The organism is Alkaliphilus hydrothermalis, from assembly GCF_016908555.1.
GTDB lineage: Bacteria > Bacillota > Clostridia > Peptostreptococcales > Natronincolaceae > Alkaliphilus > Alkaliphilus hydrothermalis.
Window position 1 is genome coordinate 230,686 of sequence record NZ_JAFBEE010000002.1, and the last position, 57,671, is coordinate 288,356.

66 protein-coding genes (2 of these 66 only partly in view) are annotated in these 57,671 nt (G+C 35.7%); 59 read left to right on the forward strand and 7 right to left on the reverse strand.

Annotated elements, in window-relative coordinates:
* From JOC73_RS02875 to JOC73_RS02915, 9 genes are all read left to right on the forward strand, one after another.
* On the forward strand, positions 1-693 hold the 3' portion of the coding sequence (locus JOC73_RS02875; RefSeq protein WP_204400341.1) for a PhzF family phenazine biosynthesis protein. Its footprint begins 234 nt before the window's first position; the window shows 693 of its 927 coding nt (coding positions 235-927); its start codon lies off the left edge, out of view; the stop codon is at positions 691-693.
* A 461-nt stretch (positions 694-1,154) separates the two neighbouring features.
* Complete coding sequence (locus JOC73_RS02880) at positions 1,155-2,426, forward strand: dicarboxylate/amino acid:cation symporter (protein ID WP_204400342.1); 1,272 nt, start codon at positions 1,155-1,157, stop codon at positions 2,424-2,426.
* Between the two features lie 228 nt (positions 2,427-2,654).
* Positions 2,655-3,203 (forward strand): coiled-coil domain-containing protein, encoded by a 549-nt coding sequence (locus JOC73_RS02885; protein ID WP_204400343.1) that lies wholly within the window; start codon positions 2,655-2,657, stop codon positions 3,201-3,203.
* A gap of 232 nt (positions 3,204-3,435) precedes the next feature.
* Positions 3,436-3,960, forward strand: coding sequence for a 2'-5' RNA ligase family protein (locus JOC73_RS02890; RefSeq protein ID WP_204400344.1), 525 nt, complete (start codon positions 3,436-3,438; stop codon positions 3,958-3,960).
* Positions 3,961-4,005: 45 nt separating this feature from the next.
* Complete coding sequence (locus JOC73_RS02895) at positions 4,006-4,278, forward strand: sodium ion-translocating decarboxylase subunit beta (RefSeq protein WP_204400345.1); 273 nt, start codon at positions 4,006-4,008, stop codon at positions 4,276-4,278.
* Between the two features lie 241 nt (positions 4,279-4,519).
* Positions 4,520-5,185 (forward strand): hypothetical protein, encoded by a 666-nt coding sequence (locus tag JOC73_RS02900; protein ID WP_204400346.1) that lies wholly within the window; start codon positions 4,520-4,522, stop codon positions 5,183-5,185.
* A 67-nt stretch (positions 5,186-5,252) separates the two neighbouring features.
* Positions 5,253-5,633 (forward strand): hypothetical protein, encoded by a 381-nt coding sequence (locus tag JOC73_RS02905; RefSeq protein WP_204400347.1) that lies wholly within the window; start codon positions 5,253-5,255, stop codon positions 5,631-5,633.
* Between the two features lie 282 nt (positions 5,634-5,915).
* A complete protein-coding gene (locus JOC73_RS02910) occupies positions 5,916-7,181 on the forward strand; it encodes a Y-family DNA polymerase (protein ID WP_204400348.1) in 1,266 nt (421 codons plus the stop codon).
* A 12-nt stretch (positions 7,182-7,193) separates the two neighbouring features.
* Positions 7,194-7,457, forward strand: coding sequence for a hypothetical protein (locus JOC73_RS02915; RefSeq protein ID WP_243427837.1), 264 nt, complete (start codon positions 7,194-7,196; stop codon positions 7,455-7,457).
* Positions 7,458-7,650: 193 nt separating this feature from the next.
* Here the strand turns inward: JOC73_RS02915 and JOC73_RS02920 are convergent, their stop codons facing one another.
* A complete protein-coding gene (locus tag JOC73_RS02920; RefSeq protein ID WP_204400349.1) occupies positions 7,651-8,145 on the reverse strand; it encodes a YajQ family cyclic di-GMP-binding protein in 495 nt (164 codons plus the stop codon).
* Positions 8,146-8,336: 191 nt separating this feature from the next.
* Here JOC73_RS02920 and JOC73_RS02925 point away from each other — a divergent pair, with 191 nt between their 5' ends.
* The 7 genes from JOC73_RS02925 (at position 8,337) to JOC73_RS02955 (ending at position 14,597) form a co-directional block, all read left to right on the forward strand.
* The gene (locus JOC73_RS02925; RefSeq protein WP_204400350.1) at positions 8,337-9,395 is read left to right on the forward strand and encodes a 4Fe-4S dicluster domain-containing protein; all 1,059 of its coding nucleotides are present in this window, start codon (positions 8,337-8,339) and stop codon (positions 9,393-9,395) included.
* A gap of 25 nt (positions 9,396-9,420) precedes the next feature.
* On the forward strand, positions 9,421-9,606 hold the full coding sequence (locus JOC73_RS02930; protein ID WP_204400351.1) for a hypothetical protein: 186 nt from the start codon (positions 9,421-9,423) through the stop codon (positions 9,604-9,606).
* Positions 9,599-10,954, forward strand: coding sequence for an MATE family efflux transporter (locus JOC73_RS02935; protein WP_204400352.1), 1,356 nt, complete (start codon positions 9,599-9,601; stop codon positions 10,952-10,954). Before JOC73_RS02930 ends, JOC73_RS02935 begins: the two co-directional genes overlap by 8 nt.
* A gap of 334 nt (positions 10,955-11,288) precedes the next feature.
* Positions 11,289-11,993 (forward strand): pseudouridine synthase, encoded by a 705-nt coding sequence (locus tag JOC73_RS02940; protein ID WP_204400353.1) that lies wholly within the window; start codon positions 11,289-11,291, stop codon positions 11,991-11,993.
* Positions 11,994-12,103: 110 nt separating this feature from the next.
* Positions 12,104-12,568 (forward strand): GNAT family N-acetyltransferase, encoded by a 465-nt coding sequence (locus tag JOC73_RS02945; protein WP_204400354.1) that lies wholly within the window; start codon positions 12,104-12,106, stop codon positions 12,566-12,568.
* 12 nt (positions 12,569-12,580) lie between these two features.
* A complete protein-coding gene (locus tag JOC73_RS02950; RefSeq protein ID WP_204400355.1) occupies positions 12,581-13,153 on the forward strand; it encodes a class I SAM-dependent methyltransferase in 573 nt (190 codons plus the stop codon).
* 46 nt (positions 13,154-13,199) lie between these two features.
* Positions 13,200-14,597, forward strand: a complete 1,398-nt coding sequence (locus JOC73_RS02955) for an oxaloacetate decarboxylase subunit alpha (RefSeq protein WP_204400356.1) — start codon at positions 13,200-13,202, stop codon at positions 14,595-14,597.
* Positions 14,598-14,701: 104 nt separating this feature from the next.
* On the opposite strand, the gene JOC73_RS02960 is transcribed toward JOC73_RS02955, so the two are convergent.
* Positions 14,702-15,346 (reverse strand): hypothetical protein, encoded by a 645-nt coding sequence (locus tag JOC73_RS02960; RefSeq protein WP_204400357.1) that lies wholly within the window; start codon positions 15,344-15,346, stop codon positions 14,702-14,704.
* A 116-nt stretch (positions 15,347-15,462) separates the two neighbouring features.
* Here JOC73_RS02960 and surE point away from each other — a divergent pair, with 116 nt between their 5' ends.
* The 18 genes from surE to JOC73_RS03050 all read left to right on the forward strand — a co-directional run bounded on the left by surE (position 15,463) and on the right by JOC73_RS03050 (position 32,626).
* Positions 15,463-16,227, forward strand: coding sequence for a 5'/3'-nucleotidase SurE (surE, locus tag JOC73_RS02965; protein WP_204400358.1), 765 nt, complete (start codon positions 15,463-15,465; stop codon positions 16,225-16,227).
* Positions 16,228-16,416: 189 nt separating this feature from the next.
* Entirely contained in the window at positions 16,417-16,632 is a 216-nt protein-coding gene (locus JOC73_RS02970) for a 4Fe-4S dicluster domain-containing protein (RefSeq protein WP_330613073.1), read from the forward strand.
* Positions 16,622-17,761 (forward strand): 2-oxoacid:acceptor oxidoreductase subunit alpha, encoded by a 1,140-nt coding sequence (locus JOC73_RS02975; protein ID WP_204400360.1) that lies wholly within the window; start codon positions 16,622-16,624, stop codon positions 17,759-17,761. The genes JOC73_RS02970 and JOC73_RS02975 overlap by 11 nt, the downstream gene beginning before the upstream one ends.
* Before the next feature lies 1 nt (position 17,762).
* Positions 17,763-18,584 (forward strand): 2-oxoacid:ferredoxin oxidoreductase subunit beta, encoded by an 822-nt coding sequence (locus JOC73_RS02980; RefSeq protein ID WP_204400361.1) that lies wholly within the window; start codon positions 17,763-17,765, stop codon positions 18,582-18,584.
* Position 18,585: 1 nt separating this feature from the next.
* Positions 18,586-19,122, forward strand: a complete 537-nt coding sequence (locus JOC73_RS02985; RefSeq protein ID WP_204400362.1) for a 2-oxoacid:acceptor oxidoreductase family protein — start codon at positions 18,586-18,588, stop codon at positions 19,120-19,122.
* A gap of 26 nt (positions 19,123-19,148) precedes the next feature.
* Entirely contained in the window at positions 19,149-20,021 is an 873-nt protein-coding gene (locus JOC73_RS02990) for a MurR/RpiR family transcriptional regulator (protein ID WP_204400363.1), read from the forward strand.
* Between the two features lie 256 nt (positions 20,022-20,277).
* A complete protein-coding gene (locus JOC73_RS02995) occupies positions 20,278-20,910 on the forward strand; it encodes a histidine phosphatase family protein (RefSeq protein WP_204400364.1) in 633 nt (210 codons plus the stop codon).
* A complete protein-coding gene (locus JOC73_RS03000) occupies positions 20,900-22,132 on the forward strand; it encodes a BaiN/RdsA family NAD(P)/FAD-dependent oxidoreductase (RefSeq protein WP_204400365.1) in 1,233 nt (410 codons plus the stop codon). The genes JOC73_RS02995 and JOC73_RS03000 overlap by 11 nt, the downstream gene beginning before the upstream one ends.
* A gap of 23 nt (positions 22,133-22,155) precedes the next feature.
* Positions 22,156-22,599: a hypothetical protein gene (locus JOC73_RS03005; protein WP_204400366.1), complete on the forward strand. Its 444-nt coding sequence runs from the start codon at positions 22,156-22,158 to the stop codon at positions 22,597-22,599.
* A gap of 177 nt (positions 22,600-22,776) precedes the next feature.
* Positions 22,777-23,445 (forward strand): (d)CMP kinase, encoded by a 669-nt coding sequence (gene cmk, locus JOC73_RS03010; RefSeq protein WP_204400367.1) that lies wholly within the window; start codon positions 22,777-22,779, stop codon positions 23,443-23,445.
* A 115-nt stretch (positions 23,446-23,560) separates the two neighbouring features.
* Complete coding sequence (locus tag JOC73_RS03015) at positions 23,561-24,403, forward strand: 4-hydroxy-3-methylbut-2-enyl diphosphate reductase (RefSeq protein ID WP_204400368.1); 843 nt, start codon at positions 23,561-23,563, stop codon at positions 24,401-24,403.
* Between the two features lie 28 nt (positions 24,404-24,431).
* Positions 24,432-25,571, forward strand: a complete 1,140-nt coding sequence (gene rpsA, locus JOC73_RS03020) for a 30S ribosomal protein S1 (protein ID WP_207755040.1) — start codon at positions 24,432-24,434, stop codon at positions 25,569-25,571.
* A gap of 49 nt (positions 25,572-25,620) precedes the next feature.
* Positions 25,621-26,394 carry a CheR family methyltransferase gene (locus JOC73_RS03025; RefSeq protein WP_204400369.1) on the forward strand — a complete coding sequence of 258 codons (774 nt, stop codon included), beginning with the start codon at positions 25,621-25,623 and terminating at the stop codon, positions 26,392-26,394.
* A gap of 68 nt (positions 26,395-26,462) precedes the next feature.
* Entirely contained in the window at positions 26,463-27,512 is a 1,050-nt protein-coding gene (locus tag JOC73_RS03030) for a M42 family metallopeptidase (protein WP_204400370.1), read from the forward strand.
* Entirely contained in the window at positions 27,503-28,525 is a 1,023-nt protein-coding gene (locus JOC73_RS03035) for a M42 family metallopeptidase (RefSeq protein ID WP_204400371.1), read from the forward strand. The genes JOC73_RS03030 and JOC73_RS03035 overlap by 10 nt, the downstream gene beginning before the upstream one ends.
* Entirely contained in the window at positions 28,525-29,523 is a 999-nt protein-coding gene (locus JOC73_RS03040) for a M42 family metallopeptidase (RefSeq protein WP_204400372.1), read from the forward strand. The genes JOC73_RS03035 and JOC73_RS03040 overlap by 1 nt, the downstream gene beginning before the upstream one ends.
* A gap of 187 nt (positions 29,524-29,710) precedes the next feature.
* A complete protein-coding gene (locus JOC73_RS03045) occupies positions 29,711-30,328 on the forward strand; it encodes a MerR family transcriptional regulator (protein ID WP_204400373.1) in 618 nt (205 codons plus the stop codon).
* A gap of 276 nt (positions 30,329-30,604) precedes the next feature.
* Positions 30,605-32,626 (forward strand): YgiQ family radical SAM protein, encoded by a 2,022-nt coding sequence (locus JOC73_RS03050; RefSeq protein ID WP_204400374.1) that lies wholly within the window; start codon positions 30,605-30,607, stop codon positions 32,624-32,626.
* Between the two features lie 87 nt (positions 32,627-32,713).
* On the opposite strand, the gene JOC73_RS03055 is transcribed toward JOC73_RS03050, so the two are convergent.
* Entirely contained in the window at positions 32,714-33,916 is a 1,203-nt protein-coding gene (locus JOC73_RS03055; protein WP_204400375.1) for a pyridoxal phosphate-dependent aminotransferase, read from the reverse strand.
* 734 nt (positions 33,917-34,650) lie between these two features.
* On the opposite strand from JOC73_RS03055, the gene JOC73_RS03060 reads away from it, so the two are divergent.
* The 10 genes from JOC73_RS03060 (at position 34,651) to JOC73_RS15470 (ending at position 41,710) form a co-directional block, all read left to right on the forward strand.
* Positions 34,651-35,607 (forward strand): energy-coupling factor ABC transporter permease, encoded by a 957-nt coding sequence (locus JOC73_RS03060; protein WP_204400376.1) that lies wholly within the window; start codon positions 34,651-34,653, stop codon positions 35,605-35,607.
* Positions 35,608-35,633: 26 nt separating this feature from the next.
* Positions 35,634-36,350, forward strand: a complete 717-nt coding sequence (locus JOC73_RS03065; protein ID WP_204400377.1) for an energy-coupling factor transporter transmembrane component T family protein — start codon at positions 35,634-35,636, stop codon at positions 36,348-36,350.
* Positions 36,335-37,213, forward strand: coding sequence for an energy-coupling factor ABC transporter ATP-binding protein (locus JOC73_RS03070; protein WP_204400378.1), 879 nt, complete (start codon positions 36,335-36,337; stop codon positions 37,211-37,213). Before JOC73_RS03065 ends, JOC73_RS03070 begins: the two co-directional genes overlap by 16 nt.
* A gap of 340 nt (positions 37,214-37,553) precedes the next feature.
* Complete coding sequence (locus JOC73_RS03075) at positions 37,554-38,549, forward strand: 2-hydroxyacyl-CoA dehydratase family protein (protein WP_204400379.1); 996 nt, start codon at positions 37,554-37,556, stop codon at positions 38,547-38,549.
* Between the two features lie 4 nt (positions 38,550-38,553).
* A complete protein-coding gene (locus JOC73_RS03080; protein ID WP_204400380.1) occupies positions 38,554-39,333 on the forward strand; it encodes an acyl-CoA dehydratase activase in 780 nt (259 codons plus the stop codon).
* Positions 39,326-39,718 (forward strand): 6-carboxytetrahydropterin synthase QueD, encoded by a 393-nt coding sequence (gene queD / locus JOC73_RS03085; RefSeq protein WP_204400381.1) that lies wholly within the window; start codon positions 39,326-39,328, stop codon positions 39,716-39,718. Before JOC73_RS03080 ends, queD begins: the two co-directional genes overlap by 8 nt.
* A complete protein-coding gene (locus JOC73_RS03090) occupies positions 39,705-40,337 on the forward strand; it encodes a radical SAM protein (protein WP_243427838.1) in 633 nt (210 codons plus the stop codon). The genes queD and JOC73_RS03090 overlap by 14 nt, the downstream gene beginning before the upstream one ends.
* Position 40,338: 1 nt before the next feature.
* The gene (folE, locus tag JOC73_RS03095) at positions 40,339-40,893 is read left to right on the forward strand and encodes a GTP cyclohydrolase I FolE (protein WP_207755041.1); all 555 of its coding nucleotides are present in this window, start codon (positions 40,339-40,341) and stop codon (positions 40,891-40,893) included.
* Between the two features lie 12 nt (positions 40,894-40,905).
* Positions 40,906-41,571: a 7-cyano-7-deazaguanine synthase QueC gene (queC, locus tag JOC73_RS03100; RefSeq protein ID WP_204400383.1), complete on the forward strand. Its 666-nt coding sequence runs from the start codon at positions 40,906-40,908 to the stop codon at positions 41,569-41,571.
* Positions 41,572-41,602: 31 nt separating this feature from the next.
* Positions 41,603-41,710, forward strand: a complete 108-nt coding sequence (locus tag JOC73_RS15470; RefSeq protein WP_204400427.1) for a GNAT family N-acetyltransferase — start codon at positions 41,603-41,605, stop codon at positions 41,708-41,710.
* Between the two features lie 21 nt (positions 41,711-41,731).
* Here the strand turns inward: JOC73_RS15470 and JOC73_RS03110 are convergent, their stop codons facing one another.
* Positions 41,732-42,181, reverse strand: a complete 450-nt coding sequence (locus JOC73_RS03110; RefSeq protein ID WP_204400384.1) for a V-type ATP synthase subunit I domain-containing protein — start codon at positions 42,179-42,181, stop codon at positions 41,732-41,734.
* Between the two features lie 401 nt (positions 42,182-42,582).
* Between JOC73_RS03110 and JOC73_RS03115 the strand changes: the two genes are divergently transcribed.
* A complete protein-coding gene (locus JOC73_RS03115) occupies positions 42,583-43,110 on the forward strand; it encodes a flavodoxin domain-containing protein (RefSeq protein WP_204400385.1) in 528 nt (175 codons plus the stop codon).
* 182 nt (positions 43,111-43,292) lie between these two features.
* Here JOC73_RS03115 and JOC73_RS03120 read toward each other — a convergent pair whose 3' ends face one another.
* Positions 43,293-43,637, reverse strand: a complete 345-nt coding sequence (locus tag JOC73_RS03120; protein WP_204400386.1) for a VOC family protein — start codon at positions 43,635-43,637, stop codon at positions 43,293-43,295.
* Between the two features lie 459 nt (positions 43,638-44,096).
* On the opposite strand from JOC73_RS03120, the gene JOC73_RS03125 reads away from it, so the two are divergent.
* From JOC73_RS03125 to JOC73_RS03145, 5 genes are all read left to right on the forward strand, one after another.
* Entirely contained in the window at positions 44,097-44,516 is a 420-nt protein-coding gene (locus JOC73_RS03125; protein WP_204400387.1) for a coiled-coil domain-containing protein, read from the forward strand.
* A 110-nt stretch (positions 44,517-44,626) separates the two neighbouring features.
* The gene (miaB, locus tag JOC73_RS03130) at positions 44,627-46,057 is read left to right on the forward strand and encodes a tRNA (N6-isopentenyl adenosine(37)-C2)-methylthiotransferase MiaB (protein WP_207755042.1); all 1,431 of its coding nucleotides are present in this window, start codon (positions 44,627-44,629) and stop codon (positions 46,055-46,057) included.
* 159 nt (positions 46,058-46,216) lie between these two features.
* Complete coding sequence (locus JOC73_RS03135; RefSeq protein ID WP_204400388.1) at positions 46,217-46,726, forward strand: hypothetical protein; 510 nt, start codon at positions 46,217-46,219, stop codon at positions 46,724-46,726.
* A 252-nt stretch (positions 46,727-46,978) separates the two neighbouring features.
* Positions 46,979-47,626 carry an HD domain-containing protein gene (locus JOC73_RS03140; protein ID WP_204400389.1) on the forward strand — a complete coding sequence of 216 codons (648 nt, stop codon included), beginning with the start codon at positions 46,979-46,981 and terminating at the stop codon, positions 47,624-47,626.
* 67 nt (positions 47,627-47,693) lie between these two features.
* A complete protein-coding gene (locus tag JOC73_RS03145) occupies positions 47,694-48,119 on the forward strand; it encodes an NUDIX hydrolase (protein WP_204400390.1) in 426 nt (141 codons plus the stop codon).
* A gap of 171 nt (positions 48,120-48,290) precedes the next feature.
* On the opposite strand, the gene JOC73_RS03150 is transcribed toward JOC73_RS03145, so the two are convergent.
* Positions 48,291-49,034 carry an N-acetylmuramoyl-L-alanine amidase gene (locus JOC73_RS03150; protein ID WP_204400391.1) on the reverse strand — a complete coding sequence of 248 codons (744 nt, stop codon included), beginning with the start codon at positions 49,032-49,034 and terminating at the stop codon, positions 48,291-48,293.
* 59 nt (positions 49,035-49,093) lie between these two features.
* Complete coding sequence (locus JOC73_RS03155; protein WP_204400392.1) at positions 49,094-49,912, reverse strand: divergent polysaccharide deacetylase family protein; 819 nt, start codon at positions 49,910-49,912, stop codon at positions 49,094-49,096.
* 409 nt (positions 49,913-50,321) lie between these two features.
* On the opposite strand from JOC73_RS03155, the gene JOC73_RS03160 reads away from it, so the two are divergent.
* From JOC73_RS03160 to JOC73_RS03200, 9 genes are all read left to right on the forward strand, one after another.
* Positions 50,322-50,990 carry a CPBP family intramembrane glutamic endopeptidase gene (locus JOC73_RS03160; RefSeq protein WP_204400393.1) on the forward strand — a complete coding sequence of 223 codons (669 nt, stop codon included), beginning with the start codon at positions 50,322-50,324 and terminating at the stop codon, positions 50,988-50,990.
* Positions 50,991-51,361: 371 nt separating this feature from the next.
* Positions 51,362-52,165, forward strand: coding sequence for a hypothetical protein (locus JOC73_RS03165; protein ID WP_204400394.1), 804 nt, complete (start codon positions 51,362-51,364; stop codon positions 52,163-52,165).
* 60 nt (positions 52,166-52,225) lie between these two features.
* Positions 52,226-53,500 carry a S41 family peptidase gene (locus JOC73_RS03170; protein WP_204400395.1) on the forward strand — a complete coding sequence of 425 codons (1,275 nt, stop codon included), beginning with the start codon at positions 52,226-52,228 and terminating at the stop codon, positions 53,498-53,500.
* A 267-nt stretch (positions 53,501-53,767) separates the two neighbouring features.
* Positions 53,768-54,289 carry a GNAT family N-acetyltransferase gene (locus JOC73_RS03175; RefSeq protein WP_204400396.1) on the forward strand — a complete coding sequence of 174 codons (522 nt, stop codon included), beginning with the start codon at positions 53,768-53,770 and terminating at the stop codon, positions 54,287-54,289.
* Between the two features lie 254 nt (positions 54,290-54,543).
* Positions 54,544-55,125, forward strand: coding sequence for a GNAT family N-acetyltransferase (locus JOC73_RS03180; RefSeq protein WP_204400397.1), 582 nt, complete (start codon positions 54,544-54,546; stop codon positions 55,123-55,125).
* A gap of 41 nt (positions 55,126-55,166) precedes the next feature.
* The gene (locus JOC73_RS03185) at positions 55,167-55,601 is read left to right on the forward strand and encodes a hypothetical protein (protein WP_204400398.1); all 435 of its coding nucleotides are present in this window, start codon (positions 55,167-55,169) and stop codon (positions 55,599-55,601) included.
* Positions 55,598-56,302 (forward strand): nucleotidyltransferase domain-containing protein, encoded by a 705-nt coding sequence (locus JOC73_RS03190; RefSeq protein ID WP_204400399.1) that lies wholly within the window; start codon positions 55,598-55,600, stop codon positions 56,300-56,302. Before JOC73_RS03185 ends, JOC73_RS03190 begins: the two co-directional genes overlap by 4 nt.
* Positions 56,303-56,428: 126 nt before the next feature.
* Positions 56,429-57,274, forward strand: a complete 846-nt coding sequence (locus JOC73_RS03195) for a sugar phosphate isomerase/epimerase family protein (RefSeq protein WP_330613077.1) — start codon at positions 56,429-56,431, stop codon at positions 57,272-57,274.
* 63 nt (positions 57,275-57,337) lie between these two features.
* On the forward strand, positions 57,338-57,671 hold the 5' portion of the coding sequence (locus JOC73_RS03200) for a pyridoxamine 5'-phosphate oxidase family protein (RefSeq protein ID WP_204400400.1). Its footprint extends 143 nt past the window's final position; the window shows 334 of its 477 coding nt (coding positions 1-334); its start codon is at positions 57,338-57,340; the stop codon falls past the right edge of the window.

Here is a 57,671-nt window from a genome sequence, read left to right on the forward strand (position 1 = left end):
CCCCTCAAGGAAGTACCCATTGCAGGACATCCTACTATCGCTACCTTTATCGCTTTAGAGGTAGCTGGAAGGATTAATATAAATCAAAAACAAAAATATGTAATTAAGACAAAGGCAGGCCTGAGGGAAATAAGGATGCATAAAGATAATGGCGAAACGGTTGTCACTATGCAATCGCCAAAACCAATTTTTTATCCTGAGATTAAAGATCGGTATGAAGTAGCAGAGGTATTGGGCTTAAGGTTAGAGGATTTAATACCTGATTTGCCAGTGCAGCCAGTAGATACAGGTTTAGGCCACTTGATTGTCCCCGTAAGATCTATGGATGCATTGATGAAGGTGGAGCGGAACATTAATCCATTAAGGCATTTATGCAGTCGCTTTAACATGAGGGAAGCCCAGGTTTTTACCTTTGAAACCTACGAGAAGAAGAAGGATATCCATACTAGAAATATATGTCCAAGGGAAGGGATTGAAGATCCTGCTTGTGGGCTGGGTAATGCAGCCTTAGGGGCTTATTTATTAAAAAACAAATACCCTAAGAAAAAGGAAATTTTATTGAAATCGGAGCAGGGAAAAATCATAAATATGCCCTGTGTCATAAGCATCCATGCCAGTAAAGTTGAGGATGACATGCAAATTTTAGTAGGTGGCAAAGGTAGGGTTATGATTAAAGGTGAATTCTATATATAGAGATTAATACTAGATATCTTTTAAGCCTATTGAAAGTCCAGCTTCTTTGTCACTTCAAAAAGCCAGAGGCCTAACGTATTTTGTATACGCTACGGCTACTGGCTTTTCTTGTTGCATTTTATTTAGCTATAAATTAAATACATACAAAATATAGGTAATTTTTCTTTTTCTTTGTTTTGTATTTTTATTATTTTTCTTGTGAAATTATACTAATGGGATAAATGATGATTTTTTATAAGATATGGTTCTCTTAGTTTAAAATGATAAATATAAGTAATCAAGATTTTATTTTGTATGCCAACTCTATCAACGATTCCCTGGGCTTAATAACGTAAAAATTAAGCTATCAAAATTTAATAAATTGTTTGATAATTTTTAAATTTCTGATATAATTAAATAACAAATGTCTTAAGAAGTGAGACATTATGCAAAATAAAATGAAAAACTAAAGGGGGAGTAGTATGAAAAAGAAGTTAGGCTTGACAAGTAAAATTTTTATCGGACTAATTTTGGGGTTGCTGACGGGTATTGTATTAAATAATGTGGGACCATCTTATGTACGGGATACCATTTTAGTAGGTGGAATTTTCGAACTATTAGGACAATTGTTCCTTAGAGGAATCAATATGTTAGTGGTTCCTTTAGTGTTTATTTCATTAGTCAACGGAGCGGCCTCCATGTCGGACATTAGAAAACTAGGAAGAGTGGGGACAAAAACCCTTTTATTTTATTTGGTGACTACAGCTGTAGCAATAACTTTTGCTATTGGAGTAGCTTATGTAATTAACCCTGGTGTTGGATTGGATATGTCTAAACTAGTGAAAAGTGAACCAACTATACAGGCTGCAAAGCCATTGGTACAGGTAATTTATGAAATGATACCTAAAAATCCATTTGCTGCTATGGTGGAGGGTTCTATGCTTCAAATCATTGTGTTTGCTCTTTTACTAGGAGCTAGCTTAACAGCCTTAGGGGAAAAGGCTCAAAAGGTTACTGAAATTTTTAATCAACTGAATGAAGTTATTATGAAGATCGTAGACTTTGTTATGTTATTAGCACCTTATGGGGTATTTGCTCTAATTGCTAGAACCTTTGCATCTTTAGGATTTGATGCAATGGAACCATTAGCAAAATATATGTTGGCAGTATTACTTGCTTTGTTCCTACACACAACAGTAACTTATTCTGGTTTGTTAGTGATATTTGCAAGGTTAAATCCTATTAGGTTCTTTAAGAAGTTTGCACCAGCTATGGGGGTAGCCTTCTCCACATCAAGTTCTAATGCAACAATACCAGTTACATTAGAAACTGTAGAAGAAAAGATCGGTGCTTCTAAGAATATTGCCTCTTTTACAATTCCGTTGGGGGCCACCATCAATATGGATGGTACTTCAATTATGCAAGGGGTTGCTACAGTATTTATTTCTCAACTTTATGGTCTACCACTATCAATGAGTGCAATATTAACTGTTATTTTAACTGCTACACTGGCTTCCATCGGTACTGCAGGAGTGCCAGGGGTTGGGTTAATCATGTTATCAATGGTTCTTACAGCTGTAGGGCTTCCAGTGGAAGGTATTGCTTTAATCATTGGTATTGATAGAATTCTTGATATGACAAGAACTGCTGTTAATATCACTGGTGATGCCATCTGTACGACAATCGTATCAAAATTAGAAGGGGAGTTTGATGAAAACATCTTTAACTCCGATGAAGAAGAAGCCACTGCTTAGTAGTAAATGGTAAATGAAAATTTAATGGGATAATCGAACAGAGGTGCTTGGGTGCCTCTGTTTTTATCGGTTTTAGAGTTTTTAATCGTAAAAATCCTAAGGTATTTTCTACGTAAGATTAGTTGGGTTGTTGTACTAAGCCCTCAGAAATGATAAAATTGTATTAGCGGACAAATGAGGTGTAAAGATTTAGATAGCGTATGTTCTGGGGATTGGAGGATATGGAGAATGGAAAAGGTCTTGGAGCAAATACTTGTAGAATTAAAAGGGCTTAAGGATGGCCAAGCTAGAATGGAAACAGAAATAAGTGGTATTAAGACAAATATAGCCTATATGAAGGAAGACATTAATGGACTAAAGGTAGAAGTAGCAGGCATGAAGGAAGACATTAATGGACTAAAGGCAGAAGTAGCAGGCATGAAGGAAGACATTAATGGACTAAAGGCAGAAGTAGCCGGTATGAAGGAAGACATTAATGGGCTAAAGGTAGAAGTAGCCTATATGAAGGAAGACATTGATGAACTAAAGGTAGAAGTAGCAGGTATGAAGGAAGACATTAATAATATTAAATTAGAAATTACAGAAATTAAAGCAGAAATTACAGAAATTAAAGCAGACACTAAAGCAACTAGGCAGCAAACAGCAGAGCTAATTGAATTCAGAACAGAGACAACTCAAAATATTTCTGAAATTAAAGACACCCTCAAGTTCTTACTACACAAAGAAATTGAAACTGAAAAAGAAATTTTTGCCCTGAAGCAAATTAAAAGCAAATAGTGGCAATACACAGCAACTTTAGAATTGGTATTATTTCAATCTATTCTTCGCCTAACAAAAGGAGCAGAGAATCATCCTATTAATAAGGATGTCATAACAGTCAACTAGAAATGGCTGTTATTTTATTATATTAATGAGGAAAATTATGGTGTTTTTAGTTAGAGATTTGTAGGGCTTTTTATAAGAAACCTGTATTTTAATAATAAAGTTGTTTTGACGGAGGCGTATATTGATGAAAGAAAGATGTATTATGATTTTTCCACAGTTTGAAAATATGAATATTATTGATGATATAAGAGAAAAGTATGATCCATTAGCAAACAATGTTAGACCCCATATCACACTAGTATTTCCATTTCGTAGCGATATTGAATCCTGTGACCTTAGAGACCATTTAGAGAAGGTGTTGTCATCCGTACATACATTTAACTTAAGACTAAAGGACTTTACGGAAGTGAGATCCTTTGGAAATTATATTTTCCTTAACATTGAAGAGGGGAAGGAAGAGATAGTCAATCTCCATAAAATGTTATATACAGGCATTTTGGAATCCCATATGCCTATGTGGTTAAAGCCAAATAGTTATCTTCCCCATATGACAGTTGGGAAAATAGAAGGGGAAGATGAATACCAGATTGCTGCGGAAGAAACAAAAGCAATCAAGGATGTATTCTCCACCATTGTTAGAAAAGTAAGTGTGGAGATTATTGATGAGAATCAAGATTCTATTATTGAAATGGAAATTGATTTAAAGTAGGCTGCACTATAGATAGGAACCCATTAGAAAGAGAGGCGTCATTGTATGAAAAAAAATATTTTTCCATGGGGTTTAAAAAAGCACATAGGATTATCTTTAATTCTAACCTTTACTTTTGACATTTTAAGTCGACTGGTTAATTTTACTACCGCTTCTAGTGTAGGGATTATTGGTGGCGCAGATGGACCGACAGTGATTTTTATAGGCTCAAAAGACTTAGGTTTGCATCTATACAGGCTTGTCTCTATTTTAGCATTAGTGATCTTGCTATTGCTATATAAGCCGACTAAGTCATTAATCAATAAATATTTCAAATAAAAGTAAATATGGTTACAATATTTATATACCAGAGAGATCGAGCTTCAATAAAACTGATACAGGAAAAAGCTTTATTACAATGGACTTATGTAATATAACAGATTGATTCTTAGCCTCCCTCATTTTACTATATTAAGCTTTGAAAATATCGGTTAAACTAAATCAGGCATATAATAAATCGAGAGACATCGAGTCTTTACTTAAAGATTTTAAGTCATCTTATTTAGAGGGAGGTATGTTGATGGATTATAGCCATGATTTTTATGTTAATAAAGCTTTAACCCTCGAAAAGCAATTTTCTCAAAATAAATACTTTGGTACCCGTGAAGCAGGATTGTTTCAATATATAGAAGGAAATATTCCGGTAATATTATCAGCACCCCATACGGTGAGACAGATTCGCAATGGTACACATAAAAAAGCAGATATCTTCACGGGAAGTTTGGGGATAATCCTACAGGAACTGACCAACTGCCATTTAATTTATAGAACCTACACTGGAAAAGGGGATGCCAATAGAGATATAGAGTGCCCCTACAAGGCTCAACTGATGAAAAAAATAACTGACAATAATATATTATATTTAATAGACCTACATGGTATGGGGGAAAACCGAGAATTTGATATAGATATAGGGACTTTGAGGGGAAAGTCAATTGAGACAAGTCTAGAAAAAATTATTTTAAATAGCTTTTTTAGCTTTAATATTAAGGATGTGAGATTTGATTATTTATTTGACGCGGATAAAGAAGGTACAGTTACCAACACTATATGGAATAACTTATCTATCAATTCCTTTCAAATCGAGATCAATGCCATTTATCGAAACCTTAAAGTTAAAAAGAATCATCCGAATTTTCTCAGACTTATTCGTAGCATAGAACAGTTGATTTTAAGTCTAGGTTAAATTGATAGAAATAGGAGAAACTAATTAAGTAACTACAAGTAAACCAAAGAAGGTAGGGAGGGAGTCTATGAAGGTTGAAGGATATTTTAGAACCCTAAAAGAAGCTAACGATTCGATTAAAGCCTTGAAGGAATTAGGGCTGAACGATGCCTATTTAGATTTAAAGGATGACTACCTAGATCATCAAAATGCAATTACAAATGCTGTAGGAACTGAGAAGGGAACTAGTTTAGCAGAGTTAGTAATGGATTCTGGGAATGGTACCTATGATCCTAGCAAGCAATCTATTGCTGCAGCTAATCCTATGGTCAGTGGTATGGCCGGCTTTGAAGAAATTACCGATTACAATTTTAAGATTGTTGCAGAGGTTGAGGTAGCAAACAAACATGCAGCAGCCAATATTATCAGAAAAATGGGGGGAGAAACAGAGGACCCCACTGTCCATTAGTCTACAGGAGATGTATAATCTAAAGTAAGTTTTAGAGAAATTTTTATGGATGGATGGTAAAGGGGGACGATACAGGGGTTATACCAGAAGTAGTTCCTGTAAAGACTAAAAATGATTTGAATTATGGATTTATTATATACAAATACCTTTTATTAGAAATAGTAGAGGGTATTTTTTATGTTAATTTACAGAACGTATGTTCTAATTTTAGAAGATTAGTGATATAATAATACAGAACATACGTTCTGGTAATATTCTAAAAAAGTTTGAGGTGGAGAAGATATGACTTTAAATAAAAATAACAGAATCATTATGCACATTGATGTCAACTCTGCTTATTTATCTTGGCAGGCGGTTTATGAGCTGCAACAGGGAAGTAATCGGGATTTAAGAAACATCCCTGCTGTCATTGGGGGATCAATAGCCGATAGAAGGGGAATCGTTTTAGCCAAAAGTATCCCTGCTAAACCCTATGGGATTAAAACGGGAGAGGTCTTATGGGAAGCTAGGCAAAAATGCCCTCAACTGGTGGTGATTCCTCCAAATTACCAACTATACATGAAGTGTAGTAAAGCCCTTGGGGAATTATTAAAGGAGCATTTCCCCAGTATTCAAAGATTTTCAATAGATGAATTTTTCCTAGACTATACAGGAATGGAGGCACATTATGGAGAGGCTGTGGAGACAGCCAATAAAATCAAGAATCGAGTTAAAGAAGAGTTGGGCTTCACCGTAAATATTGGTATCGGCAATAATAAATTGACGGCGAAAATGGCTGGAGAACTGAAAAAGCCTGATTTAGTCCATACCCTTTGGCAGCATGAAATCAAGGATAAAATGTGGCCTTTGTCAGTGGGGGAGCTTTTTATGGTGGGACGAAAAACCAAGAAAAAATTGAAGGAACTCAACATTCATACAATAGGGGACTTAGCGACGACAGATATTAAGCTATTGCAGGGAAAATTAAAATCCTTTGGTCGCTTGATATGGGCCTATGCCAATGGGATAGAAGATACACCAGTATATGGTGAAAATCATGTTCCTATGAAGGGGATGGGAAATAGTAGTACGATTAAATTTGATGTGGAGGATCGAACCACGGCATATAAAATTCTCCTTTCTTTGACGGAATCAGTGGCTTTAAGGTTGAGGGATGCCAATTGCTGCTGTAGCTTAGTTTCTGTATCTGTTAGAAATACTGATCTTCTATCCTATTCCCATCAGAGGCAACTTTTTTCTGCCACAAATATTACCAACGAAATCTACAAAACAGTGAAGGAGTTATTTGATGAATGTTGGAAAGGGGAGAAGATTCGCCATCTAGGCGTAAGGATTGGAGAACTATCCAGTGATCAAGTAACCCAACTCTCCTTATTTGATGGAAAGAATCAAGAGAAGAATAGAGCTCTAGATCAGGTGATTGATGGGCTACGGGATAAATATGGAAAACCCTCTGTCATCAGGGGAATCTTTGCTGATGGTGAAATTGTACCACTTTTGGGGGGAGTAGGAGAAGAAGAGTATCCCATGATGAGCAGTATACTTTAAGGAGGAAAGACATTGAAATTATTAAGAAAACCAATCGAGATGGTGGCGTGGTTTGACTATGAGGGGAACACCACACCAGTAAAATTTAGAATAACCAATGAAGTACAGGAGAACACAGTAATCAAAATCAATCGAATCATCAAACGGGAAATGGATAAATTTGCTGGGAATCGCATGATGAAATATACCTGTGAGAGCTGTGTTAATGGGGAAATAAGGTTATTAGAATTAAGGTATGAGTTGGATACCTGTAGATGGTTTTTGTATAAAATGTAGTATTTGTTTACATAAAAACATTATGTAAATACATGCTTTTAAAATAACAGTAATTTGATAGGATTACCCTGCTAAGTGTCTCAAAAAGATTTTGTAGTGACTAAAAACCAGCTTCTATAACGTATGGGAATACGTAAGGAAACTGGTTTTTCATTTAATTAAATAGTACTTATATTTTGTGTATTTATATGATCTATCGATAATTAGTAAAAGAAAGATTCATTGGTAAATCGGCAGTCTTTAACATTTGAATTACCGCTTGAAGGTCATCTCTATTCTTTCCAGAAACCCTTACAGAGTCCCCTTGAATAGAAGCCTGCACCTTAATCTTAGATTCTTTGATTTTAGTGGTGATGATTTTGGCTTCATCCTTGTCGATTCCCTGCTTTACCTTAATGACTTGTTTAACTTTGCCCCCTAAAGAGCTTTCAACCTTACCATAATCTAAAGCTTTTAAAGAAATACTTCGCTTAGTCAGCTTAGTTTGAAGAATATCCACCACATTTCTAAGTTTGAAATCATCCTCCGCAGAAATGGTGATATCATCGTTGTTTCTTGTAATTTCAGTATCTGTACCCTTTAGGTCAAATCTTTGGGAAATTTCCTTAGCTGTTTGGTTAACAGCATTTTCTACCTCCATTAAATCAACCTGAGATACGATATCAAATGAACTATCCTTTGATGCCATTAAAAATCCCTCCATTCAAAACATTCAGTATTTCATTCTCTTACCATTATATCCATTTTTTCACCAGCATGTCCATATTTTAAGAAGAAAATATAAAAAATTAAGAAAGGGAAAGTTGCTATATGGAATAGAATCCTATAAAATTAAGATAATTTATTAGGTAATAAAAGTCATAATTAAGAGGTGTAACTATGAAAAGAGTTGATGAAAGAGATATCATTTTTGCTAGGGCTTCCTATAAAAAAGGAAGCAGCCAGTATGAGGATTATTATAAAAGAAACCCAGAGAAGCAGGAAATTGATGATACTCTAAGGGAAGCTCCCCACCCCTATGGTGAAGGAACAGCCACTTATAATCCGATTAATTCTGCTATAGCAGACGCAACCTTTCATTTTTTAGGGGATATGAAGAAATATTCAGAGGGAAAAATAAACCCAAACAAGGTAGAGACAACACTCGAGGAGATCACTAAAAAAATTAAGGGCTTAGCAAATTTCTACGGAGCATCTTTAGTGGGTATCACCAAGATGAAGGAGGAATTTTACTATAGTCATAGGGGAAGACACCCGGAGAACTATGGGGAGCCCGTGACCCAGCACCATAAGTATGGTATCGTATTTGCAGTAGAAATGGATCGGGACATGATCAACAGAGCCCCTTTGATAGGTGAAGGGATAGAGGTGACGAAGGGATATGTCAATGCAGCTGTTGTGGGTATGATTCTCAGCTACTTTATTCGGGAAATAGGATATGATGCAAGAAATCATATGGACGGAAACTATTTAGTAATTGCCCCACTAGTGGCGGAAGCTGCTGCTTTAGGAGAAATAGGACGACACGGGTTGTTGATTACAAGGGAACACGGGCCGAGGGTTCGGCTAGGTGTAGTCACCACTGATTTGGAGTTGATTTGTGATGAAGTAGAAAACCTTGGTATAAGGGAGTTTTGTCGTATGTGTAATAACTGTGCCATGACCTGCCCTGGAAAGGCAATTCCCCATGGTCCACAAAAAGAAATTGAAGGAGAAAATAGATGGAAAATCCAGGCTGAAGACTGTTTTAGTGTATGGAAGCGGGTAGGAACCGACTGTGGTGTTTGTTTATCCTCCTGTCCCTTCTCCCATGGAATGGATGAGGAACTGATAAAGAACCTAGCTGGAAATCCAGAGAACATCAAAAAAGCGCTGATAGCCCATAAAGAAAAATACGGGATACGCCCCTTCAACCATACTCCCCATCCGTGGTTGTAATCCTCCAACATCTTTTGAAGTATTTTTGACGAAAAAGGGACGAGAACTACGACCTGTGCTGATCAATATTTTAAATCAATGGATGGATATAGTATTAACAGACTTTACATTAGAGGGAAAAAATTATCTTGTAGACCTATTAAAGAAAATGCTCTTAAACATTTGTAGGGAATATGAGATGACAGTAGAGGGGAGAAAAGGGAATGAATGAACACAGCAAGATGTTAGCAACAGAAAGAATTGGAAAATTACTAATTAAACTATCTGCTCCAGCAATGTTGGGGATGATGGTACAAGCCATATATAATCTAGTAGACACCATTTTTGTAGGGCGTGGAGTAGGGAAAATGGCAATAGCAGGTCTAACCATTGCCTTTCCAATACAGATGCTGGTGATGGCCGTCGCTCAAACAATTGGCATCGGGGGTGCCTCCATCATATCAAGGAGCTTGGGAAAAGGAGACTTAGAGCGGGCAGAAAAAACTATGGGAAATATGATGTCTTTAACCGTAGTGATTAGTTTGTTAATTGCAGTATTTGGTAGCATATTTATCGTTCCTATATTAAAATTCTTTGGTGCTACGGAAACGATATTGCCCTATTCAGTAGACTATATGCGAATCATTATTTGGGGAACCCTATTCTTTACCTTCGCCATGACCAGTAACAATATTATTAGGGCAGAGGGAAATGCAAAAGTAGCAATGATCACAATGCTTATTTCAGCAGGACTAAACATTATATTAGACCCAATATTTATTTTCGTATTTGATATGGGAATAGGTGGGGCAGCTCTAGCGACTGTATTGGCACAGGCAACGACGGTAGTTTATCTAGTGTACTATTTCATCAAAGGAAAAAGCACTGTAAAGCTTAAAGTACAGAATTTAAGATTTAATAAATCAATTATTCTTGAGACCTTTGCCATTGGCTCTAGTTCCTTTGCTAGACAGGCTTCTGGTAGCATTACTGCTGTCATACTAAACAATTCATTGGCTTATTATGGTGGAGATGCAGCCATTGCCATCTATGGGGTAATTAATCGACTAATGATGTTTACCTTCCTACCATTAATTGGTGTGGTTCAAGGATTCCTACCCATCGTTGGTTTCAACTATGGAGCCAATTTGATGGACCGAGTGAAGCAATCCATCAATCTTTCTGTGATTGTCACCACCATTATGTCGGTGGGGGGCTTCTTGATGTTGATGCTTTTTCCAAGATTCTTCTTTAGTATCTTTAATGAAGACCCCAAATTCATCGAAGATGGAATTGTCGCCATGAGATATATTATCTTAGCTTTACCTGTAATTGGTTTCCAAGTGATTGGAGCCAGTTTATTTCAAGCCTTTGGGAAAGCAAAACCTTCATTATTCCTTAACTTATCTAGACAGATATTGTTCTTAATTCCTTTAGTGCTGATTTTACCCTTATATTTTCAGCTGAATGGATTATGGTTAGCCTTTCCTCTAGCTGACTTATTGGCCTTCATTGTGACTCTAATTATGGTGATTAGGCAAATGAGACATCTAAACGAAGCCGCCGCCCTAGAGCAATAGGGGAGTAGAAGTATTTTTAAATGCATAAGGTGTTTAAGAAGCTGGGTATAATTAAATAGGTGGGAATAATATAGATGATCATCTTAAATAGTCTATTGGTGTAAAAAAACGATGATTCTACAAAATACGCAAAAATTCACTAAGGTTTACTTAGAAAGAAAGTGCAAAAGACGTCAAAAGACGGAAAATGTTGAAATTTTAATATTTCCACGGCAATAATATGAGTGGGGAATAAGAGAGAAAAATTTAAATGATTAAAAATTTATGACGATAAGTTAATTTAATAGTATAATAGAATTACAAAGGTTTCCAAAACAGATGATGAGGTGAATAAATGCGGTTACAAAAATACTTGGCCATGTGCGGTGTGGCCTCCAGGAGAAAAGCAGAAGAGTACATTCAGGTGGGTAAAGTAAAAGTAAATAATGAAGTGATTACAGAAATGGGATATCAGGTGGACCCTGTAACTGATGAAGTTATTTTTGATGGAAAGGTCATCGAAAAAAAAGAAGAGCCAGTTTATGTTCTATTAAATAAACCCAAGGGATACGTTACGACGCTATCGGATGAGTTCGATAGAAAAATAGTTACTGATTTAGTGGACGTACCCCAAAGAATTTTCCCTGTTGGTCGGCTTGATCTAAATACTACGGGGCTTTTGATACTAACCAATGATGGAGATTTAACCTATAGACTTACTCATCCAAGGTTTAAAGTGGAAAAAATTTACGTGAGTAGAATAAAGGGAAGACCATACCCAGAGAAAATAAAGGCCTTTGAAACAGGGCTTGAAATTGAGGACTATGTTACCTCCCCAGCTAAATTTAGAATCATTAGACATGATGGAAGAAATACAATCGTAGAGATTATCATACGAGAAGGAAGAAATAGACAGATTAGAAAAATGTGCGATGCAATTGGGCATCCTGTCATCGATTTGAAGCGTGTGGCAATGGGAAGATTAGATTTAGGAGAATTAGGGCTAGGTCAATGGCGTTTTTTAAATCAAAGAGAAATAAAATATTTAAAGAATTTGTAATAAGTTATAAAACCCCTGAAATAGCCTATTTATTTAGGTTATTTTTTTTGTAAAAAATCTTAATTTAGTGTTATAATAATCATGTAAAAACCTGAAGGGTTGTGATTTTGATGATTGAGATTAAAATGGCCTCACAAGAGGAACAAAATCTTATTAAAAAGAACTTTGAAAATCAGTCCTCTCAGCAGGAAAACGATTTCTGTATGGTGGTTAAGGATGGAGCAAATATATTAGGTTACTCCAACGGAATCATTCCCCATGAAAGTTTAGCCGTCATTACAGATTTATATATCCTTCCTTCGGAGCGGGGGTTAGGATTTGGAGATGGTTTGTTGAGGGCCACCTTTAACTCCCTTGAATTAAATGGTTCAAAATGGGTATTAATAGAAGGTAAAGATGGACTTAGGGATTTCTTAGTCCATGAAGATCTTTGTTCTTTAGAACAGGCTCCTAAATCAGAGGAATTTGAACATGTTTTGGGAGTATGGCAAAAAAACCTTGATAGAAGAAAGTATTTTTATTGTGAGCCTAAAGAATTTTTCAGTAGAAAATGTAAGGGCAGCAAAAAAGTATAAGGAGATCATAGGATGAAATCATCTATTATGAGGGGGACATATTTTTTACATACACTACTAGCCACCAGATTTAATAAAGGTGATGTTGTAATTGATGGGACAATGGGAAATGGTTTTGATACCCTATTCTTAGCACGGCAAGTAGGAATAGAAGGAAAGGTGTATGCCTTTGATATACAGGCTACTTCCCTAGAGAAAACAGCAGAACGACTTCTTAGTAATAAAATCGACCCACAAGTTGGGATTCAATTAATCTATGATGGTCATGAAAATATAGACCTCTATGTTAAGGAAGAAGTAGATGGGGCAATGTTTAATCTAGGGTATTTGCCAGGAGGAGATCACTCTCTTATAACAAGATCTGAGACAACAGTTAAAGCTTTAAAGTCAGTCCTAAAGCTTCTAAAGAAAAGGGGTCTTATTTCCCTAATGATTTATTATGGTCATGAGGGGGGAACTTTGGAGAAAAATTCAATCCTTGAAATGGTAGAGAGTCTTCCCTCCAATGAATTTTCGGTAATGAAAACAGAATACATAAACAGAGATAATAATCCGCCAATCATTGTAATTATTGAAAGAAAGTAGTAGAATGACAACATAATAAGAATTTAAACACTTAGGAGGTTACGTGATGTCGAAAATTAAGATTACAGAAACCGTATTGAGGGATGCACACCAATCTTTGATGGCAACTAGAATGACTACAGAGGAAATGCTACCAATCGTTGAAAAAATGGATAAGGTAGGTTATCACTCTATGGAAGTTTGGGGTGGAGCAACTTTTGATGCATGCCTTAGATTCTTAAATGAAGATCCATGGGAAAGACTTAGAAAACTACGTCAACAGGCTAAAAATACAAAACTTCAGATGCTTTTAAGGGGACAAAACCTTTTAGGTTATAAGCATTATGCTGATGATGTAGTAACAGAATTCGTTACAAAATCTATTGCTAATGGTATCGATATTATCCGTATATTTGATGCCTTAAATGATGTAAGAAACTTAGAAACAACCATCAAAGCGGTAAATAAAGAGGGAGGTCACGCTCAATGTGCCATCTCCTATACCATAAGTCCTGTGCATAACATTGAGTACTATGTCATTAAAGCAAAACAAATGGAAGATATGGGAGCCGACTCAATTTGTATTAAAGATATGTCTGGAATATTGACTCCCTATGTAGCTTATGACCTAGTAACTGAATTAAAAAAAGCAATTAAAGTGCCTATTCAACTACATTCCCACTATACTAGTGGTATGGCTTCTATGACTTATATGAAGGCAATTGAAGCAGGGGTAGACGTTGTAGATACTGCCATTTCACCTTTTGCATTAGGAACATCTCAGCCTCCTACAGAGCCAATGGTTGCTACTCTACAAGGTACAAAATATGATACTGGAATTAATTTAGAGGTTCTAAACGAAGTGACGGAATACTTTAGACCTATCAGGGACAAATATCTAGAAAATCGAATGATTGATCCTAAAGTTCTTGGTGTAGATATCAATACATTAGTATACCAAGTGCCAGGTGGTATGTTATCCAACTTAATCTCCCAATTGAAGCAACAAAATAAAATGGATAAATTAGATCAAGTAATGGCAGAGGTACCAAAAGTAAGAGAAGACCTTGGATTCCCTCCACTGGTAACACCAATGAGCCAAATGGTGGGTACTCAAGCAGTATTTAACGTAATTATTGGTGAGAGATACAAAATGGTTCCAAAGGAAATTAAAGACTACGTTAAAGGTCTTTATGGTCAGCCAACAGCTCCTATTTCAGATGAAATTAGAGAGAAAATTATTGGTAAAGAAGAAGTAGTTACAACTAGACCAGCTGATTTAATTCCACCACAATTAGATAAATTAAAGGATGAAATGAAGGAATACTTAACACAAGAGGAAGATGTGCTATCCTATGCTCTATTCCCACAGGTGGCGATGAACTTCTTTAAGGATCGTTGGGAAAAGCAGTACAAAATCGAAGGTACACTGTACAATGAAGTAGACAAAACACATCCAGTATAAAATAATAAGACTAGACCCTAATTAAAAAGGATATTACTAAACCCAGCTACCTTACGTATATTATTACGGGAGTATGCTGGGTTTTTGATATAATAACTCTGTATTCAATTAAGACAATGGGGATGAAGGTAAATTTTATTGGGACGATTACTGGTATAGCTTTTGACAGCTGCAACTGTGTTGCGGGGGATGACTTGGTTGCATTTTAAACATGTCCAGTCGCGATTTTTGATATACTCATCACTAACAGAGATGTCTAACTTGCCATATTTATTCCAGCTCTTCCAACCGGTCTTACATAGTTGACTTCTATAGGGGTAATCTGCATAGACCCATTTTAGAATACGATGGAAGTGGAAAGGATACTTAGTATAGGTGATGAAGGATTCAGGTAAGCCTAATCCTATCGCATAATCATCGAAGGTTTTTTCTATAATAGATTGTAGAGGCTCTTCAATTTTGGTGCTGTTAAATTGATAGGCTTCATTTTTAAGCCACTTGTTGAGGGACTCAAACATATAGCCACGACAAACTTCAATTGGCTCATCTTTTGATACCTGTAGCTTTTTAAAAGCATGATCTATGATATCCACCACGTGGTGTATATATTTCTTTTGACTAAAATTTTCACCTTGATAATATTTAAGGGGAATAATATCATAATGATACTCCCCGGTTTCGACCCTTAGGGCACCTATAACGGTACCACCTAACAAGCTACCACTTCCTGCATCATCAATCTGAATCAAAAAATCACCCCTTCATTTTTATTTGATGTTTTATAATTATTATTTATTATTTACTTTTGGTAGAAGTTCTATGAAATTTATTAAGTGATATTAATTGATAAAGAGGAGGAAACAATTTGAGAATAGTAGTCACCAACGATGATGGTATTTTCGCTGAAGGAATCTACCATCTAGCCAAAGCTCTTCAAGCGATCGGAGAGGTAATTGTAATTGCCCCCAGCACGGAGCAAAGTGCAAAAGGACATTCCATTACATTACATAGCCCTATTATGGTAAAAAAGATTAAATTTTTTGACACTGACTTTGAAGCCTACGCTGTAGACGGCACTCCTGCCGATTGCGTAAAATTAGCTATTGAGGCAATATTAAAGGATAGAAGGCCAGATATTGTGGTATCTGGCATTAACAATGGACCAAATCTTGGAACAGATGTAATTTATTCAGGCACAGTTTCAGCAGCAGTAGAGGCTGCAATTTTGGGAGTTCCATCCATCGCAGTATCCATGGCAACCACAAAAATAGATAACTATGATGGTGCGGCAAACTTCGCCTGCAAGATTGCAAAAAGTATACTTCATATTATCGATGACCAGTCAACGGTTTTTAATATTAACTATCCGACGTGTCGACCTGAGTCGATAAAAGGCGTTAAGGTAACTACCCTAGGGCTTAGAAAATATTGTAATAGTTTTGATGAAAGAAAAGATCCACAGGGCAATTCTTATTACTGGGTTTCAGGTACTGCCTTGGAATTAGAGCAAAATCAGGATAGCGATATTGTGTCAATCAAGAATAATTACATATCTATTTCACCTATACATTTTGATTTAACAGCCTTCAACACTTTTCAGAGATTGAAGGATTGGTCGATAGAATTATAATTAAACAATAATAAGTACTAATTGAGTAATTTTATCAGCTGGGCAGAAAAATGAAAGACATGAAAGCATACTTGCATTTCAGAAAAAAGTTGTTATAATTATGAAATAAAAATTGCATCTTCCTTAAAAATCTGTTATGCTTTTGTTAAGTAAGGAAATCATAAAATGATTTGAAGGGAGATGTCTATTGTGAGCATTCGCAAGGAAGACAAAAAGCTAAAGATTATCAATGAATGGTGTAAAGGCTGTGCCATTTGTGTAGAGTACTGTCCAAAGAAAGTATTAGATATGGATGGTGAAAAGGTTACCATAGTTGATCTCGATAAATGTATTAAGTGTGGACTTTGTGAGTTAAGATGTCCAGATTACGCAATTTATTTGGAGGGAAGCAAAGATGAAAAATAGAGAAGTTAAATTAATGCAAGGGAACGAAGCCTGTGTTGAGGGAGCTTTAGCTGCTGGTATGACGTTTTATGCTGGTTACCCAATCACACCTTCTACTGAAATAGCAGAACATTGTGCACAAAAATTACCATTAATTGGTGGTAAATTTATTCAAATGGAAGATGAAATTGCAGGTATGGCAGCAACTATAGGAGGTTCTTTAGCAGGGTTAAAGTCAATGACTGCTACAAGTGGACCAGGATTTTCATTAAAGCAAGAAAATATTGGTTATGCAGCATTAGCAGAAGTTCCTTGTGTTATAGTAGACGTTCAAAGAGCGGGCCCAAGTACAGGATTACCAACTGCACCATCTCAAGGAGATATTATGCAGGCTAAATGGGGAACTCACGGAGACCATCCTGTTATTGCATTAGCACCAACTTCAGTAAAAGAAACATACGACTTAACAATTAAATGCTTTAACTTAGCTGAAAAATATAGAACACCTGTATTCTTAATGTTAGATGAAATCGTAGGACATATGAGAGAAAAGATTGAGATTCCTACTCCAGACGAAATCGAAGTATTCGATCGTGTTAGACCAGAGGCTGGAGATGAAAATTACCAAGCTTATAAAGTAGAAGAAGGACAACTTGTTCCTCCTATGGCTGCCTTCGGTGAAGGTTTCCACTTCCACGTTACTGGATTAATGCATGATGATTTTGGATTCCCATCAAATGATTCGGAAATAGCTGATAAATTATTAAGAAGAATCATGAACAAAATCAGTAACAATGTAGATGATATTGTGATGTATGAAGAAGAGTTCATGGAGGATGCAGAAATGGTTGTATTAGCATATGGTGGTACTTACCGTTCTGCTAGAAGTGCTGTAAAGCAAGCAAGAGAGCAAGGTCTAAAAGTAGGATTATTTAAGGCAATCACGATTTGGCCTTTCCCAGAAAAAAGAGTTAGGGAGTTAACGAGTAAAGCAAAGTCAATTTTAGTACCTGAATTAAACTTAGGACAGTATGTATTAGAGGTTGAACGTGTGGTATCTGACGATACTCAAGTAATCAGTCTTGGAAAAATCAATGGTGAGGCAATTACTCCAAATGAAATCTTAGCTAAAATTAGGGAGGTTCTATAAAATGAGTAGTGAATTAATTAAAAATAAATTTAGAACGGATCGCCTACCTCATATTTGGTGTCCAGGTTGTGGTCATGGTATCGCAATGAAGGCCTTAGCACAGGCTATTGATAATTTAGGATGGGACAAAAAAGATGTGTGTATAATCTCAGGAATTGGTTGTTCATCAAGAGCACCAGGATACATGGATTTTAATACATTACACACAACCCATGGTAGAGCTCTTGCATTTGCTACTGGAGTAAAATTAGCTAACCCAGACTTAAAAGTAGTGGTTGTAACTGGTGACGGAGATTGTTCAGCCATCGGTGGAAATCATTTAATTCATACGGCTCGAAGAAATATGGATATTACTACAATCGTATTCAATAACAATATTTATGGTATGACAGGTGGACAATACTCTCCAACAACACCAACAAATGATTTTGGTACTACAGCACCCTTTGGAAATATCGATAAGCCTTTTGATATCTGTAAGCTTGTAGAAGCTGCTGGAGCTACGTATGTGGCTAGAGGAACTGTTTATCATGCCAACCCATTAATTAAATTAATCGAGAAGGCATTACTAAACAAAGGGTTTTCATTAGTAGATGCGATTAGTATTTGCCCAACTTACTATGGTAGAAAGAACAAGAAGGGTACACCAGTAAATATGATGAACTTCCTAAAGGATAAAGCTATTGACGTTAAAGCAGCTGCTAAGCTAACTCCTGAAGAATTAGGAGATAAGTTTATCATGGGCGAGTTCAAAAATACTCAAGAGCCTGAATATACAGAGGAATACCAAAAAATCGTTGATAGATTCAAAAAGGAGAGATAGTATGAATAAGCAACATGAAATTAGACTAAGTGGTTCTGGTGGTCAAGGATTAATACTTGGAGGAATCATTTTAGCTGAGGCTGCCCTAATTGATGGGAACAATGCTATTCAATCTCAATCCTATGGTCCAGAAGCCAGGGGAGGCGCCAGTAAAGCTGAAGTAATCATCAGTACTGAAGAAATAGATTATCCAAAGGTAGATAAAGCAGACCTTTTGTTAGCCCTTACAGAAGTCGCATACGTAAAATATATTAAGAGTTTAAAAGAAGGCGGTATCTTAATCGTCGACGAGAATGTTAATGTTGAAGGAATTAACCCTTCTTATAGGGTTGTTCAAATACCAATTATTAACACCGCAACAGAAAAAATTGGGAAAAGTATGGTTGCCAATATCATAGCTTTAGGAGCAATCCAAGAGTTATCTAATGTAGTAACTAAGGAGGCTTTAGAAAAAGCTGTTTTAAAGAGAGTACCAAGAGGTACGGAAGAATTAAATAAAGCAGCTCTTCAAGCAGGATATGAATTGGTATCAAAGTAGAGAAATAATTAATTAGGATGGTGTATATGATTGATGAGAAGAAGGATTTGATTTTACAAATCCAAAAGAATTTTTCCAAATTAAGTAAAGGTCAAAAACTAATTGCTCAATTTATCATAGATAACTACGACAAAGCAGCCTTTATGACTGCCTCAAAACTAGGGTTGAAGGTGGGTGTTAGTGAGTCTACAGTGGTTAGATTCGCCAATGCCCTTGGCTTTGAAGGATACCCAGAGTTACAAAAAGCCCTACAAGAAATTATTAAAACAAAGCTGACAACAGTTCAAAGAGTAGAGATGGCTAGTGAATTTTCCAATGAGGGGGCTATTCTAAAAAAAGTATTAAAATCTGATATGGAGAATATTAGAAATACTCTAGAGAATATTGATCCGAAAGATTTTCAAGCCGTAGTAGACCAAATCTTTTCAGCTAATCGAATTTACATAGTGGGTCTGCGGAGCTCCACAGCCCTTGCAGAATACCTAGGCTTCTATCTAAACTTAATTCTGGATAACGTTAAGATCGTTGGATATGGTATTAGTGATATCTTTGAACAGATGCTACGTATATCAAAAGATGATTTGGTGATCGGAATAAGTTTCCCGAGATACTCTAATCGTACAATTGAAGTCCTTAATTATGCTAAGGAAGAAGGAGTACCCATCATTAGTATTACAGATAGCTTGCTTTCACCAGTAGCAGGATTATCTGACTACTGCTTGACGGGTAAAAGTAATATGGTTTCCTTTGTAGACTCCCTTGTTGCTCCACTGAGCTTAATTAATGCATTAATAGTAGCTGTCGGTATGCGGGAAAAAGAAGAAATTCGTGAGTGTTTTAATAAGCTGGAGAACATCTGGGAAAAGTATAATATCTATGACAATAAAAACCAATCATAAACACTTTTTTCTTTGTGTAAAGATACAAGTAGGCAAGAGTTGATAAATTTATTAACAAACTCAGCTACCACCCAATGGGCGGTAGCTTTTTTCAGATTACAAAAAAGTTATCATATGGAGGTAATAGAGTTATTGATTACAGCTATTTCTTAAATAATATTTCCTCCATTGACAAACAATAGAAATACTAAGGAAATTATGATAACATAAACAAGGAGCAAATTTACCAATACATAGGGAAAAAGGGTGAAAATAAGTGAAGAAAATATACTTAGTCCGTCATGGGGAAACCAACTGGAATATTCAGGGTAGAACTCAAGGGTGGCAGGATTCTAGTCTAACAAATGAGGGGTTACGTCAGGCTTCTTTAGTTGCTGAAAGATTGAAGTGGGAGAAGATCGATGTAGTTTTTTCCAGTAACCTAAAAAGGGCAAAATCCACTGCCCATATCATCGCTGATGAATTAAATGTCCCCTGCCACCTAACAGAAGGGTTAAAGGAAATGGGTTTTGGACTTTGGGAAGGACTAACGGTGGAGGAAATCAGACAGCAATTTCCCAATGAATTAGACCAGTGGCATACCACCCCCCATACAGCAATGATTCCAGAGGCAGAGGACTTAATAGCAGCACAAAAACGTATGGTATATTTTTTTGAGGAAGTTATTCAGCGGGAGGAAGAAAATATCCTCCTAGTGAGTCATGGAACCAGTATCAAGCTCCTTCTGATGTTCTTTTTAGGTATGTCAATGGCAGACTTTTATAAACTGAAACAAGACAACTGCGCCATCAACCTTATCGAATTCAGGCAAAGAGGACCAGTTTTAATCAAGTATAATGATACATCCTACAGGGAAATACTTTTAAAGGGTGATTTTGATGGCAAATAATACAGTAATTGTGTTGGGTGGAGGTCCAGCAGGGCTGATGGCTGCCTGTACCGCAGCTACTCAAAATAAAAAGGTAATATTGGTTGAGAAAAACAAGGAAATAGGTAAAAAATTAATGATTACAGGGGGCGGCCGCTGTAATTTAACAAACATAGCTACTCCTGATGAAATGATAAAGAAGACCGTGAAGAATGGAAAATTTCTTTACAAGGCTCTCCACGGCTTTACAAGTCAAGATCTTATAAGCTACGTTGAAAAAAGAGGAGTGCCCTTAAAGGTAGAAGAGGGAGGAAAAGTTTTCCCTGTCACTAACCTAGCAAAGGATATAATAGCCCTATGGGATAGACTTCTACAGGAACATAAGGTGCAGATATTATATGGAAACACCGCTAAAGAAATTATCTTTAAGGATCAGAAAATAACAGGACTGAAATTGGATAATAATAAAATTATAGAAGCAACCAGTTTAATTGTGGCTACAGGCGGGCAATCATATCCTGCTACTGGAAGTACGGGAGAAGGGTATAGTTTAGTGACCCCTTTAGGACATACGATTATTCCACCAAAACCAAGTTTAGTTCCTATTGCTATTAGTGAAGAGTGGATTAAAGAATTGATGGGAATTTCTTTAGAAAAGGTAAGGGTTACTGCCGGTGTTGATAAAAAGAAAAAGATTGTAAGGGAAGGTGCCATGATTTTTACCCACTTTGGCCTATCGGGACCAGCTATTTTAGAAATGTCCGCATACTTAAATCAATACTTATTGGAAAAATCGGTTAAACTAAGAATAGATTTCTTACCTGACACCACTACTGAAGAGTTGGAGAGCCTTCTTATGGAAGGCCAACAAGGGAAGAATAAAGCACTAAAGACAGTGATCAATCAACTACTGCCTAAAAATCTAACATCAAAACTATTAGAAGTACTAAAAATAGATGGGGATACAAATCTAAATCAATTGACAAAGAAAAATAGAAACATATTAGTACATAATCTTAAAGAAATGGAACTAACTGCCTCAGGGTTAAGGAGTTTAAAGGAAGCAATCGTAACCTCAGGAGGAGTATCTGTAAAGGAAATTGACCCTAAAACAATGGAGTCAAAATTAATCAAGGGGCTTTTCTTTTGTGGAGAAGTAATTGATGTTGATGCCTTGACAGGGGGATACAATCTACAGATTGCATTTTCAACTGGATATTCTGCAGGACTTCACGCATTTTAATAATCATGAAGGAGGGAGATTAAGTGAAGAACAAATGGATTACCCAACTAGAGAGAGTATTAGTCCTAGGTGCTGTCGTTTTAATGTTATCGGTAATTGGTCTGAATGCTAGAAGCACCCTACAGAGTCAGCAAAAAACTGTGCTACAGATTAATTCAAAAGCTTATAATTTACAATCGGAAATCTCCCCCAATGGTGAAGTAGTCGTGAAAATTGATGACATAAAAAATTATCCAAGATTAGAATTATTGGTTAATGGGGTAGTTTATAAGATGTTTGGAAATGAGAAGGAAATAGTAGTTGAGGTACAGAATGGAGATTTACTCCAGGTCAATGGATCAATGTATAATGAAGAAATTAGAATCGTTATGTCAAAAAAAACAAATAATATCACATTCCCAAGCAGGCAAGTACAAGTGGTTACACAAAGCAATATAAAGGTCCTTTCAACTATTCGTACTCAATGACTTGAGTAATTCATAAAACTAATGTATAATTTGTATAGACTAAAAAGCGCCATTGACAGGTGATGGAATTGGTCAATATTTGATATTATCAGACTGTTAAAAGTTTTTCATTGGAAATTTTTCAACAGTCTAAACCACCTTTATGGGTGGTTTATATTGTTAATAGGAGGAAAACAAATGAAGGCAGTACAGGTTGCCATTGATGGCCCTGCTGGTGCAGGTAAGAGTACGATTGCAAAGAAAATTGCAAAAGAGTTGAATTATATTTATATTGATACTGGAGCAATGTATAGAGCCCTTACCTTTCATGTACTCCGGTCGGGAACACCTCTCCATCTTGAGGAAGAAATCATCAAATTGGCTAAAGAAACAAGTATAGTATTTGAAGATGGGAATATTTACCTTAACCAAATAAATGTTAATGAAGAGGTACGCAGTAATGAAGTAAGTGTAAATGTCTCCTTCATCGCCCAAATACCAGAAGTAAGAGAAATATTAGTGGCAATGCAAAAAACGATTGCAGCTAATCATAACGTGGTAATGGATGGTAGAGACATTGGTACAAACGTGCTTCCAAACGCTACCCTAAAAATATTTCTGACAGCATCCGTAAAAGAGCGGGCAAGAAGAAGATATCAAGAACTACATAAAAATGGAACTAACGACATAAACTTAGAGGAAATAGAAGATCAAATTCAGAGAAGAGATGAAATCGATGCTGGAAGAAGTTGCTCTCCATTAGTAAAGGCAGAAGATGCAATCTTAATTGATACTACCGGTCTGGCAATTGACGAAGTCTGTAGTAAAATTATAAAATTACTAAATAAAAAACCAGCCTTACAATAATATTTAATTAATCGAGTAAATTTATTTGAAAGAAAAGAAGGATTTCAGCATATTTTATAGAAATTTTATAGGTCTATGTGTTAGTTAGCACATATTCTTAGGAGGCTATGACAGTATGAAAGTAATTCTAGCAGAAAACTCAGGTTTCTGTTTTGGTGTAAAAAAAGCAATCGACACAGCATTTAATGAAGTAGAGGCAAAAAATGAACACAAGCTTTATACATTGGGGCCGCTTATTCATAACCCGCAAGTAGTAGAAGAACTCAAGCAAAAGGGTATCGATGTTATTGAAGACCTGGAAGAAGTTCACTCTGGAAATGTTATCATTAGATCCCACGGGGTTCCTGAAAAAATCTACCGTGAAGCAGAAGAAAAGGGAATAATTTTAACAGATTCAACTTGTCCCTTTGTAAGCCGCATACAAAAGATTGTAAAGGAATATTATGATAAAGGGTATCAGATTGCCATTATTGGTGACCCAAATCACCCAGAAGTTATCGGGATTAATGGTTGGTGTAATGATGACGGTGTAATTCTTCAAAAAACAGAAAACATAGAGAAATTAAAAGAAGATAAACCTACATGTGTTGTAGTTCAAACAACCATGTCCCTTGTCTTGTATGAAGAATTTATTGAGCTTATTAAGCACAAAATTTCTGATTTGCAAATATTTAATACCATATGTTTAGCCACCCGCAAAAGGCAAGATGCAGCTAGAAAATTATCAAAAGAAGTTGATGCAATGATTGTAATAGGAGGTTATCATAGTTCTAATACACAAAAACTTGTAACTATTTGCAAGGAAGAAAAACCAAATGATACTTTTCATATTGAAACTGTAGATGAGATTGACTTTGAAATCCTTAAAAAGTATGAAACCATAGGAATAACGGCTGGGGCATCGACCCCCCACAAGGTAGTTAACGAAGTGCTGGAAAAAATAAAAAATTTACTATAAAAATGAAAATACTTAGGAGGTTATTATAATGAGTGATATGCAAAATTTTATGGATGAAATTGAAAAATCAATGGTGAGATTACATAGTCATGATGTTGTTACAGGTAAAGTAATCAATGTAACTGATAATGAAATCATGGTTAATGTTGGATATAAATCTGACGGTATCATTCCAAGAGATGAAATCTCCAACGATTATTCAGTAAATCCTAGATCATTAGTGAAAATTGGGGATGAAATAAAAGTATACGTAATCAAAGTAGATGATGGTGAAGGTAATGTATTGTTATCTAAAAAGCGTGTTGATATGGAAAAAGGTTGGGAAGATTTAGAAAAAATTAAAGATAGTGACGCTTTACTAGAAGCAAAAGTTGTAGAAGTAGTTAGAGGTGGAGTAATCGCAATTGCAAGAGGCATTAGATGTTTTATCCCAGCTAGTCAATTATCTGATACTTACGTGGAAGATTTAACAACTTTCGTAGGTAAGAACTTTAATACCAGAGTAATTGAAATAGATCGAAGAAAAAATAAAGCTGTATTATCAAGAAAAGTTGTTCTAAAGCAAGAAAAAGAAGAAAGCAAGAAAGAAGTATTCTCTAATATTGAAAAGGGTCAAAGAATCTCTGGTACAGTCAGAAATATTGCTGACTTCGGAGCATTTGTTGATATCGGTGGAGTAGATGGTTTGGTTCATATTTCAGACTTATCTTGGAACCGTGTTAAGCATCCTTCTAACCTTTTAAAAGTAGGACAAAAAGTTGAGGTTGAAGTATTAGACTTTGATATGGATAAAGAAAGAATTTCTTTAGGTATGAAGCAATTACAACCGCAACCTTGGGATCTTGCTGAAGAAAAGTATCAAGTTGGGGAAGTTGTAACTGGTAAGGTAGTAAGAATGGTGGACTATGGTGCTTTTGTTGAGTTAGAACCAGGTTTAGATGGATTAGTTCATATTTCTGAAATCAGTGAAGGATATGTAAAGAAACCATCTGAAGTATTAGAAGTCGGACAAGAGGTTTCAGTAAAAGTACTTGAAGTAAATGCCGAACAAAAGCGTATTAGCTTAAGTATCTCAGCTGCTAATAAAACCGAAGTTGAGCCTGAATTCAAGAACGAAGAAGGTTCAGTAACAATTGGAGATGTTATTAATTCGGCTGATGATAAATAAAGAGTCCTAGACTCTTTATTTTTTCATTACGGTAAAAGGGGCGAAGAATGTGGAGGGTTATCCTTTATTTATTGAGAAGATATATAAAAAAACTGGGATTGATTTAGCCAGCTACAAAGAGCGTCAAATGAAGCGTAGGATAGAATCCCTTATTACTAGAAATGGGTATACATCCTTTGAAGAGTATTTTAATGCCCTCTGTAAGGATGAAGACTTATTTAAAGAATTTATTAATTATCTAACCATTAATGTTTCTGAATTTTATAGAAACCCACAACAATGGGAAATGCTAGAAAGAGAAATTATTCCTAGTTTGATAGGTCAAAATAAGAACATTAAAATTTGGAGTGCAGCCTGCTCTACAGGTGAAGAACCATACTCTCTAGTGATGTTATTAACTAAATTCATGCCATTACAGGACATAAATATAATCGCTACAGATATTGATATGGGGGCTCTAAAAAAGGCACAGGAGGGAATTTATTCTCCTAAAAGCGTAGAAAATCTACCAAAGGAATTTGTTAGAGATTATTTCGATCTAGTTGAGGGTAAATATCGTATTAAAGATTCCATTAAAAAACAGGTATCTTTTAAAAAACATAATTTATTGGAGGATGCTTATCCTACTGGCTGTGATTTAATCATTTGTAGAAATGTAATGATTTATTTTACTGAAGAAACAAAAGGGAAAATATATCATAAATTCTATGATGCGCTGAATAGTTGGGGATTACTTTTTGTTGGCAGTACAGAACAGATAATTTTACCTCAACGATACAAACTAACACCTGCTAAAACATTTTTTTATAAAAAGCTGACATAATATTTAAAATTTACCTCCATTTTTTTCTGGGGGATGTATATTGCATAATGTAGAAGGGAGGCTATTCATTGAAGACGAAAGAACTTATTCAAATTTTAACCGAAGCATCAGGTGTATCAGGACATGAAGAGGAAGTCGCTGGAGTGATCGAAGGTTACTTAAAGGAATTTTGTGATGAATTAAAGAGGGATGCTCTAGGTAATATCATTGCATTAAAGAAGGGGACAAAGGGTAATAGTAAAGTTATGCTGGCGGCCCATATGGATGAAATTGGTTTGATGGTTAAAGACATTGATGAAAATGGATTTGTTCGCTTTACCAATATCGGAGGTGTTGATCAAAGAACCCTACTATGCCAAGAGGTCATAATTCATGGTAAAGAAAAGGTATATGGGATTATAGGCGTAAAGCCACCTCACCTTACAACTGCCGAGGAGAGGGGTAAAGCCCTTACGATTGAGGAGTTAATGATTGATACTGGTTATCGCCAAGAGGAACTAAAGGATTTGATCTCGGTAGGGGATGTAGTTACGATTAAGAGAAATCTCATCAGCTTAAAAAATGATTGGATCTCTGGAAAAGCCCTAGACGATCGTGTTGGAGTAGCTGTTTTATACGCTTGTTTAAAGGAATTACAAGATGTTAATCACCAAGCTGATGTGTATTGTGTTGCAACTGTACAGGAGGAAATGGGAACGAGAGGTGCAGTTACCTCCACCTATGGAATCGACCCTGATATTGGGATTGCCATTGATGTTGGTTTTGGTAGAACTCCAGAACTAAGCCAATACTTAACGATAGAGCTGGATAAAGGACCAGCATTCACTACGGGACCAAACATTCATCCTGCTGTTTTTGACAGCCTGAAAACGGTTGCAAAGGATAACTATATAAGCTATCAAGTGGAAATTGCAACTGGAAGCACTGGAACTGATGCATGGCCTATGCAAATTACCAATGCTGGAGTAGCTACAGGCGTGATCTCTATTCCTCTTAGATATATGCACACCTCTGTAGAAACCATCAGTATTTCCGATATTGAAAAGTCAGGAAAACTACTGGCTAAGTACATCATGAGTTTAAATGATAAGAATATGGAGGAGTTCTTATGTTATTAGAAAAACTAGTAAATGCTTCAGGGGTTTCTGGAAATGAAAAGGAAGTAAGAAAAATCATCTTAGAAGAGTTGAAGGGATACGTTGATGAAATCAAGGTAGACCGAATGGGAAATATTATTGCAAAGAAAAATGGTAAGAAGGATCAGCCCCATGTTGTACTTGCAGCCCATATGGATGAAGTAGGATTAATGGTTAAAGGGATTGATTCTGCAGGTCTAATCAAATTTGCACCAGTAGGGGGAGTAGATGCAAGAATACTAGTATCAAAAGTAGTATTCGTTGGTCCTGACAAAGTTCCTGGTGTAATTGGTGCTAAAGCTATTCACATGCAAAAGCCCGAGGAAAGAAAGAAAGCTTTATCTATCGATGATTTATACATAGATATCGGATGCAAAAAACAAGAAGAAACAGAAAAGTATGTTTCAGTTGGAGACTATATTGTATTTGATGGGAGATACACAGAATTTGGTAAAAATAGAGTGAAGGCTAAGGCCCTGGATGATCGTGTTGGTTGTGCCATTATGATAGACATCCTAAAAATGGATTTACCAGTGACTGTAACAGGCACTTTTACCGTACAAGAAGAAATCGGACTTAGGGGTGCTGCAGTAGCGGCTAATCAAGTAAATGCTGATCTGGCGATTATCCTTGAAGGGACTACTTGTTCCGATGTTTCCGATGTGGAACCTCACCTACAAGTAACCGAACTTGACAAAGGACCAGCCATCTCCTTGATGGATAATACATCTATCTATAATCGTAAATGGGTGGACTCCCTTGTTAGAACAGCAAAAGAAAACAATATTCCATGGCAATACCGTAGGACTACATTTGGTGGAAATGATGCTGGAAGATTCCACTTAGCTAAAAGCGGAACGCCTTGCGTATCTTTAGCAGTTGCATGTAGATATATTCATTCACCAGTTTCAGTGATGAGTAAAGACGACTTTAAAAATACTAAGGAACTAGTAATTAAATATCTGGAAAAGATGAGTAAAGGAGGACTGCTGTAATGTATACTTTAAATAAAGAATTATTAAAGAAATTATGCACCACCTATTCACCCGCAGGAAACGAAGAAAAAATAAGATCTGTCATTGAGTCTGAAGTAAAGGATCTAGTTGATGAGGTATATACTGATGCATTAGGAAATCTTATTGCCCATAAGAAGGGGAATGGAAAGAAACTGATGTTATCAGGACATATGGACCACATCGGATTAATGGTTACATATATAGATGATAAAGGCTTTTTAAGATTTGCCAACATTGGTGGAATATCACCATCTATTTCAGTATCTCAAAGAGTAATCTTTGAAAATGGTACTATTGGAGTAATTGGTACAGAAAAGCTTGATAGCATCAAAGATTTAAGCCTAGATAAATTATTTATCGACATCGGAGCTTCATCTAAAGAAGAGGCCGAAGAAATGATATCAATAGGGGATGTATGTGTATATTACAGTGAATGTTTGATCGACGATAAAAAAGTATTTGCACCAGCGATGGACGACCGTATTGGATGCTTTGTCATGATTGAAACATTAAAGCAAATGAAGGAAAGTAAAAACGACCTTTATTTTGTATTCTCGGTTCAAGAGGAAGTAGGATTACGTGGTGCAAAGACAGCTGCCTATGGAATTGATCCTGACTTTGGAATCGCATTGGATGTTACTGCCACTGGAGATACCCCAAAGGGAATTAAAATGGCAGTAAAGCTTGGTGCAGGTCCTGCCATCAAGATTAAGGATAACTCTGTGTTGTGTCATCCAAAGGTTAAGAACTTTATGATTGAACAAGCTAAGAAAAATGATATTCCATATCAGTTAGAAGTATTAGAGTTTGGTGGTACAGACTCTGGTGCGATTCATCTTACTAAAAGTGGTGTTCCTTCTGGGGTTTTATCAATCCCCACAAGATATATCCATAGTACAAATGAAATGTGTGCTGTTTCTGATATTGAAAATTCGATTAAGCTTTTAGTTAAACTAGTTGAAAATGAAATAGAATAGTTTTTTCACGAACTTCTTCTACTAACCCCTCCTACGGATCCTTACGTTGGAGGGGTTGTTTTGTCGAATGATGGGTCGAAGGGTCTAAAATAGCTGATTGATGATGGAATTTGTATTACGAAAGTCTGCATTTTTGAAAGGAGAATAAGGGGGGGATATTGAAAAAGATAGTATGGGGGTGTAACTAATGAAAAATAACAATACAATTTATTCGATGAAGGAAGTAGCAGAAATAACGGGCTTCAAGCCCCATGTAATAAGATTTTATGAAGATCAATTCCAATTAAAAATACCTAGAAATGAAAGCAATAGAAGATACTTTACATATAAGGAAATAGAGGATCTAGAATATATCAAGCAATTACAAGATAAGGGTCTGACAAATCCTCAAATACAAAAAATTCTTAAATCCCCAAAAATCATAATTGAGCAAAAGGGTAGAAATGAAGTGGCGATCAGTTCTTCTAAAGCTGTAGCAAAGGCAGAGGACATTAATCCTGATCTATGGTTAAGGGAAGCAATAGAGAACATTAAAATGGAATTAATAGAGTCCGTAAGAGGTATAGACCATAGACAAGAAATAGAAAACTTATCAGATAAAATTGACGATTTAAGAAATCAACTAAATAACCAAGAGAAGGACGTCTTAATCTGTGAGAATGCAAAACTTAAAATGAAGCTTAAGGAAAAGTCCTATGAAGTAGCAGAATTAAAGGACAGAATCAAAAGAGAGGATAATCAGAAAAAGTCTGTTTTTGAGAGGTTATTTTTTTCTAAAAAGAAAAATCAAGGTTTTGGGGTATAGGGGACTGACTCATGATAGAATATACAAGGGCTAGAACGTGTTTAAAACACATTCTAGCTCTTATTTTCGTTTTAAAGATGTGGTTTGCAATTCATAAAGCTAAGAAGTTAATAATGATTGATGTCAGTATAATCTTAAGACACTATTTTCCGTAATAAATAAAAAAATCATAGAATTATCTATGAAACTACAAAACTTTAGGCAAAATAAGATATAATAGACTAAGTAGCTTTTATTTGTACTAGCCAAAATACAATGATCTAAAGGAATGATAGAATGACAACATTTTTACCGATAAGCAAAGAAGATATGAAGGAGAGAGGCTGGGAGGAGCTGGACTTTGTGCTGGTTTCCGGTGATGCCTATGTAGACCATCCCTCTTTCGGAACGGCCGTAATAGGAAGGATATTGGAAAATAGAGGATATAAGGTGGGGATTATAGCCCAGCCTAAATGGGATACCCTAGAGCCATTTAAAGCTCTTGGAAAGCCAAAATTAGGATTTTTAGTCACCTCAGGCAACATAGACTCTATGGTTAACCATTACTCAGTAGGAAAAAAACGGCGTAAAGAAGATCTTTATTCTCCGGGTGGCAAGGGTGGTCAGCGGCCTGATCGAGCCACTATGATTTATTCCCATAGGATCAGGGAAGCCTATAACGATGTCCCTATCATATTAGGCGGCATAGAGGCAAGTTTGAGACGATTTGCCCATTATGACTATTGGGATAATAAAGTAAGGCGTTCAATCCTTTTAGATGCTAAGGCAGATTTGATTGTATATGGTATGGGGGAACGACAGATAATTGAAATAGCAGAGGCTCTAGAAAGTGGTTTGCCTGTATCGGAGATTACCTTTATCAGGGGAACAGTATATAAGACTAAGGATAAATCCAGGGCTTACCAGCCTATATTCTTGCCCCATTACGATGAAATTCTAGATTCTAAGAAAAAATACGCAGAGAGTTTTATGATCCAGTACAACAATATGGATTCTATTGTAGGTAAGCCTTTGGTGGAGCCCTATAGAAATAATTATGTAGTGCAAAATCCGCCGAATGAACCAATGACCCAATCTGAGTTGGATAGTATATACTCTCTACCTTATATGAGGACCTATCATCCCATATATGAGAAAAAGGGTGGTATTCCAGCAATCAAAGAGGTTAAATTTAGCCTAATAAGCAATAGAGGTTGTTTTGGGAATTGTAATTTTTGTGCTATTACCTTCCATCAAGGACGGGTGGTGCAATCTAGAAGTCATGAATCAATCATGTCTGAGGCAGAAAAATTCGTTTGGGAGCCAGACTTTAAAGGATATATACATGACGTGGGGGGACCTACTGCCAATTTCCGTCAAAAGGCTTGTAAAAAACAGGAAAAGCATGGGGTCTGTACAGATAAACAATGTCTATTCCCAAACCCTTGTAGTCAGCTTAAGATTGATCACAAGGATTACTTAAAGCTTCTAAGGAAACTTAGAGGTCTACCTAATGTTAAGAAGGTCTTCATCCGTTCAGGGCTCAGATATGATTATCTAATCCATGATAAAAATGACGATTTCTTTAAGGAACTTTGTCAGCATCACATCAGTGGACAACTAAAGGTAGCGCCGGAGCATATATCAGAGGAAGTTCTAAAGACGATGGGTAAACCCCAGAAGGAAGTATATGAGAAATTTGTTCGAAAATATGAAAAAATCAATAAAGACTTAGGAATGGATCAATATCTTGTTCCTTATCTCATGTCTAGTCATCCAGGTTCTACCTTGAAATCCGCCATCGAGTTGGCAGAATACCTGAGGGATATAGGCCACATGCCAGAACAAGTACAGGATTTCTATCCAACACCTGGAACCTTATCAACCTGTATGTATTATACAGAACTGGATCCAAGGACAATGGAACCTGTTTTCGTACCTAAGACACCCCATGATAAGGCAATGCAAAGGGCATTAATACAATATCGCAAACCTCAAAATTATAACCTAGTCCACGAGGCACTAGTTGCTGGGGAGCGGGAGGATTTAATTGGTTTTGGGAAAAAATGCTTAATTAAGCCAAGAAATGAGGAAGGGTTCTCTAAGCATAATCATGGAAAAGGGAAGGCTAAGAAGTCCACTAATAATAAACCACCTCATGGAGCAAAAGGCAATGCAGGTAAAACTGGCCTTGATGGTAAAAAAGGTGGAAATAAATCAAAGGGTAAAGCAAATACAAAGAATAACAAGCTTTTGAAGAGCAACAAGCCTAATGGAAAGCAAGGGCAATCAAAGGGGAGAGGTAGTAATAAAAGATAGTCATTGACCAACACAATCAAATAGAAGAGGCAGATCTTATTCTCTAAGACCTGCCTCTTAATATTTCCATAAGGAATAATCAATTAATTAAATTGTTGTTCCTGGGTACTCAGCTACTGCCTTCTTTAAAATAGACATAGCCTTCTTTAAATCATCTTCGTTTAAGATGTAGGCAATTCTAATTTCATCTCTACCAAGACCAGGAGTAGCATAGAATCCTTCAGCTGGAGCAACCATTACAGTTTCGCCATCTACATCAAACTCTCTTAACATCCAGATTGTGAATTTCTCAGCATCATCTACTGGAAGTTTAGCTACAACATAGAAAGCACCTGTAGGTTTTTCACAAACAACACCAGGAATATCTTGTAAGCCTTCGAACACAATATTTCTTCTTTTGTCGTACTCTTGGTTTACTGACTCAAAGTAATCTTCAGGAGTCTTGTAAAGCTCAACAGCACCTATCTGCTCTAATGTAGGTACACAAAGTCTTCCTTGGCAAAGCTTTAAGATTTGCTTCATTAAATCTTTATTTTTACTTGCCAGTGAACCTATTCTAGCACCGCAAGCACTGTATCTCTTAGAAACACTATCTACGATGATTACACGATCTTGTATTTCTTCAATATTTCCAAAGCTAGTGTAGTTTAATCCGTCGTATACAAACTCTCTATAAACTTCATCAGCAATAATAAACAGATTGTATTCCTTAGCAAGATCAGCAACCATTTGGATTTCTTCTTTAGTGTAAACAACACCAGTAGGGTTACCAGGGTTAGATAAGATAATAGCCTTAGTTCTTGGATTAATGCACTCTTCAATAGATTTTCTAGCAGGCAAGTGGAAACCTTCTTCAGCTTTACATGTAATTGGACATACCTTAACATCTACAGCTGCACTAAACCCGTTATAGTTTGTATAGAAAGGCTCGGGAACAATTACTTCATCCCCAGCATCTGCATCTGCACAAGCAATAATAGCAAATAATAAAGCTTCAGATCCGCCGTTAGTAATTAAGATTTCATCACTTTCATAGTGCATATCATATTTTTTGTAGTATTTAATGATGGCTTCAATTAACTCTGGAATACCTTGAGATAGAGAATAAGCTAGGACTTTCTCATCAAAATTTCTAATTGAATTCATGAAAGACTCAGGTGTCTCAATATCAGGTTGACCGATATTTAAGTGATATACTTTTTTCCCCTGAGCTTTTGCACCTTGGGCGAAGGGCACAAGCTTTCTGATTGGAGATTCTTGCATAGAAGTGATTCGCTTTGAAAAATTCATCTTAATTAACCTCCCATATATGTAATAATATCAATTCATTTTTAATCATATCATATATAACTAAAAAATTACAGAAAAACGTTTACATAGAATAATAGATGTAATAATCTAAATAGTCTTGAAACTATAAACTATTGCCCTCAATCCTCATATATAATTTTACCTGTTTGAGAGTAGATATACCTTACAAGAAGAAATCGCAAAAATTTAAAATGATTCCTTTAAACTTATTGATAGGAATTAATGGGAATAGGGATCTTTTTTTATGAGGTGAAACTTACAGATGAAAAGTATTTACAAACACAGCTTTCTTCTATATAATATAAATGATAATGAGTATCAATTAATACATACATTGTTTTTTTATCGATTGAATTGAGAACCTCGCCAGATTTAATTGATGACTTATGTTGAAACTCATTTACGAAAAAGTTCTCTTTTATATTAATATAATGTAGAACTTTCCTATTCGTTATAAAAAAATATTTTTTTATGAAAACAATTAGTTTTTTATGGCAATATTTATGGGTAAGAAATATACCATAGCTATAAAGATTCATTTATATTTAATTTAGTGAAATTCAAAGGTCTGAAAGTATAAATTCATTGTTTGACAAATTATTGAAATAGGACTAGAATTTAGTTGAATTATTAAATTAATGATCTTTAAGTAATTTTAAGTAATAATCTTTAAAAATAATTTAAGATGATTTAAATATGAGGAGGAGAGATTAATGAGTCATATTCACGTGCCAGATGGTGTGATTCCTGCCGTTTGGTGGGTCACAGGTTATTTAATTAGTATCGGTATTGTCTTTTTAGTGTTAAGAAGGGTAGAAGGGGACGATGTTAGAAGAAAAGTTCCTATGATTGGTATTGTGGCAGCTCTTATGCTACTGGGTATGTCAGTGCCCCTTGGGATTGTTCCAGTCCATTTAAGTCTAGCGGTACTTTCGGGTATCCTATTAGGACCAGGATTAGGTTTTGTAGCAGTATTTGTGGTAAATTTATTGCTGGCTCTTATTGCCCATGGAGGAATCACCCTAGTGGGATTAAATACTTTAGTTATTGGGGCAGAGGTTTTCGTAGGCTATCATTTATTCAAAGCCTTCAGCAAGAAGCTTGGTCAATTTCCAAGTACAGTATTGGCTACTTCTTTAGCATTATTAGTATCCATGTCGCTTATGGTGGGGACAGTAGGTTTGTCAGCAGGCGTAAACTATGCAATACCACATGATCATGAACACGCCCACGTAGAAGAGCACGCCCATGAGGAAGATCATACCCATGAAGAAGATCATACCCATGAAGAAGATCATACCCATGAAGAAGATCATGCCCATGAAAATGATCATGCCCACGAAGAAGATCATACCCATGAAGAAGATCATGCCCATGAAAATGATCATACCCATGAAGAAAATCATACCCATGAAGAAGATCATGCCCATGAAGATGATCATACCCATGAAGATGAGCATAGCCATGAAGATGACCATGCCCACGAAGATGAGCACGGACATGCAGAAGGGCAAGTTGAGGATACTCACTTTCTATTCTTAACTGGTTGGGCTGCATTGATAATGATTTTAGTCGTTGGAATTCTATTAGAATCCTTCGGAACAGCTTTTATTATAGGATTCTTCAATAAAATAAGACCAGATCTGATTCATCGTGTGGAAAGAAGATAGAAGTAAACTGTAAAGAAGGGGATTATATGCACTTAGCAGAGATCGATCAGATTTCGATTAGTGGAGATAGCCTGTTGCACAAAGCACGGGCTGTTTCAAAGCTAATCTTGACAACATTACTTTTAGCAAGTTTTATACTTACTAATGATGCAATTAAGTTAGGGGTACTAATGGGGGTTGTATTTGCACTTTTTCTTTTTAGCAAAGTTCCTTTACATCAGTTGGGACACTTAATCCTTTACCCCGTATTTTTTAGTATTTTCTTTGCAATCTTGAGACTACAACAATCTTGGGTATTGGGACTCATTGTACTGCAAAAAGCAGTGGGGGCGGCCATGACAATGATACTCTTAATATCCACCACCCCCTATGTGGATGTATTTGCAGTTTTATCCCTATTCATGCCAAAGCTTTTGGTGGATATACTGTTATTTACCTATCGTTCACTATTTATTCTAATCGGACAAATCGAAAACCTGCTGAAAAGTATTAAATTAAGGGGCGGATATAGACCCTTTAGCTTAATAGCAAACCTAAGAAATATAGCAGGTGCCTTTGGAATTTTAATTATTCATTCCTTTGAAATGAGTGATCGAATGTACAAAATCTATTCCTTGAGGGGTTATCAAGGGGGAATCCCTGTGACAGTGGACATCTTTCCATTGAGGAAGGTAGACTATATTATTATTATATTAGGGTTTATAACATTAGCAGGGGTGGTGATACCATGGAGCCTATCATAAAAGTAAAGTGCTTGAAGCACGTGTATCCAGATCAAACAGAAGTAAATATATGTGGGTTGGACTTTGTAGTTAACCCTGGAGAAAGAATCGTTATACTTGGGCCTAATGGTGCTGGAAAGACAACTTTGCTAGCCCATATCCTCGGTTTATTATCTCCTGTAGATGGTACAGTGGAGGTCATGGGGTTAAGACCAGATAAAAATTTCAATACAATCCGAAGAAATATCGGTGTAGTTTTTCAAAATGTAGATGAGCAAATTATTGGGCCTAGGGTTTATGATGATATAGCCTTTACCCTGAGAAATGAAAGGGTAGATAAGAAAGAGATAGATGAAAGGGTAAGAAATGTTGCCGGTAGTCTACAAATAGAAGACTTACTAGAAAAGATTCCCCATTATCTCAGTGGGGGACAAAAAAAGAAAGTTGCCCTAGCAGGGGCAATGATCATGATGCCGAAAATCCTCATCATGGACGAGCCTTTTGATGCTTTAGATCCCAAGTCCAAAACGGAGATGGTGGAACTCTTGAATCACTTATGCCATAATCATGGTGTAACCTTGCTAATCACCACCCATGATATTAATATCGTCCCAGAAATTGCAGACAAAGTATATGTTTTGAATGATGGTCGAGTGTCTGCCTATGGTTCACCTCAAGAAGTGTTCCGAAATGTAGAAGTTATGAAGGCCGCTCATCTCCAACCACCTATATTGACGGAGCTGTTTACTGGGTTAAAGAATAAAGGGTATAATGTTGATATACCCAACAATGTAGAGGAAGCTGAAGAATTCCTAATTAGGTTGTTAAGTAATCATAAAAATACTTTAAGAAACGATACATGTAGCAAAAAGGATTCTGCATGAACACAAGACGACAACCTTTGATAAAAGGGGTTGTAATTGAATCCTTAATATGATACATTATTATTTGGACAGTTCGAGAGCCTCCTGTCCTAAAACAAAACTAAGGCATAGTATCATATGGAAATTGATAGAATTTATCTAATATTCACCCAAGAAACCCTGTAATCCAATTGCAGAGGTCTATTTTCCTTTGGTGGAAATTTTTCCTATGATTATACTATGATTAACCTTAGTTATAAAGATATACTTTTGAATTATTGAGGCTACCTTATTTTAGGGTAGTCTTTTTTATATACTGAAAAGATTAAAAACGTCATCGCTAAGAGAAGGGAGTACTCTCATGAAGAAGGTTGGTCTTACAACTACAGTCCCAGTGGAGGTCCTGTATGCAGCAGGTGTAACACCAGTGGATTTAAACAATATATTTGTCACCAGTGGAAAATCAATGGAATATATAGAGTATTCAGAGACGGAGGGTTTTCCCCGAAATCTTTGTGCTTGGATCAAAGGACTGTATGCCATTGCCCTTTTAGAGGATATTGACCTTGTCATAGGGGTAACAGAAGGAGATTGTTCTAATACAAAAGCCTTAATAGAGGTATGGCAATCGAAGGGTAAAGAAGTGATTCCTTTTGGATTTCCTCAAAATAAGCGTTATGAGACGATGGTGGAGGAAGTTGACCATCTAATGAAGTGTTTTGGTGTTACCCTTCAAGAGGTGGAGGCAGTAAAAGAAAAACTCTTCCCACTGCGGCAGAGGGTGAAGTATCTTGATGAGCTGACATGGAGGGCAAATCAAGCAACGGGATTTGAAAATCATTTATGGCAGGTGAGCTGTAGTGACTTTAATAGTGATCCTGAGAAATTCCATCAGGATTTAGAAGCTGTTATCAAAGAAATCGAAGCAAGGCCAGCTTTTCCTTCCAATGAGATTCGTTTAGGCTATATGGGGGTACCACCCATTATTGAAGACATATATACTTTAGTGGAAAACAACGGTGGTAGAATCGTCTTTAATGAAGTCCAGAGGGCATTTACAATGGCAAAAGAGCCAATGGAAACAGATATATATCAGATGTATCTAAACTTTACCTACCCCTATGATTTGGAAAGACGATTAAAGGAAATAAAACAAGCAATTAAAGAAAGAAAATTAGATGGAATCATCCACTATACCCAGAGTTTTTGCTATAGGGGAATTGAAGATATTTTAGTTAAACAGCAATTAGGTGTACCTGTCTTGACGATAGAAGGGGATTTGCCGGGTAAAGCCGATGCCAGAACAAAATTGAGGCTGGAGTCCTTCATGGACATGCTGATGGATTTGAAGGAGTGATTAGATGAAGATATTAGGGATAGATATAGGAAGTAGGGCTGTGAAGATTGCCCTACTGGAAAATGATAAATTACTCAAAACTGATATCATCAGTACCATGAAGTTCTATCGAGACTATAGTCGTACCCGAGAGGGAGAAGTTATGGTTGATCTAGAAGCCCTTGGTCTAAATGCAGTGGATCAAGTAATCAGTACTGGATATGGTCGAAATAATATACAAGTGGCTGGAGCAAAGGTGATTAATGAATTAAAGGCCCATGTCTACGGAGCCCTATATCAAACAAGGCTCCAAAACTTCACTTTATTAGATATCGGTGGACAGGATTTTAAAGTTATCAAAGTTGAAAATAGTATTATGACGGATATGATTTTAAACGATAAATGTGCCGCCTCCAGTGGAAGATATCTGGAGAATATGGCAGCTATTTTAGAAATATCTCTGGATGACCTGAAGCAGAAATATGAAAATCCAGTACAGCTTAATACCACCTGTGCTGTATTCGGGGAATCTGAATTGATTGGACAAATTGCATTGGGACATTCGTTAGATCGACTAGCAGCAGGAATCAATCACTCTTTATACAAAAGAATAAAGCCTCAAATACAGAAATTAAAAAGTAGAACCATCGTTTTAACAGGTGGAGTGGCTCAAAATGAGGCCATTATCCATTATTTAAAAGAAGATTTTGATGAAGTCGTAATCCCGCAAGAACCTCAACTAAATGGGGCAATTGGCTGTGGTTATCTAGGCTTGATAAAGGAAAGGAAGATGGGAAATGCATAATAAGAGAATAGATGTTACGAAAATCTTCACTTTTGATAGTGCCCACAAACTAAACAATTACGAGGGAGATTGCAAATACCTCCACGGACATACCTACAAGTTGGAGGTTACAATTCGGGGAAAAGTTGATGATCGAGGAATGGTGATGGACTTTAATGATCTAAAGGCGATTGTTAAGGAAAGGATATTAGATAGACTAGACCATAGATATTTAAATGAACTATTTGAGTTTAATACCACCTGTGAAAACATGTTGGTGTGGATGTTTGAACAATTAGAAGAAAATATTTCAGATAATCGAGTACAGCTACAAAAGCTAGTGCTATGGGAAACCCCCACCAGCTTTGGTACTTTAGAAAGGGAGCAATACTATGCTGAAGGTTAATGAGATATTTTTAAGTATACAGGGAGAAGGAATTTCAACTGGTTTACCAACCATCTTTGTACGATTGGCAGAATGTAATCTCAGATGCTCCTATTGTGATACTGTTTATTCTTATAAAGAAGGACAAGAAATGACGATAGAAGAAATAATGGAGAAGGTTAATTCCTTTAAATATAAGCGGGTCTGTCTAACAGGTGGTGAACCCCTTTTACAAAGGGAAGTAAATAAATTACTGGAGGCATTGGAGGGTTTTGAGGTAAATATTGAAACCAATGGCTCAGTTGATCTTAGTCAAGTAGAGAGAAAAGCTAATCAAAGATATACGATGGATATTAAGACCCCGTCTTCGGGTGAAGCGAAGAGTCTTTGCTTAGATAACTTCAGCCATTTAGAGGATAACGATGAAATCAAGATGGTAATTGGAAATCGTGAAGATTATCTTTGGACAAAGGAAATCATTAGTGAGTACTACCAAAGGGGATTGTTAACCTACTCCCCCATATATGGGAAAATAGATCCTAAAGAAATTATCCAATGGATTCTTGAAGACGGAATAGATGCAAGGTTTCAGCTACAATTACACAAGGTTTTATGGCATCCAGAAGAAAGGGGAGTCTAAAATGAACGAAGCTAGAGTAATGGAGGCAGTGAAGATAATTCTTGAAGAGATTGGGGAAGACCCAAGTCGTGAAGGACTAGAGGATACGCCAAAGCGGGTAATGAAATTATTTAAAGAAATCTATGAAGCTGTTGGTAAGGACCCAAAAGAGGAACTGAGTGCTGTTTTTGAAGAAAACCATAAGGACATGGTATTGGTCAAAGATATTCCCTTTTACTCCACCTGCGAGCATCACCTTGTACCCTTCTTTGGCAAGGCCCATATTGCCTATAAGCCAAACGGACAAGTGGTGGGGCTTAGTAAGCTAGTACGACTAGTTGAAAATGTATCCCGTAGACCACAGGTACAGGAGCGAATGACCACCATGATTGCCGACGCTATCCAGGAGAAATTAGCACCCGAGGGGGTTATGGTTGTCATCATAGCAGAACATTTATGCATCAGCATGAGGGGGATTAAAAAGCCCGGAAGTCAAACCACCACCATCACCACTAGAGGTGTATTTGAAGATAATGACAAGCTACAAAATAACTTCTTTAATATGTTAAAGGTATAGGAGGAGAAATATATGAAAAAGGCAGTAGTCCTTTTATCAGGAGGATTAGACAGTACCACCTGCATGGCGGTGGCAAAGAGTGAGGGGTACCAGCTTTATCCGGTTTCCTTTGATTATGGGCAGCGACACAATAGAGAGCTTGCCTTAGCTAAAAAAGTAGCTACTTACTTTGAAGCTAAAGATCATAAAATCTTTACCATTCAAAATGTAGGAGGCAGTGCTTTAACCGACTCAAATATCGATGTGCCAGAGTATGAAGGAGACGGAGAGATCCCAGTAACCTACGTACCTGCTAGGAATATCCTGTTCTTAAGCTATGCCCTAGGCTATGCGGAGGTAATTGGAGCAGAGGCCATTTATATCGGTGTAAGCTCAGTGGACTATAGTGGCTACCCCGACTGTAGACCAGAGTTTATCGAAGCATTCCAACAGGTGGTAAATGTCGGTACTGCTGCTGGGGTAAAGGGGAAGGGTATTGATATCAAGACTCCTTTAATGAAGCTTTCGAAGGCAGATACTGTAAAGCTGGGACTAGAGCTAGGAGCACCATATCACCTTACCACCAGTTGCTATAAGGGTGGAGAAGAGGCTTGTGGTGTATGTGATAGCTGTGTCTTAAGATTAAAAGGATTTGAAGAGGCAGGAGGAGAAGATCCGATACCTTATAAAAGTAAATAAGTACTAAGATAAATGATGGAGTCAGAGGAATCTGACTCTTTTTGATCTTGTATGGGATGCTGTAGATATTAGGTCAATAGCATTGGCTGAGAAGTTAGGATATTCTTTTGATAAGGAGTATGAGGTTTATATGATATAACAAAAGCAGTTGATTTTTCAACTACTTTACTAGTTTGATATAACTTTTAATGTCAAAAATTTCTTCTTCATTTTGATGTAACTTATGTTTTAAAAAACTGACATCCTTTTTAATAGTATTGAAATTTTCAGTTGAAGATGCTTCAAATTCTGTTAAGTTAGCAACCTGCTCGTAAACTGCTTCTAGTTTTTGCTCAATGCGGATTTGTCCAACTTCCATGTTAGAGACTCTGTCGTCTAAGTTAGAAACTTTGTTATCTAAGGTAGATACTTTATCATCTAGGATAGAGACTTTATTGTCTAAGCTAGAGACTTTGTTATCTAGGCTAGAGACTTTATTGTCTAAGCTAGAAACTTTGTTATCTAAGGTAGATACTTTATTATCTAGGCTCGAGAATTTATCATCTAAGCTAGAAACTTTATCATCTAATGAACTTAATTTTGAAAGTATTTCTTTTAATATGGCTTCCATATAAAATCACCTCCATATATATTATAACTTAAATATGATGGATATAGAAGAAAAAAATGATATAATCAAAAGGAGGAAGCAACTTCCTCCTTCATCTTATTATAATAGGGAAAAGTAGTGCAGTTAACTGATAGTATTTAGCGGCTACCTCGATACAATCTACCATCAGATTATCTTAACTGCACCGAGGAAATAATTCGCTTTCGATCCATATCGGAACACACCTACCTTCAATATAATTATCACAGTCACTATATGGTAATTGTATCATTCATTTGTATATAACGTATATATATTATTAATAAAGCGATAAATCCCCTGTTATTAGATGTTATAATGTTAGTATTAACCAGTTTATATGTATAAGTTTGGCAAAAAGAGAACGAAGGTGGGATAGGGAAATGAGAACAATCGTAATTTACAAGTCAAAGACAGGTTTTACAAAGAAATACGCAGAATGGATTGCAAAGGATTTAGCTGGGGATTTGTATGAAGCATCTAAGGCAACGGAAAATATGTTGGAGTCCTATGATACGATTATCTACGGGGGAGGACTATACGCATCTGGCATCAACGGGGTGAAGCTGATTCAAAAAAATCTAAATGTCCTCAAAGAGAAAAAGGTAATCGTCTATGCAACGGGTGCTTCTCCAGGACGAAAAGAGGAAATGGAGGGCGTTGTAAATAGAAATTTTACAGTTGAAGAACAAAAACACATTCAGTTCTTTTATTTACGGGGAGGGTATAACCATCGTTTAGTGAAATCTTTTGATAAAATTCTGATGGCTTTATTAAAATTCCGCCTGAAATCTAAAAAACAACTAACTCCAGATGAAAAAGGGATGTTGGCGGCATATGATATGCCTGTTGATTTTACGAGGAAGAGTAATATTGAAGCGTTGGTTCATTATGCTTCTTCCACAAAGTAGCAGGGGTGTCGTTTTGATATTATTACCTCTTTGGTGATGTGTATAGTACATATATATGTCATAAAATAGTAAAACCTTTTCCAGATACAAAGGAAAAGGATTTTTTATATAGCTTTTTTATCTAAAATAAATAAAATTTGTCTTTAGTTGAGGAATAATGTTTTGATAGCTCCAAGAGATACTTAGAAGGATTCCACAACAATCAATAGATTGCCCTCAGTATCTTCACAATAGATCTTTAGCTCTTTAGATTCTTGAACTACCTTCGTAAGTACTCTTCCACCATATTCTAGTATTTTAGTTATAGTTGCTTTCAATGATGATACGTTAATTCTGGTAACGAATAAATCGCCTTGATCCTTTAGATGTTCCTTTAACTCAGGAATTTTAATTTCATTGGAGTTTAACAATAAATAATCTACAGCATTATTTGCCTCCTGTAGGTTCCAATCGAAAATATCCTTGTAAAATCGCTGGGCCCTAACAATATGATCGGCCGAGACTTCAAAATGAAACACTCCCTGCATTCGAATACCCCCTTAATATATGACGCCCTTTAAATAGATATCCTTTTTTTTACTTATTAAAACATTTTTACAGATAAAATATTGTTAAATATCTAGTAGAGTAATCTATAGATAAATGAATCAATTGGGTATTAAGTAATCTTTGAGTATATTATCAATATATTCGAATAAATCATTTTTGCTAAAATATTTCATAAGATTTAAAATGATTGAAAATTTATATAAAAAAATCTTTACACCGAACAAGTGTTCGTATATAATGAGATTATAAGAAAACGATTATATCCCATGGAGGTGTTATTCAATGAAATTTATCTTATTCTCAGGAAAAGTGAAGGATTTAAAAATTTATTTAAAGGAATTGAATGAAGCAAACATACTTACCAAAAAGCAAGATGGAATGTGATGTGTATCATATTAGATAGTGTGTTATAATATAAATTAAGAGGAGTGATATTTATGGAGGATAAAATTCTAGATTTGATTGCAAAGATGTATGAGGACTTGTCTACAAAAATGTCCACCATATCTACAGATGTAAAAGATATGTCATTTAAAATAGATAAATTAGAGGTTAGAATGGACCGAATGGACTCCAAGATGGACAAAATAGAGTCTAGAATGGATAAAATAGATTCTAGAATGGATAAAATAGATTCTAGGATGGATAAAATAGATTCTAGGATGGACTCAATTGAGAAAAAGTTAGATAATAAGGCTGATAAAGCAGACTTGCTAAGACTTGAATATAAATTGGAGGAGAACTCAAAAGCCCTGTTTGATGGTTACAAGCAGGTTTATGAGAAATTGACAGTCCTTGAGGAAAAGGTAGTAAAGCAGGATGTTGAAATAAGGGTTATAAAGAGTGCGGGTATATAGTGAGGCGGATTGATAAATCTTGCCTTTTTTTATGAAGAAAATTAAGTTATAATAGATAAATATAAATAAGCTAATAATATATACATAAGTAAATCGAGGAGGAAACACAGTTGAAGAGAGAAAATAAATATGAAGTTACTTCTTTAGACATACAAAATCAACAGGAATATATAGAAGCTATAAAACAGCTCAATCAACAAGATTATGCACGGACTAAAAAAGAGAAAAAATATATCATTGTTACCTACGGATGTCAAATGAACGAACATGATTCTGAAAAACTGGCAGGTATGCTACAAAATATGGGCTATATTGAAACCACTCAAAAAAATCAAGCAGATCTAGTCATATTTAATACTTGCTGTGTACGTGAAAATGCAGAGTTAAAAGTATACGGCAATATTGGAGCATTAAAAAATCTTAAAAAGAAAAATGAAGATATGGTCATAGCTGTATGCGGTTGCATGATGCAGCAGCCTCAGGTTGTACAAGAAATTAAGAGAAAGTACCGTCATGTTGACCTTGTATTCGGAACCCATAACCTACATAAATTCCCAGAACTTTTAGTCAATACAAAGCACACTGAAAATATGTTAGTGGATGTTTGGGAGCAGGAGGGGGAAATTGTAGAAGGTATTCCCTCAATTAGAAAGTATGGTTTAAAAGGTTTTGTTAATATTATGTTTGGTTGTAACAACTTTTGTACCTATTGTATTGTACCCTACACTAGAGGTCGTGAAAGAAGTAGAGAGGTAATGGATATTGTTGACGAAGTGGCGGACCTAGTAAATAACGGAACCAAAGAAGTCACCCTGTTGGGACAAAATGTAAATTCATATGGTAAAACTCTGGAAAATAAAGTAACATTTGCAGACCTATTGAGGGAGTTAAACAAAATTCAAGGATTAAAACGGATTCGATTTATGACTTCTCATCCCAAGGATCTATCGGATGATCTGATAGATGCAATAGCTGAATGTGATAAGGTATGTGAACATGCCCATTTCCCATTCCAAGCAGGTAGTAATCGAATCTTAAAGGAAATGAACAGAGTATACACTAAAGAAAAATACCTAGAGTCAGTAGAAAAGTTAAAGGCTAAAGTACCTAATATCGCCTTAACTACTGATATCATCGTAGGTTTTCCTGGTGAGACAGAAGAGGACTTTGAAGACACCCTTGATGTAGTGAATAAAGTTCGTTTTGACTCGGCCTTTACATTCTTATATTCCATCCGTCAAGGTACACCTGCTGCTGAAATGGCAGAACAAATTCCTGAAGACGTAAAGCATGAGAGATTTAATCGCCTAGTGGACCGAGTGAATGAAATATGTGCTGAAATCAACGAAAGCTATCAAGATCAAATTGTTGAAGTACTAGTTGAAGGACCAAGTAAAACAGACCCTAAAAAATTAATGGGAAGAACTAGACAAAATAAGCTAGTGAATTTTGTAGGGGATGAGTCATTAATTGGTGAGCTAGTAAAGTTGAAAATTATTGAAGCCAAAACCTTCTCGTTGAATGGAGAAGTGTTCATCTAAATCCCATAAAGTCAGGTTATTACCAAGAATGCAGAAATGCATTCTTTTATTTTGGAAATTTTATGCTTGATAGATACAGCAAGGTAATTTATGGTATAATTTATCAATATAGTGCTAAACTATTGTCCTTTAAATTTAGCATAGAAGGAGATGGAGATTTTGGATATATTTATTAAAGAAGTATTTAAGATTAATGGAGTTATATTGATATTATTTATCTTTGAATTATATAAAACACTAAATAACTTATATAGGATTAAGAAATATGGGGGAGAGCCTATAGAACAGTTTAAACACCGATCTTCAATATATTATTCTCAGCTATTTTTGGCAACACTAGTTATTCCCTTATCTATTATCGGCATGATCAACCAAATTTTCTCAGTTACGGAGTTGACTTTCTTCCTAATCTATATGGTTATGAGTACGATAAGTGTTGTTGATAAAATAAGAGTTTATCGAAATGGACTATATTATAATGGCCGATTTACTGCGTGGAATCAAATGAAATGCCTTGAGAAGTACACGAAGACTTCGTGGAGAATTGATTTGAAGGGGAGATATGGCTGGGCTCGTATAATTGTACTGGACGAGGTGGAGCGGGAAGAAGCTCTCATAAATTTGTTAGAACAAAATATACTCTTTTCTAATTCTCCAAATCATAAATAAAAACTCTACCCCCTATTTTGTAGCTTGATTATCTCTACAATTAGGGGACTACTTTTGTAATGTTTGTCTTTATTGGTATATATTATAATTTGTAGATTGCATTATATTTTAAATAATTACTACTTGGAGGTAAATTGATAAAAAAGTAGAATTAGTGAATATTGGTTAGGTTAATGATCCAGATTTAGGAGTATTGTAGTGAGTAGTTACTCCTAGAAAGATAAAAGTAGAGATTTAAAAGGAAGGGATAAAGTGAAGGATACTATCATAAAAAATACAGAGGAATATGTAAGAAATGAGTTGCAGGGGGAAGGTAGTGGGCATGACTGGTGGCACATTTACCGAGTTACTCAACTATCTAAAAAAATTGCACAAAAAGAAGGGGCAAATCTATATATATGTACTCTAGCAGCACTACTTCACGATATTGCCGACGAGAAATTAAATGAAAGTGAAGAAGGTGGCATCATGAAGGTAAAAAACTGGCTTCAATCTCAATCGGTGGAGACGTCGGATATGGAGATAATACTAGAAATCATTTCAACCATATCTTTTAAAGGAGGCAATGGTCCTGCCCTCACGATGCTTGAAGCAAAGATCGTACAGGATGCAGATCGTTTGGATGCCATTGGTGCTATTGGCATATCAAGATGTTTTGCCTATAGCGGTTCCATCGGAACTGTAATATACGATCCCAAAATACCAATAAGGGATAAATTGACTAAAGAGGAGTATCGTCAAAAGGAAAAATCAACTGCCATCAATCATTTCTACGAAAAACTCCTAAAGCTCAAGGACCTGATGAATACAAAAACAGGTAAAGAGATGGCAGTTAAGAGACATGAATATATGGAGGGATTTTTAGAGGAGTTTTATGGGGAGTGGGAAGGGGAGAAATAAAAAAATAGATCCTATTGATTTTAAAAGATAAAGGAAGATAACAAACAGATGAGACGGAGGAGTTCAAATGAAAGTAGAATTTTATGAGTTAGGCTCTATTGCAGATGAAAAACTAGCCTATGCAGTGATTGGCTCTATTTATGGGGGAAAACATATTTTTGTAAAACATAAAGATCGTGACACTTGGGAAATTCCAGGAGGACATAGGGAAGATGGGGAGGAAATAGAGGCTACTGGAAAGAGGGAGTTAGTAGAGGAAACAGGAGCAGTAGATTATAGTATTACGCCTATTTGTGAATATTCTGTTACCCGTGGGGATGTCTGTTCCTACGGAAGATTATTCTATAGCGAAGTATTTAGTTTTGGGCAGTTGCCAGATCTTGAGATTGGCGAGGTAAGATGTTTCAAAGAAACTCCTGAGAACTTGACATATCCAGATATTCAACCTTACTTACTGAAAAAGATACTAGATTTAGTTCAGAAAAGTAGATAATGCTTTTTTTGGATGGGATTAACTTCTGATTAAATCCTTCGAAATCTTGATCAATTAAAAAGACTGTATTTGTCTAATGGTCAACTATTTAACTCTAAGAAGATTGAGCATCTACCTTTGCTTGAAAAAATAGGATTAAAAGTGATTAATCTGGATGATACTACATGCATTTTACCTCCCCAAATACTCCATGACCCCCTCAACAATAAGTCTAACAAGTTCATCTTGATGCCCACCCTCCAACAAAAGCCTGCGATCGACGCTATTAGAAATAAATCCTGTTTCAATGATCACCCCCGGTGGGGAAGTGTACTTTAAAATATAGTAGTTACCTCTATTCACTTTATTGGTAGCCTTTATCCCCAACTCCTTATATGTAGACAGTTGATTGAGCTTTTTTTGTATCTCTTCAGCTAGGGCCTTGCTGTCTTCGCTAGCGCCATAATAGAATACTATTGGTCCGATTTTATCGGGCTTGTTACGCATACAATTCACATGGATACTAAGGAACAAATCAGTAGGATTATTATCAATAATCTTTGCCCTAGCCTGTAAATCCTCACGATGTCGGCTTCCATTATTTTTTATTTGGTCGTCTAAAGAGTTATCAATTTCTCTAGTCATGACAACTTTAGCTCCTTGCTCCAGTAGGGCTTCCTTTAGTTTCATACTGATTTCAAGGTTGATATTTTTTTCTAACATATCATTTCCGAAGCTAGTACCACCATCTATACCTCCATGCCCAGGGTCGACGACTATGGTTTTGTCAAAGAGGGGCTCAACAGGTTTGTCTATAACTAAATCTAAAATAGTTGGAGAAGAAACTAGGACAAATACTGAAATGAGAAGAGATGATATATAGGTTCTAGCTTTTCTTGATAATAACAGAATTAAAGTAGGTCTTTTAATTTTCATAATTCACCTCTTTTTAAACTTGTATTAGTGAATTCAACTATAATATTAATCCTTAGTAATTACCGATTTAGAATAGGTAAGTCTTTTAATTGAGAAATATAGACAAATACGATGCCTTTTTTCTTTAACTCAGGATACATTGCTTTTATTGCATTTACTGTAACGATTCCTCCTTCAGGTCCAACGTGACCAATGCCAATGGCATAACCCTTCTTTAAAGCAATTTCCCCTAATTTCATCAATTGCTTTTCTATTTCATTTTGATTCTTAGAATTATCCAAAAAAACATCCCTTTTAAGAGAAGTAACCTCCATATTTTTACTTACTTGACCAACAACCGAATGTTGGGTAGTAACACTATCTACAAAAAACATGTTTTTTTCCTTAGCAATCTGAAGGATACTCTCCATCACCCGCTTATCTTGTGTAGCCTTAGAGCCCATATGATTGTTCATTCCTACAGCCCATCGTAGTTCTTCTAGACCTTCACAAATTCTTGATTTAATTTCTTCATTGGATAAATCGGTCGTAATCCCTTTTTCCCCTAGCCAATTGGGGTTCCCCCGTACTGGCTCCATTGGGATGTGCATGATTACTTCATGGCCTGCCTTGTGGGCTGCCTCTGCATCAACCTGACTATGGGGTAAGAAGGGCATCACTGCAGCTGTAATGGGAATTTCTAATTCAAGCATCTCGTCAGTACCTTCCCCACTGTTGCCAAAGTCATCTATAATAATTGCCACATAGCCAACTGGCTGAGGGTTACTAACCTTGACAATCCATCTATCCTTGAAATGAACTCCGAGAAGGGAAATAGAGAGTACTACTATAATAAGTGTGAGTGTTATAATCGTCTTTTTGCGAATTACCAAAAACATAAAATCAGCTCCTAATGTTGTTGTTATGACAAGTATATTCATTAAGTATTTTGTAAATGACAAATTGATATCGATAGGACATAGTTGATAAATAGATGTTTACTGAATCGGCAGTATTGAGAGTTGCTTAGATTAGAGAAAAGAAACTTTCTGAGATAATGATGAAGATTTTATTAAATGAGTGTTGTTGTCGAAATATATCGAAGAAAATATAAAGGGATTAGTAAATACATAAGGAATTATAAATCGATATACTTTTTGTAAATAGAGTGAATTTACAACTGAAGATAGTAAGTTGTTAAATTAAATAACTAAAGACATTCTATACATACAAGTTACTAGCAATTAAGCGGAGAAGCGAAATCTATAAAAAACCTAATAATATTAGTTAATCAAGGGGGAGATTTGATTGAAATTTTTAATAATATTAGCCATTACATATTTAACTTTCATGCTGACACTTAACTATAATGTCTTTAAGCTTATTGAAAGATATAATAAAAAAATTAGTGATACCTTGAAGAATTACAATTTTCATATTTGGTGTGGGATTATTTTATTAGTTGGAACTATGGGATGGGATACATTTTATATAGCAGTACCAAACCAACCCATACTTATTTCGGAACTAGTTATTATAATGTTTGCATTGATTCCCTTTATGCTTACTTCTGGATACGAACCACAGAAAAATCTAAAGGGGATAACAAATTTTTGTATTATTCACCCGATTGGAGAAGAAATATTATTTAGAGGTATAGTTCTATCATTAGCCACCTATCTTGTAGGGAGTAGTGTAATATATGTGCCCGTTCCTATTTTGAAAGGGGTTACATTACAGACTTTTATATCTGCCATATGTTTTGGAATAACTCATTTTCAGTATTTTGGATTTAAAATTAATCATGAATCGATGAAGAAAATTTTATTTGCTTTTATATTCGGGTTATTCGCTGGAAATCTTGTAGAATCTACTGGTTCAATTATATATCCCGTAATATTTCATGTGATTGCAAATAGTGGAGCCACCTTATACTATTTCAAGATTTCAAACAAGAATAGAGTTGAGAAATTATAGTTATGGTTTGAGTTACTTATTTCAATCCTGTAAAAAATAAAAAACTACTGTAATCACCTTTGTTAAGTAAGTCTTCACCGTCTGAACAAATGGTTTCTATATTTATAACAAGTATGGAGTAGCAGAGACGATAAGGATAGATGAAATCTATGGGGAACTATTAAGACAATTTTTAATAACCAATCATTAGAACCATGAAAAGAAGCATTTATGGGTTAAGATGTGTAATTACATACAAGTGAAATTAGGATTATGACATCACTAGTTATGAGAGTTATCAATTGTTGTAGTTCTATTTACTGACAATATTCAAATAAAGATATATTCCTGACGTACAGTACTGATAGTCTATATATTATGGAGGTGAACTAATGAACATATATTATGTAGATCCATCTTTCACTGAAGTTAGAGATAACCCATATAGAAATAATCTACCATATACTGACGACTGGATTATGCTAAAATTGCTGGAGACGTCAAAAGGTTTCAATCTTCTGCAGTACCTAGAGGGGGAAGTATCCAGGTTAATTATTTCAAAAGAGGGTGCTGACTGGGAATACCAACTATTCGATTTTATACAGTATCATTCATCATACAATAAAAACATACTTTTGGCGGTTGATAAAAAAGACTTGGATACTGCTCAACATATATATGGGAATCACAGTTACAAAGATCGTTTTTTAAGACCCTATGAAGGGAAAGTACTTATACATACAACTAGTAAAGAGAATTACAATGCAATCATGCAGGATGGATATCTGAAATCATGGAATCGGCTGAATAGACATAGCCAATTGACAGAGAAAGCACCTATTGGGCAGGTATTTGGCGACCCGCCTGATTACAGCGACTACATCATGTTTACAAACGGTGGATTAGGTGCAGAAAGAGTTGTAGCATCGAGGCAGAAGGGGAAGATTGATTTAAATTTTGACTCTCCATATATGGCAGGAGCAAGGTTTTATTTTGATGCCGATAAAATTGCCAAAGATGGATTACTTGTGAGGGATGGAAGACATTTGAAGGTAAGAGATAGCTTGTCAATCAATAGCTATATACTCTGGATCGCAACACCAGATATACTTGGCATCTCGGAAGAAACAACTCCACGGATATTTACAGAAAAGGCAAATACTATGTTTGAGAAAGAATTTGGAATTTCAGTGTAAAAATAGACGTAGTCGGTGGGAGGGTGTGTACAACTATATAAAAATGCGGAGGTAGAAATAATGAAACGTAAATCAAGAAAAATAGTACTTTTTATAGTACTTATGCTTATGATTGTTCCATTAAGTTCATGTAACAATACTAATAGCAACAATAGAACTATCAGTAGTATGAAAACTGATGCTGCTAGGGATGGTAAATGGCTAGCCGATATTGAGTTTGTTGAAAAGGAGTTACCTCAAAGACATAAGAATCTATTCTTCAAATTAAAAGAACAAGATTTTCATAACAATATAGAAGATATAATAGAGAGGGTACCTGAATTGACAGATGATGAAGTAATCATTGAAATGAGCAAATTAATCGCTTCAGTGGGAGATGGTCACACTCGATTTAGCTTTAATTCTGAGGAGATATATCCTTTTGGATTTTACTATTTTAATGATGGGGTATACTTGGTAGATACTGTACCAGAACATAGCGAATTTATTGGTTATAGACTCAAAGGTATAAATGATACGAATATTAAAGACCTTATGCAGTTGGTTAAACCGATTATTTCTCACGAAAATGAACCACAGTTTAAAAACTTGTTTACTAAATACATAATTTTTCCCGAAGTTTTAAATGGTTTGAAAATTTCTAGTTCTAGTTCATCAGAGTTTATTTTTATAGATAAAGATGGTAATGAAAGAAGTGTTAAGGCTGAAACGTATAAAAATAATGATATAGAACCTGTAGGTAGAAATATTGAAGATGATGTGGAAATGTTGTATTTAAAAAATCCCAATAAAAACTACTGGTATGAATACATTGAAGACGAAAATATACTTTATTTTCAATATAGTTCCTGCACAAATATGAAGGAGTTATCCTTTAAAGATTTTAATACTGAGCTTTTTAACTTTATTGATAATAATTCTATAGATAAACTTGTTATTGATTTGAGAAATAATGGGGGAGGAAATTCGTCCGTTATGAGTCCGTTTTTTAGAGAATTAAGGAAAAGAAAAGCGTTAAATGATCCTAAAAAACTCTTTGTCATTATTGGAAGAAAAACATTCTCATCTGCAATATTAAATGCTTTAGAATTTAAAAATAATACAAACGCAACTTTTGTAGGTGAGCCTACAGGTGGAAAACCAAATCATTATGGAGAGGTTAAAATTTTAGATTTGACAAATACCAACACAAGGGTTACGTATTCTAGTAAGTACTTTGAGCATTCTAGTGAAGATTTAAACACAATGATACCTGATTTTTTAGTTGAACCCAAAGCAGAAGACTATTTTAAAAATATTGATAGAGTACTGTTAAGAATAATGGAGATTGAATAATGGATCAAGTGCAATAAAGGTAATTAGATTCTATTTACAATAAGGAGGGGTAATACATGGTCAGTACAATAATGATTGATCAGTCTAAGTATGGAGCAACAAAAAAATATGAGTTCGATATTTGAAGCTGTATATCTGAAGGTAAGTCGAACCTTAAGATAATAGAGATATCGGGGCTGCTCAATGGGACAATTTTTAAAAAGACCAGATGATGCACAATTGTATTACAAGGCTAACAACAGGCTATTTGTATTAGGAGGTATTAAGTTGAGCGAAATAATTTTAGTAAAACCATCAAAGATTTTGGAAGGAAAAATTTTGGAGTACAAACAAGAGTATTTAGGCTTTAAGGAAACAAATATCAATGGCAGTTGTGGTCTAGCTGGTTATATTGATTTTGATGAATGGCTTGAAATTGTTCTTTCGATTGAGAAAGATAAACTTCGCAATAATGTTCATGCCAGCACATTCTTTTCTGTAAGAAAATCTGATAATAGGATTATAGGTACTATTCAACTTCGACACTTTTTAACTGATGAATTAGAAAAACATGGAGGACACATTGGCTATGGAATTCGTCCAACTGAGAGAAAAAAAGGTTATGGTATGCAACAATTATCACTTGTTTTAGAAATCGCAAAAGAAATGAAAATTCCGAAAGTAGTGATTATCTGTGATAAAGATAATATTGCTTCAAGGCAGACAGCGATAAGTTGTGGTGGTATATTAACAGGTGAAAATTTCTATGAAGGTAAAGAACAACAAATATATTGGATTAACCTCCGCTAATAAGCATAATATACAATAAGTTTCTTGCACAATTTATTATTTAGTAAACTTTCGTAATTTTCGTGTGACGTGAAGGATTACTAGTTTGGAAGGCACCTTCCCACTGGGAGAGAAGCTTCGCCTAGGGGTGTTATTAAATTTCTTTTCAGACTGTAAAACATTTGTATGTCCTCTTCTAAGGATCGGTGGGAAAGTATCTATTGTAAAATTATCTTTGAATTGCTACTAGTGAAAAGAATTAATGGAGGGATAAAATGTTAGATAAGTCTATTCCATATTTAAATATCGTAATGATGCGAAGATCAGGAACTCCAATACCACAGTATGAGCGTCCTCAAGGCTATTCATTTGTACCATTTACGAAAGGTAATGAAGTAGAATGGGCTGAAATAGAGACTTCTGTCGGTGAGTTTAATAGTGTTGCAGAAGCTCTAAATTATTTTAGCGAGAATTATCTTTCTTTTCTTGGTGAGGTGGAACGCCGTACCATCTTCATTCAGACAGTCGAAGGGAAGAAGATAGGCACAGTTACTTCTTGGTGGAATTATACTGGCGTACGTCGTGACCTCGCACTAGAATGGGTTGCAGTTAAGCCTGAATACCAAGGACTAGGTCTGGGGAAAGCGGTTGTATTTGAAGGATTGAGAAGGATGGTGCAGATCGAAGGGGATAGAGATATCTTCCTTCATACCCAGACATGGAGTTATCAAGCGGTACCAATCTACCTACAAGCAGGTTTTGAATTTATGAAGTCAGGCACATTCAATAGCTACGAGAATGATTATGAGGATGCAATACCGTATCTTGAAGAAAAACTTAGATTTAGATTGAGATAAAAACAAATTAAAACAATGTATTGGGCCAAGGGATGGGAAAGATGATGGAAATTTTGGATGCTAGATACAAAATTATGTCACCGGAATTTATTAAAAGTTATAAGAATGGGTTTGTTTCATCAGATGAAATAGAATATGTCTTAGAAAAAGAATTTAATGCATTAGGAAACTACGAGAAACTCACTGGTGGCAAAGTAAGTAGTGTATATAGAATCAATTATGATGGTCTGGACAAAGTAATTAAATTTTCAACAGGGACCTATAGAATAACTGAATTAGAAAGAGAAGCAAGAGTTTTAAAATACATAAGTAATGAAGGATATGGCCATATAGTGCCTAATATATATGGCTCCAGGATGATGGCACTACATTTACATGATAATAACGGATATTATGCCCAACAAGGGTTACTCTTTGACGGCACCATTGATTGGTTGCTACTAGGTAGAAAAGAATTAGAGGAGGTTATGAATTGAGAGAGACTATTTTAAAATACATTGAATATATGAAGGAAAAACATAAAGTAATCGCTGCCATGGTAACTGGGTCATATGTAACTGGAAATATGGGTCAACGTTCTGACATCGATATATTTTTTATATGGCCAGAGGAATTTAAATCTATGAGGGGTAGAGAATATTTTGAGGGTTTAGAATTTGAGTATTTCATATCTCCTGAGTGGAAATATTACGATCGTCTAAGAACAGACCAAACATCTATGAGAATCTATTCGTCATCAATGATCTTGTTTGATTCAGAAAAGAAGCTGGAGAAAATTCAAAGTACGGCCATGACAAAAGTAAAGGAGTATAAAAGTGATTTAAATGATGATAGGAGAAAAGATTATAAGTTTTGGTTAGAAACAATTTGTTCCGATGGTGAGGATTTATTTGATAAAGGTGATTACAGTGGCTTTTTATTCTTTACAGGATCAAACCTACAGAAAATGAGTGAATTGATATGTAAGCATAATAACAAATTACCTATTTACAACAAGTATGGAGTAGAAGAAACTATAAGAGTCGATGAAGTCTATGGGGAATTATTAAGCCGATTTTTAATAACTAATTATGAACAACATGATAAGAAGGACTTATGGGTTAAGATGTGCAATTACTTAAAAGTACAATTAGGTGATTATGACATAACTAATTATGAGAGTTATCAATTGTTGTAGTTCTATTTACTGACAATCATTTATGCAAACCAAATAAATGGAATCCTAGAAAAGGCAATATGTTAAGGGTATGTTATGGTTTAAATATTGATGCTATTCGTGAGCTATACAAAGGGAGATTTAAAAATGAAGATAAGCGGATTAGAGGAAAGAGATGTAATAAGTGTTGCTGATTTAGCAGTGAAGAGGTATATGATTACAATTTATGATTGGTTCGGCTATGAATTGCCCAACAAGGAACGTTATCGCTTAATAAAAGAAGCTGGATTTGATGGTGTTTTATTATGGTGGAGTGATGATTTTGGTCGTGATTGCTTTGGTCAGAAGGATTATCGAAAAGGGCCACAAATTGCACGAGAAGCGGGTCTTTTTATAGAAAATATCCACACGCCAGTCCAAAACCAAAACAAGCTCTGGCTTGACAACCTGGAGGGTGAAGCCTTAACCGATTGCTATTTACTATGTGTTGTAGATTGCGCTGAGTTTGAGATTCCCACAATGGTGGTGCACCTGCCCAACGAAGACAATCCATGTAACCTATTGGGACTGGATAGAATCAAGAGAATCACTGAAAAAGCTGAACAGCTTGGTGTCAATGTTGCACTGGAGAATTTACGGAACCTTTCTAATTTGGCATATGTGCTGGAGCAAGTGAATTCACAGCGTCTCGGATTCTGTTATGATTGTGGACATCACTACCGTCGCTATCCAGATGATGATTTATTATCCATGTACGGTTCAAGGATGATGGCACTACATTTACATGATAATAACGGAAGCTATGCCCAACACGGGTTACCCTTTGACGGCACCATTGATTGGTCTTCAACCATGAAAAAAATTGCAAAAACGGGTTATTCAGGTGCCACTGCAATAGAGGCTATGAACTGGGATTATGGGGATTTGCCGGTAGAGGAGTTTTTACATGAAGCTTATGAACGAGGAAAAAGGCTGGAAGCATTAAGACTATAATTCATGAAAACGGATTAATGTTTGAGTTAAAATAAATTATATCTTGAATGGAGGAATTTGAAAATGAGCAAATACGAAAAAGCAATCAAACTTATGGAGGAATTCTGTGGAAACGGTAAAGATAATCTTATTGCCCTTGCGACGATATCATTATCGCCCAAAGCGGTAGACAACCCGCGGCCTACTGTTCGTATGGTTGATGCATATTATGAAGACGGAGTGTTTTATGTTTCTACATCTTCGTTTAAAAACAAAACGTTGGAAATTGAAAAGAACAATGAGGTTGCCATCTGTGGATTGGACTTGTTTGTAGCTCAGGGTACGGCTGAGAATCTTGGCTGGGTTAAGGATGAGAAGAATGCGGAAATTAGAGGGAAGATGAAAAAGTACTTCGCAT

Excerpts from the sequence above, each read along its gene's own strand:
- JOC73_RS02990 (WP_204400363.1), top strand. The coding sequence starts at position 19,149 with ATGATTGATGAGAAGAAGGATTTGATTTTACAAATCCAAAAGAATTTT.
- JOC73_RS03170 (WP_204400395.1), top strand. The coding sequence starts at position 52,226 with ATGAAACGTAAATCAAGAAAAATAGTACTTTTTATAGTACTTATGCTT.
- JOC73_RS03040 (WP_204400372.1), top strand. The coding sequence starts at position 28,525 with ATGTATACTTTAAATAAAGAATTATTAAAGAAATTATGCACCACCTAT.
- JOC73_RS03185 (WP_204400398.1), top strand. The coding sequence starts at position 55,167 with ATGATGGAAATTTTGGATGCTAGATACAAAATTATGTCACCGGAATTT.
- JOC73_RS02920 (WP_204400349.1), bottom strand. The coding sequence starts at position 8,145 with ATGGCATCAAAGGATAGTTCATTTGATATCGTATCTCAGGTTGATTTA.
- JOC73_RS03120 (WP_204400386.1), bottom strand. The coding sequence starts at position 43,637 with ATGCAGGGAGTGTTTCATTTTGAAGTCTCGGCCGATCATATTGTTAGG.
- JOC73_RS02955 (WP_204400356.1), top strand. The coding sequence starts at position 13,200 with ATGTCGAAAATTAAGATTACAGAAACCGTATTGAGGGATGCACACCAA.
- JOC73_RS02890 (WP_204400344.1), top strand. The coding sequence starts at position 3,436 with ATGAAAGAAAGATGTATTATGATTTTTCCACAGTTTGAAAATATGAAT.
- rpsA (WP_207755040.1), top strand. The coding sequence starts at position 24,432 with ATGAGTGATATGCAAAATTTTATGGATGAAATTGAAAAATCAATGGTG.
- JOC73_RS03145 (WP_204400390.1), top strand. The coding sequence starts at position 47,694 with ATGAAAGTAGAATTTTATGAGTTAGGCTCTATTGCAGATGAAAAACTA.
- JOC73_RS03110 (WP_204400384.1), bottom strand. The coding sequence starts at position 42,181 with ATGGAAGCCATATTAAAAGAAATACTTTCAAAATTAAGTTCATTAGAT.
- JOC73_RS02895 (WP_204400345.1), top strand. The coding sequence starts at position 4,006 with ATGAAAAAAAATATTTTTCCATGGGGTTTAAAAAAGCACATAGGATTA.
- JOC73_RS03000 (WP_204400365.1), top strand. The coding sequence starts at position 20,900 with ATGGCAAATAATACAGTAATTGTGTTGGGTGGAGGTCCAGCAGGGCTG.
- JOC73_RS02975 (WP_204400360.1), top strand. The coding sequence starts at position 16,622 with ATGAAAAATAGAGAAGTTAAATTAATGCAAGGGAACGAAGCCTGTGTT.
- queD (WP_204400381.1), top strand. The coding sequence starts at position 39,326 with ATGCATAATAAGAGAATAGATGTTACGAAAATCTTCACTTTTGATAGT.
- JOC73_RS03195 (WP_330613077.1), top strand. The coding sequence starts at position 56,429 with ATGAAGATAAGCGGATTAGAGGAAAGAGATGTAATAAGTGTTGCTGAT.
- JOC73_RS02980 (WP_204400361.1), top strand. The coding sequence starts at position 17,763 with ATGAGTAGTGAATTAATTAAAAATAAATTTAGAACGGATCGCCTACCT.
- JOC73_RS03150 (WP_204400391.1), bottom strand. The coding sequence starts at position 49,034 with ATGAAAATTAAAAGACCTACTTTAATTCTGTTATTATCAAGAAAAGCT.
- JOC73_RS03090 (WP_243427838.1), top strand. The coding sequence starts at position 39,705 with ATGCTGAAGGTTAATGAGATATTTTTAAGTATACAGGGAGAAGGAATT.
- JOC73_RS02945 (WP_204400354.1), top strand. The coding sequence starts at position 12,104 with ATGATTGAGATTAAAATGGCCTCACAAGAGGAACAAAATCTTATTAAA.
- JOC73_RS03165 (WP_204400394.1), top strand. The coding sequence starts at position 51,362 with ATGAACATATATTATGTAGATCCATCTTTCACTGAAGTTAGAGATAAC.
- JOC73_RS02880 (WP_204400342.1), top strand. The coding sequence starts at position 1,155 with ATGAAAAAGAAGTTAGGCTTGACAAGTAAAATTTTTATCGGACTAATT.
- folE (WP_207755041.1), top strand. The coding sequence starts at position 40,339 with ATGAACGAAGCTAGAGTAATGGAGGCAGTGAAGATAATTCTTGAAGAG.
- JOC73_RS03125 (WP_204400387.1), top strand. The coding sequence starts at position 44,097 with ATGGAGGATAAAATTCTAGATTTGATTGCAAAGATGTATGAGGACTTG.
- JOC73_RS03075 (WP_204400379.1), top strand. The coding sequence starts at position 37,554 with ATGAAGAAGGTTGGTCTTACAACTACAGTCCCAGTGGAGGTCCTGTAT.
- JOC73_RS02940 (WP_204400353.1), top strand. The coding sequence starts at position 11,289 with ATGCGGTTACAAAAATACTTGGCCATGTGCGGTGTGGCCTCCAGGAGA.
- JOC73_RS02925 (WP_204400350.1), top strand. The coding sequence starts at position 8,337 with ATGAAAAGAGTTGATGAAAGAGATATCATTTTTGCTAGGGCTTCCTAT.
- JOC73_RS03180 (WP_204400397.1), top strand. The coding sequence starts at position 54,544 with ATGTTAGATAAGTCTATTCCATATTTAAATATCGTAATGATGCGAAGA.
- cmk (WP_204400367.1), top strand. The coding sequence starts at position 22,777 with ATGAAGGCAGTACAGGTTGCCATTGATGGCCCTGCTGGTGCAGGTAAG.
- JOC73_RS03050 (WP_204400374.1), top strand. The coding sequence starts at position 30,605 with ATGACAACATTTTTACCGATAAGCAAAGAAGATATGAAGGAGAGAGGC.
- JOC73_RS03035 (WP_204400371.1), top strand. The coding sequence starts at position 27,503 with ATGTTATTAGAAAAACTAGTAAATGCTTCAGGGGTTTCTGGAAATGAA.
- JOC73_RS02905 (WP_204400347.1), top strand. The coding sequence starts at position 5,253 with ATGAAGGTTGAAGGATATTTTAGAACCCTAAAAGAAGCTAACGATTCG.
- JOC73_RS03070 (WP_204400378.1), top strand. The coding sequence starts at position 36,335 with ATGGAGCCTATCATAAAAGTAAAGTGCTTGAAGCACGTGTATCCAGAT.
- JOC73_RS02950 (WP_204400355.1), top strand. The coding sequence starts at position 12,581 with ATGAAATCATCTATTATGAGGGGGACATATTTTTTACATACACTACTA.
- JOC73_RS02985 (WP_204400362.1), top strand. The coding sequence starts at position 18,586 with ATGAATAAGCAACATGAAATTAGACTAAGTGGTTCTGGTGGTCAAGGA.
- JOC73_RS02935 (WP_204400352.1), top strand. The coding sequence starts at position 9,599 with ATGAATGAACACAGCAAGATGTTAGCAACAGAAAGAATTGGAAAATTA.
- JOC73_RS02910 (WP_204400348.1), top strand. The coding sequence starts at position 5,916 with ATGACTTTAAATAAAAATAACAGAATCATTATGCACATTGATGTCAAC.
- queC (WP_204400383.1), top strand. The coding sequence starts at position 40,906 with ATGAAAAAGGCAGTAGTCCTTTTATCAGGAGGATTAGACAGTACCACC.
- JOC73_RS02900 (WP_204400346.1), top strand. The coding sequence starts at position 4,520 with ATGGATTATAGCCATGATTTTTATGTTAATAAAGCTTTAACCCTCGAA.
- JOC73_RS03115 (WP_204400385.1), top strand. The coding sequence starts at position 42,583 with ATGAGAACAATCGTAATTTACAAGTCAAAGACAGGTTTTACAAAGAAA.
- JOC73_RS03060 (WP_204400376.1), top strand. The coding sequence starts at position 34,651 with ATGAGTCATATTCACGTGCCAGATGGTGTGATTCCTGCCGTTTGGTGG.
- JOC73_RS03015 (WP_204400368.1), top strand. The coding sequence starts at position 23,561 with ATGAAAGTAATTCTAGCAGAAAACTCAGGTTTCTGTTTTGGTGTAAAA.
- JOC73_RS03045 (WP_204400373.1), top strand. The coding sequence starts at position 29,711 with ATGAAAAATAACAATACAATTTATTCGATGAAGGAAGTAGCAGAAATA.
- JOC73_RS02885 (WP_204400343.1), top strand. The coding sequence starts at position 2,655 with ATGGAAAAGGTCTTGGAGCAAATACTTGTAGAATTAAAAGGGCTTAAG.
- JOC73_RS03065 (WP_204400377.1), top strand. The coding sequence starts at position 35,634 with ATGCACTTAGCAGAGATCGATCAGATTTCGATTAGTGGAGATAGCCTG.
- JOC73_RS03155 (WP_204400392.1), bottom strand. The coding sequence starts at position 49,912 with ATGTTTTTGGTAATTCGCAAAAAGACGATTATAACACTCACACTTATT.
- JOC73_RS03080 (WP_204400380.1), top strand. The coding sequence starts at position 38,554 with ATGAAGATATTAGGGATAGATATAGGAAGTAGGGCTGTGAAGATTGCC.
- JOC73_RS03055 (WP_204400375.1), bottom strand. The coding sequence starts at position 33,916 with ATGAATTTTTCAAAGCGAATCACTTCTATGCAAGAATCTCCAATCAGA.